A 57671-nucleotide genomic window follows, 5' to 3' on the forward strand; every position below is an offset into this window, starting at 1 on the left:
AAAAACTTATAGACATTGGCATTAATCAAATATTCTTCGGCAATAGCACGACGACTAGACGTAGCAACCGCCATTCTCAAGCCAGACTTTCGTAACCGCTCTAATACCTGCAACAAACCTTTTTTAATGGGCACACCAAAATTGCGCACACTTTCTAGTTCTAGTTCATCAGCACGCTGACGGATCTCACGGTAAGGAATGTCTGCACCATATTCTGCTTGCGCCAGTTGTTCAGCGCTCTTTGCACTCAAACCCAAACATTGCATGAGGTATACGTCTGAAAATTCAACGCCAATGAGCTCCTGAGATGCCTGCTTCAATGTTTGAAACCGTAATCGTTCAGTATCAAACATTGTTCCATCCATATCAAAGATTGCTCCATGAACAATATTGTTCTTAAATTTAAGCATTTAGCTCCCTTGTTTTATCACTTACGGGTTGCTAGCTTAGACAAAAGCAGATTTGATCTATATGAAAAACATAAAATGAAATATTTGTGATTATTTTTTAACCAATCAAACCCTGATTTTCATGTAGCATGTGTACATATGTAACCACATGGTAAATATAAGTAACTAAAATTAAGATAAAGCTGACTTTATTCTCAGCCAATCTGTGGAATCGAATACGTCCCTGTGACATGCGCCACGGCATCATCTACACCTTCGGAATATACCCAAACCTCACCGACCACGAGGTTTTTCCCTACTTTCATTAAGCGACATTCACCACGTAAATTACGCCCTGCTGCGGGCTTGCGTAAAAAGTTGATGTTTAAATTACTGGTCACCGCCAAAGCCACCAAACCCAACTCCCCTAAAATGGCGATATAAAGTGCATAGTCTGCAACAGTCATCATAGTCGGCCCTGATACCGTACCACCTGGGCGTAAATCACGTTCATCGATGTGATAATTCACCAATGCCCCACGTGGCGTGATGGACACAATTTCACATTTTTCCAAACTTTGCGGAAACTCAACTTTTAAAAATTCAATAATTTCGTCTTTGGTCATATTTACTATTCGCTATTATTTAAATAAAAAAATCTTCTAAAGCATTTCCACTATAGAAGATTTTTCCATTCAATCAAATGCATAACCATGACCCATTGGCTTGTTATACCTTTGTTTGTTATGCCTTAGCTTGCAAATAGTGCATCGCCTGTGCAAATACTTGATCAGGGTTTTGTGTTGCATCTAAACGCTTCACTCGCTCAGGATGTCGCTCCCACAAAGTTTGATAGCCGCCTCTTACTTTCTCAAAGAAAGTTGCTTTCTCTTGTTCAAAACGGTCAAGCTCTCCACGCGCTCGTGCACGGGTCATACCCAGTTCAATCGGTGCATCGAGCCAAAAAGTTAAGTCAGGCATACGTGTGACAAAGTTATTATTTAAAGTCTGCAACTTGCTTTCACTCAAACCACGTCCCGCACATTGATAAGCAAAACTGGCATCACTAAAACGGTCACATAGCACGGTTTTTCCTGCAGCAAGTGCTGGTAAAATCACCTGATCTAAATGCTGGGCACGCGCTGCATACATCAACAATAACTCAGTGTCTGAACACATTTTTTCTTCATGGTTGACCGCGAGCAACAAAGCACGAATTTGCTCTGCCATAGAGGTTCCACCCGGTTCACGGGTTAAAACCACCGACTGACCTTGTGCAGTAAAATAATCATGAATACGGCGAATAAGTGTAGTTTTGCCTACCCCTTCAGTACCTTCAAAACTGATAAACATGCTTATTCCCCTGATTTTTTCGTGCGTAGTACGTTTAAATATTCCTGTACGGCACGGTTATGATCTTGCAAATTGGTGCTAAATTTATGCCCACCGTTACCTGTCGCCACAAAATAAATGTTGTCAGATTGATCTGGATGCATCGCCGCTTCAATGGCTTTTTGACTTGGCAATGCAATTGGCGTTGGCGTTAAACCACTCATGGTATAGGTGTTGTATGGCGTTGGAGTGCGTAAATCCTGACGGGTAATATTGCCCTGATAACGCTCTCCCATACCATAAATCACGGTTGGGTCAGTCTGTAAACGCATCCCCAGTTTTAAACGACGTACAAACACACCTGAAACTTGCTCTAATTCCGCATCAACATTGGTTTCTTTTTCAATAATAGATGCCATGATTAAAGCTTCATATTTATTTTTATAGGGCAAATCTGCTGCACGATTATTCCAAGCATCATCCAATGATTTCATTTGACGCTGATACAAATCGGTTAAAATTTTACGGTCAGTTTCACCTTTGGCAAAGAAATAAGTATTCGGCGCAAATAAACCTTCGGGATGTGTAAAAGGAATATTTAAAGCTTTTAGCATTTGATCATATGGCAAATGCGACACTTCTTTGGTGACCAACTCATCTTTCTTTAACGCATCAATCAATTGTTTAAAAGTCGTGCCTTCGATCACCAAAATACGGTTCATTTGTGCATTTTCAGCATTGGCGATCATTTCCATAACCTGACGCACACTCATGCCCTGACGGACTTCATACACGCCTTTTTTCATGCTGTCGTGAATCATCACTCGTTGATAGAGCTTTAAAACAATTGGAAAATTCACATGATCTTGTTCTGCCAAACGATCAATAAAGCGTGAATAGGTATCACCATCATTAATCGCCAATAATTGTTTTTTGCCTTCAACAGGATAATCTTTAAATAAGCTTGACCATAAGATCATGCCAATGACCAAAAACAGTCCGAGTACAAAAATAAGCGCACCCTGAATAGCACGCTTAGACCATATAGGTTTGGTTTTCTTTTTAGATTTTGATGGACGCTTAGACATAAGAATGAATCTGATTCAGTTGAAGTTGCTTAAATAGTTCCACACACGGCTGCACATCTAAAACCTGCTGCCCTAAATGGCTGACAATTTTCATGGGCGTTAAGGCATTACAGAAAAACAGACTTTGAATCTGCGCAATTTCCGAAACATGAACATCACGCTGTTCACAATGCAAATTCTGTTGTTGCATGCGCGATAAAATTTCTGCCCGCATGACACCGTGCACGCCATTATAACCAAGTTGCGGGGTAATCCATGTATTGTTTATACGAATGAAACAATTACTACTCACACCTTCAACCACACTGCCCTGTACATCAGTAACCAAAGCTTCTGTCCAGCCTTTTTGATCGGCTTCTTGTTTGAGCAATACCTGTTCAAGTCGGTTTAGACTTTTCAGCCCAACTAAATTCGGCATGCTTAGTCCAATCGCTTGTGCCAAGATGCCACTTTGAATGATGTCATAATGATATGCCGTATCTAAAGCCGCTTGTACTTGTGGATAGAAAAACACCCAAACATCGGCAGGATGATCAGGCAAGCTGTAGCCACGCTGCCCCACACCACGACTTAAAACAATCTTCAAAGTACCATTTAACTCGCCATGCGCCTGCTTTAAAATTGTCAGCGTTTCAGTGATTAACTCAAGATTGGCATTTAAAGAAAGTTGGCGATTGGCATATTGCAAACGCGCCAAATGGCGGTCAAATAATTCAATTTGATTTTGGCGAAAACGTGCAGTGCTAAAGCATCCATCACCATAATGAAACGCGCGATCTAACACATGAATCTGCTCGGTAGGCTTGGCATTTTTATAACACTGCATGGAAGAAGTACTCGTTATTTATCTCTAAATATAGAAAACAATGAAGAAATTTATATTTATCATTTACTGATATTCACCGCATTTTAAATTATTTTTTCAGCAAATAGACTACCGATATGCTTGCCTCATTCAACAACAGATTTAATACCTGAGGTCAAACATGAACTTTACAAAACTGAAAATTGGACTACTGGCGGCAGTACTTTCGGCAACAACCTTGAGCGTTTCTGCAAAAGACTTTCTGAATGTTTCCTACGATCCAACCCGTGAATTATACGATAACTTTAACAAAGATTTTGGTGCGTACTGGAAAAAAGCCACCGGGCAAAACATTAACTTTAAACAATCACATGGCGGTTCGGGCAAACAGGCACGTGCGGTGATTGATGGTCTAGGTGCCGATGTCGTGACTTTGGCACTGGCTGCCGATATTGATGAAATTGCCAAACGCGGTCTATTACCTAAAGACTGGCAAAAGAAATTTCCGCACAACTCGACCCCTTATACATCCACAATTGTATTTTTAGTGCGTAAAGGCAACCCAAAAGGTATTCGAGATTGGGGCGATTTGGTCAAACCTGGTGTGGAAATCATTACTCCAAATCCAAAAACATCTGGCGGTGCACGCTGGAACTATTTGGCAGCGTGGGCATGGGCAAAACATCAACCTGCGGGCAATGATGCTAAAGCGCAAGAGTTTGTTCGCCAAATTTATAAACAAACCAAAGTATTGGATTCAGGCGCACGTGGCTCAACCACCACTTTTGCAGAACGTGGCATTGGTGATGTTTTGTTAGCTTGGGAAAATGAAGCCTATTTAGCCGTGCGTGAACAACCGGGTAAATTTGAGATCATCACGCCTTCTCTATCTATTTTGGCTGAACCGCCTGTGGCGATTGTAGAGAAAAATGTGCAAAAAGATGGCAATCAACACTTAGCCAAAGCCTATTTAAACTATCTCTATTCGCCTGCGGGTCAAAACATTGCTGCGAAGAATTATTACCGACCACGTAATGCTACGGTGTTGGCACAATATAAGTCGCAATTTAAACCATTGAAGTTGGTGACGATTGATCAAGAGTTTGGTGGATGGAGCAAAGTTCAGAAGCAACACTTTGAAAATGATGGCATTTTCGATCAGATTGTCAAAGCCAACCAAACCAAATAATACTCCGAAAGGTAAATCATACCAAAGCTCTAGCTGAAAACACCCAAATTGAAAAATGCGGGTGTTTTCACAAACGCATTTTTACCTGATTCACATATATCTCTTTTATTCATATAAAATTCATTTTTAATTATTTTTTTTGCATAGAAACTCTAGTTATCCTTGTTGCAGATTATTTAAAACATGAATTTTACAGCATTATCTTACTGAGTTTTGAATCCAAGTGATCACAGCCAAAGCTGAAAATGATGGGTTCAATTCATATTCAAGCGTTATTCAGATCATTATTTCAGGCTGAAATATGCGAAGGAGCATCGACATGATTCATACCGTAATTGTTCCAGGTGTAGGTGGCAGTGAATATGCGCACTGGCAATCTTGGTTACAACGACAACTCATGTCTTGCTCGCGTGTACAACAGTCAGACTGGAATAGCCCAATTTTACAGAACTGGGTTGCTGAATTTGTCAAAACAGTTGCCCCGATTCAGAACGATATTCAAATTGTGGCGCACAGCTTTGGTTGTCTGACCACAGTGGCAGCCTTAGCACAGCAACCTAAATTGCAGGCGAAAATTAAAAATGTGGTTTTGGTTGCACCTGCTAACCCTGCCCGTTTTGGTGAATCTGGTTTTGCACAACACAGCCAAAGCAATTATTCGGCTTATTTTCAGCAACTTAAATTGGCTGTACCGACACGCTTATTGATCAGTGAAAATGACCCGTGGCTAAGTTTTGCAGATGCACAGGCACTTGCCCAAGCATGGCAATTAACACCGATTAATTTAGGACAAGTGGGTCATATTAATGTTGCATCAGGCTTTGGGGCATTTCCTGAAATTTATGATTATTTGATTGCAGAAAATATGCAATCACATATCAGTATTTCTGATAACAACAAGTATTTATTCAAATTTGCAATTTAATCTTCGCAAATTATGCTTGTGCCGAATTTATCTTTTACTTTTATCTGTTTGTTTTCAAACACTCATTCTCTCTTTTGAGGAGTCATCATGTCGCAGCGATCCAAAGTGCTGCCAGGATTTGGTCTTTCTCTAGGCTTTACCCTAGCGTATTTATCCTTAATTGTTCTTATTCCCTTATCGGCTGTATTTATTAAATCGCTGGGTATCGGTTGGGATGGTTTATGGGAAATTTTAAGTTCAGAACGTATCCAAAAATCTTTGCAACTCAGTTTTAGCGCTGCGCTCATTGCAGCCTTTATTAATGTCGTCTTCGGCTTATTATTGGCATGGTGTTTGGTACGATACAGCTTTCCGGGCAAACGTATTATAGATTCTTTGGTCGATTTACCTTTTGCATTGCCTACTGCAGTTGCGGGTATTGCCCTGACTTCTTTATACGCACCGACTGGCTGGATTGGACAATATTTAGAACCATTAGGCATTAAAGTCGCGTATACCCCTATCGGGATTACCCTTGCCCTGATTTTTATTGGTATTCCATTTGTTGTGCGTACCGTGCAACCCGTACTCAGTGACTTAGAAACCGAGTTGGAAGAAGCAGCATCTGCGCTAGGGGCTAACCGCTTTCAAATTGTCACCAAAGTGATTTTCCCTATTTTATTGCCTGCACTGATTACAGGTTTTGCCCTCGCATTTGCGCGTGGCGTGGGTGAATATGGCTCGGTGATTTTCATTGCAGGTAACCAACCATTTAAAACTGAAATTGCACCCTTAATGATTATTTCTCGTTTAGAAGAATATGACTACGCAGGTGCAACCACAATTGCTGTGGTGATGTTGCTGATTTCTTTTGTCATGCTGTTCTTAATTAACTTATTACAAGCATGGGCAAGTCGTCGCACAGGGAGAGCTGCACGATGAGTTTAAATACCAACAGCAATGCTTTGGCTGAAAAACTACAATCACGCGATGCAACACGTGAACCGACTTGGGTACGCTATACCCTGATTGCAATTGCCTTCATTTTCTTCTTAAGCTGTCTGATTTTGCCGCTGATTTTGGTTTTTGTCGAAGCATTTAAACAAGGCATTGGTGTCTATGCCCAAGCATTGGTGCATCCTGACACTTTATCGGCAGTGAAATTAACCTTACTCACTGCAGCCATTGCCGTACCTTTAAACGTGGTATTTGGTATTGCCGCAGCGTGGTCAGTGGCGAAATTCAATTTCCGTGGTAAGTCGATCCTCACCACCTTAATTGATATGCCTTTTTCAGTTTCTCCTGTCATTGCAGGTTTAATGCTAGTCCTGATTTTTGGTACACAAGGTTGGATGGGCGGCTGGTTGATGGAACACGACATCAAAGTTTTATATGCCGTACCTGCAATTGTGATTGCCACCATCTTCATTACTGTACCTTTTGTGGCGCGTGAATTGATTCCTTTAATGGAAGCGCAAGGCACAGAGGAAGAAGAAGCTGCGATTGTATTAGGTGCATCGGGTTGGCAGACCTTCTGGAAAGTCACTTTGCCAAATATAAAATGGGGTTTAATTTACGGCGTGATTCTGTGTAATGCCCGCGCAATGGGTGAGTTTGGCGCGGTATCTGTGGTATCGGGGCATATTCGCGGAGAAACCAACACCCTACCGCTGCACGTCGAAATTCTCTATAACGAATATACCTTTAGTGCTGCGTTTGCGGTGTCCTCTCTCTTGGCACTTCTCGCGATTGTGACCCTGATTTTAAAAACTTGGGTTGAAATTCGCCAAGAAAAGCAAAACCAACGCAATGAAGATTCAACTGTTTCTTAAGGAATGACCGCATGAGTATTCAAGTTAAAAATATTGAAAAAAATTTTGGTGCATTCCATGCACTTAAAGACATCTCCCTCGATTTTCCAGATGGCCAACTGGTGGCGCTGCTTGGGCCTTCAGGCTGTGGTAAAACCACCTTGTTGCGTATTATTGCAGGATTAGAGTCGGCAGATCGTGGGCAAGTGATATTAGAGGGTCAGGATGCAACCGATGTGCATGTGCGCGAACGTCAAGTTGGATTCGTTTTCCAACACTATGCCCTATTCCGCCACATGACCGTATTTGACAATATCGCATTTGGTTTACGGGTACGTCCACGTGCAACCCGACCTTCAGAAGCCGAGATTAAAAAGCGTGTTATGCGTTTACTCGACTTGGTACAGTTAAGCTTTTTAGCAGACCGTTATCCTGCACAATTATCGGGTGGACAACGTCAACGTATTGCTTTGGCACGTGCCTTAGCGGTAGAACCACGCGTATTGTTATTGGATGAACCTTTTGGTGCGCTTGATGCCAAAGTGCGTAAAGAATTACGTCGTTGGTTAAGAACTTTGCATGATGAATTACACATCACTTCAATTTTCGTGACCCACGATCAGGAAGAAGCACTCGAAGTTGCCGATCAAATTATTGTCATGAACAAAGGTAATGTCGAACAAATTGGTTCACCGCGTGAAGTGTATGAACAGCCTGCAACTCCGTTTGTATTTGACTTCTTAGGTCAAGCCAACCGTTTTGAAGGACAACATCATCAAGGGATTGTGCAAATTGGTGAAGATCGCGTACAACTTCTCAATCAACCGAATGCGCCTCAAGGCAAAGTGATTGCATTTGCACGTCCAGATGAGTTGCATATTCATGCCCAACCACAGGAAAATACCATTCAAGCGACCTTCTTACGTGAGGTTTGGATTGCTGGTAAAGTAGTTGCAGAATTGCAAGATCGTCAAGGGAATTTGATTGAAATTGCACTCACCGCAGATGAAGCGAAACTGCACCAATTCCGCCCAAATCAAACGGTTTGGTTAAGTGTAATCACTTTACATTTATTTGAAAATCAAGTCGCATAAGGACATCAAGATGGAGCCTAACCCGCTCCATCCTTTTTAGGGTTGCACCACTATGAATTTCCAACAACTTAGAATTATTAGAGAAACCGTTCGGCAAAACTTTAATTTAACCGAAGCGTCTGCAGCACTATACACCTCTCAATCGGGCGTGAGTAAGCACATTAAAGACCTTGAAGATGAGCTTGGTGTGCAGCTTTTTGTGCGCAAAGGCAAACGTCTACTAGGTTTAACCGAGCCAGGACAAGCTTTGCTGAGTATTGTCGAACGCATGTTGGTTGATGCAGATAACATTAAACGCCTTGCCGATGACTTTAATAAAGTCGATGAAGGCACGCTCACCATTGCGACTACACATACCCAAGCGCGTTATGTGCTGCCGCCTATTGTGAATTTGTTTAAAAAAGAATTCCCTAAAGTACATTTGATTTTGCAACAAGCCAGCCCTGTTGAAATTGCCGAAATGCTGCTACAAGGTGAAGCCGATATTGGTATTGCAACCGAATCTCTAACCACTGAAGAGAACTTGGCAAGTGTGCCTTATTATGACTGGCGCCACAGCATTATTACCCCGCAAGATCATCCTTTAGCCAGTAAAACTGAGATTAGCCTGACCGATTTGGCAGAATATCCAATCATCACTTATCACGGCGGCTTTACGGGACGTTCTAAAATTGACAAAGCATTTACCGATGCAGGAATTGATGTCAATATCGTTATGTCTGCACTTGATGCCGATGTTATTAAGACCTATGTTGAATTGGGCATGGGCGTAGGCGTGGTAAACAATGTGGCATACGATGCAGAACGCGATTACCGTCTAAAACAAATCCAGACCGATATTTTTGGGGTAAACACCACATGGATTGCGGTTCGCAAAGGACATTTACTACGTGGCTATGGCTATGAGTTTATTTCTTTATGTGCACCAAATGCCGATATTAAAGCTTTAAAACGTATCGCCTATCCTGAAGAATAAAACAATAATGCATAAGAGAGCCCAGGCTCTCTTTTAGTTCTCTGGCAAAATTCTTGCTGATCTAAATGCCTAGAAATAATCAAAATAATGATTTTAATTTATCAGAAACATGAATAAAATATAATCAACAGTAAAAAGCGTAATTTGATTTTAAACACAATTCTATAATTTAGACCAAGGACGTAACATGAAATTTCACATTTTTGTTGGATTGCTGTGTGTCCTGCCGCTAGGTTATGCCTCTGCTGCCGCTTTAGAACGTAGCGGTCAATCGGTACATGCATTATTTGAAAAAGGAAATTATGCGGAAGTCGCTTTGCTACACGTGGATACCAATATTTCAGGTCAGGTACAGCATCAACAAAATATTGCCGAATTAGGCGTTCAAGATTTTTCAACAGGCAATTTAGTCAATAATCAACACTTCATCCAAGCTGCATTAAAATTACAACCACATCCACAAATTTCTGTGGCGTTATTATTTGACCAACCTTATTTTGTTGATGTGGATTATCACTATAGTCCTATTCTTTCAGGTGAACCCTTACCTATAGAAAATGCAGATATTAAGTTTGACTCAAGAAATATTACAGCACTCATTGGCTATCAACCCACACAACATTGGAACCTCTTTACAGGTCTAAGTTACCAGTCATTTTCAGGTGATCTGAAAATTGGTACTCAAGTTGACTATACCTTTTTTGATTATCACGTAAATTTCCCCAAAGACCATGCGTGGGGTTGGTTGGCAGGTGTAAGCTACCAAATTCCTGAATATGCATTTAATACAGCAATTACTTATCGCTCTAAAATCAAGCACAGTACCAATGCAAGCGAAAGTATTTGGGGATTTCCTTTAGAGATTGCACCACAACAAGCAACTGAAATTCAGACCCCTGAATCGGTGAATTTAGATTTTCACACCGGTTTACCTGCACAAAATTTTCTGTACGGATCATTGCGATGGGTCAATTGGCAAGATTTTAAAATTCAACCCACTCAATTTGCTGCAATTCTGCAATCTGAAGGATTAGGTAATCAGTTCAACCTGATTGATTACCAAAAAAATCAATGGTCTACTCGTTTGGGTTTTGCCCATCAATGGTCACCCAAGTGGATCACTGCTGTGGAAGGATTGTGGGATTCTGGTGCAGGTAATCCTGCCTCAAGTTTAAACCCTGTAGATGGTTATGTTGGTGTTGGTACGGGTGCGGTTTATCACTTTGACCCCAAAACGTTTATGATTGCGGGTTTGCATTATTTGCACTTTACCAAGCCAGACACGGTACAACCACAGTCATTGATCACTCAAATTTCAAGTTTTTCTTCACTCGAACAACGTGAGGCTTGAGTTTATCACTTGAAATTAGCACATCGCTTTTAAGACACAAAAAAAACGAGCCGAAGCTCGTTTTTTTGGTTTAGCTGAAACTAACGGATATTACCAGTGGTAGCTTACACCTAGTTTAGCTACTGGCATCCATTCGTATTTGTCATCGTTACGAACTTCATTAAGGTGGTCTTCAACCAATGCAGCATCTTTTGGCGTACCACCATAATAATTTACATTAGTCACAGTTGGGTTGCCTGTATAGTAAGCACCGACTTCACCAAACACGCCCCAGTTGTTGTTAATCTTTGGTGCAAAACCTAGACCTAAATATGGTGCAATATCGTTACTATAATCAAGATCATAGCCAAGTTTACTTAAACCAGTATCTTCGCCTTTAACTTTGATTGTTCCACCATCATTTCGAGCTTGTAGAGCGTATTGTTGATCAATGTAACCAACACCTGCAGCTACATAGACACCTTGTGCCCACTTACTTGGACTAGTACCCCACGGACGAATCTCAGCATTTAAGTAAGTCAAGTTGTTATCCATATCAACATCATAGTTAACATCATCAACTTCTACGTCATCCGACCAAGAAATATCGCCACCGTTATAACCCAGCGCTAAACCCACATACGGGTTTGCAGTCCAAAGTAAGGCACCACCATAACCTGTTGTACCAACTTCAGCACGTACACCCGTTGGAATGAGTTGGTTACGATCAAACGCATAGCCATCTTTTACCACAGCTGTATCTGCCATTGCAGAACCTGCAACTGCTGCCAATACCGAAGCGGCTAAAATTGTATGTAAAGTTTTCATTGTGTTTCTCCTCAAACTAAAACTTTTTGAATTTTCATTCGTTTTGTCATGAGAAAACTATAGAGCATGTTGCGCTCAGCTTTTATGCAAAATTCACCCCGTTTTTGTTATTTTTTGATACAAATTTATTCTTATTGTTTATTGCAAAAGCATTTATTTTCAAAACTTCAACAATTTAGCGCTCAACTTAACTTGTTTTATTTTGCCAAGGATAAATTCCAATCTGTTCCAATTTTTATCTATTCCTCACTCAATATAGTGTAAAATCTTCGGAAATTTTTTTTCTGGTAAGAACATCGATGTCTCAGCTTTCAACAATCATTGAACAAGCATTTGAAGACCGCGCTAATTTCAGCGCTGCAGATTGTCCCGCTGAAATTCGTCAGGCAGTTGAACAAGCAATTGCAGGTTTAGATAACGGCACATTACGCGTTGCTGAAAAAATTAATGGTGAGTGGATCGTTCACCAATGGTTAAAAAAGGCAGTTTTGTTATCTTTTAAACTCAATGATAACAAGCCAATTGAATCTTGTGATTTGCGTTTCTACGACAAAGTAGACACGAAATTTACAGGTTGGACTGACGAGCAATTCAAACAAGCAGGAGTGCGTGTTGTACCGCCAGCAGTTGCACGTAAAGGTTCATTCCAAGCCAAAAATGTGGTGTTAATGCCATCTTATGTCAATATTGGCGCTTATGTAGATGAAGGCACCATGGTTGATACATGGGCAACGGTAGGTTCATGTGCACAAATTGGTAAAAACGTGCATTTATCGGGTGGTGTAGGTATTGGTGGAGTACTTGAGCCACTTCAAGCAAATCCAACAATTATTGAAGACAACTGCTTCATTGGCGCACGTTCTGAAATTGTTGAAGGTGTGATTGTAGAAGAAGGTTCGGTCATTTCTATGGGCGTTTATATTGGTCAATCGACCAAAATTTATGACCGTGAAACTGGCGAAATCCATTATGGTCGTGTACCTGCAGGTTCGGTGGTAGTTTCTGGTAACCTGCCTTCTAAATGTGGCACTTATAGCTTGTATGCTGCTATCATTGTGAAGAAAGTAGATGCAAAAACCCGTGCAAAAACCAGTTTGAACGATTTATTACGCGAAGACTAAACTTTTTTTAGTTTTCCCCATCTCTACGGCCAGCAATGACCGTAGAGATTTTTGTTTTTTTATATACTGTGATGAATTTTATGAGTACCCTCCGATCTTCCGCTATTCCTGTTTCTGATCCGTCTGCGGGTTTACGCATCACGGAGATTTTCTATTCATTGCAGGGCGAAGCCAATACATCGGGCTTGCCAACCGTGTTTATTCGTTTAACGGGTTGTCCATTGCGTTGCCATTACTGTGATACCACTTATTCTTTTGAAGGTGGCGAACGTCAATCTTTAGATGACATCATCCAAACCACGCTAGAATTTAAAACACCGTATGTATGTGTGACGGGCGGTGAACCTCTGGCTCAACCGAATGCACTGCCACTCATGCAACGCTTGGCAGATTTAGGTTGTGAAGTGTCTTTGGAAACCAGTGGAGCTTTAGATATTTCTAAAGTGGATAACCGTGTGTCGAAGGTGCTGGATTTAAAAACCCCTGCATCGGGTGAAATGTCACGCAACTTATTATCAAATTTAGATTTTTTAAACCCACATGATCAAATCAAATTTGTGATTTGCAATCATGACGATTATCTTTGGGCGAAGCAGCAAGTTGAGCAATATCAGTTGCATAAAAAAGTCGATACAGTGTGGTTCTCCCCTGCATTTGCTGTCGAAAAAGGTGCAGTCGCCTTGCCACAACTTGCACGTGATTTGGCACAGTGGATTTTAGCCGACCATCTCCCTGTTCGTTTCCAATTGCAATTACATAAATTGCTTTGGAATGATGAAACAGGTCGTTAATCTCCTCACGAATCCCCATTCGTATTGACGTCAATCTTCACACTTTTGCTCAAGTTCTATCGCTATATTTTAAAATTTGGAGTTCAATTATGCGCCCTCGTGCCATTGTATTGTTATCTGGTGGATTAGACTCAACCACGTGTTTGGCATGGGCACAAGCGCGTTATGAATGTATTGCACTTAGTTTTATGTATGGTCAACGCTCGACTACAGAGCTAGATGCTGCACGTGCCTTGACTAAAAATGCAGGCATTGAGCATCGTGTGATTAATATTGATTTAGGCAACTTGGGCGGTTCTGCCCTGACCGATCACAGCATTGAAGTACCTGATCATGAGCAAGAAGGTATTCCTGTGACTTATGTGCCTGCGCGTAATACCATCTTCCTGTCTTATGCTTTGGCAGCTGCCGAAGTTTTTGATGCAGAAGCAATTGTGATTGGTATTAATGCGGTAGATTATTCGGGCTATCCTGACTGTCGTCCTGAATTTATTGATGCTTTTGCCAATATGGCACGCTTGGCAACCAAAGTTGGCGTAGAAGGCAAACCGTTAAAATTTGAGACACCTTTGTTACATTTATCCAAAGCAAATATTATTCGCTTAGGTATTGAACATGGCGTAGACTATAGTCAAACGGTTTCTTGCTACCAAGCAGATGACCAAGGACGTGCTTGTGGTAAATGTGACAGCTGTCGCTTACGCAAACAAGGTTTTGCCGATGCCAGTGTTGCAGACCCAACGCGTTATATACCGTCATAACAAGGTAAAGTGTATGAAAAATTTAAAATCAAACATTATAGTTTCTGCGATTATGTCTGTTGCTGCATTATTCGCAACAACGACACACGCAAATAATGACAAGTTGCAACAAGCATATAAAAGCACCAATGTAAAAGCAGCTTTAATTAATGTTTGTAAAGAAGAAACTGCAAAAGGCAAAAAACTGACTACAGCTGAAGTAAGCAAATATTGTACTTGTGCAGTAGAAGCAGATGGTAAATTAACCAACGCTCAAAAATGGGAAATTCAAAGCGCAATTAACCAGAAAAAGAGCCCTGCGACTTTAGCTTTTGTACAAAAGCAAAATAAAGATTTGCAAACTTGTTTTGGTCCTCAGCTTACAGGTAAATTAAAAACCTTAACTGAAGAAGCAATGAAAGCGGCTGAGAAAAAATAATTTTTCTTAACAATTTCAACTAGCCACTTTATGTGGCTAGTTTTTTATGTGCATGATTTTGGAGAAAAATATGAGCACGACAATTCAATTACCAAATCAAGCTTTTCCTGCAACCACAGGCGAAGTCAATTTAACCGAACTTGGTACAGATTGGTTAGTGGTGTATTTTTACCCGAAAGATTCTACCCCAGGCTGCACCACACAAGCTGTCGATTTTACTGCGCTAAAGCCACAATTTGATGCGCTTAATACCACCATCATTGGCATTTCGCGCGACTCAGTCAAAGCCCATCAAAACTTTACCGAAAAACAATCTTTAGGCATCAACTTGATTAGCGATAAAGAAGAAGTATTGTGTCAGTTGTTTGATGTGATTAAAGAAAAAAATATGTATGGCAAAAAAGTTATGGGCATTGAACGCTCTACTTTTATTTTCCATCAAGGTCAATTACTGAAAGAATATCGTAAAGTCAAAGCTGCAGGACATGCCGAGCAAGTGCTTGCGGATTTAACCGCTTTACAGGCTTAATTTTCAGCCTCTAAAAAAACACAATGTTCTGGATGATTGAAAGCTTTTTCAATCATCCTTTTTCATTTAAAAACTGGATTACTCCGTCAAATTACTGCTGTCCTGCTGCTGGTATTTGTCTTGTAATTGACGATAAATTTCCGTGTTTTGAAATGCGGTTAAGAAATCAATTGTGCCTTGCGGGAAAAAATTAGGCTGTATTTCCCCACGATAATAAGCCTCACGTGCAGGCGTAGCAGACATGGCATCTTGCAAGCTGTCTAATTCTACCATCTCCCATTCAGGGAAAAACTTTAAATAATAAGACGAGTCATCTTTAAAATGCCCAATTAAACCAACACGATCTTGCGGTTGAATCAATTCACCGACTAAAGATTTGACTAGTTTTTGCCATTTTTCATCATTGTAGACATCTACGACATGCACAAACTTAATCCGTTCTTGCATCTCAGGTGAAAAGTTAGACAAAATCATCTGCTCACGTTCTTTGGCTAAAAACGGATTTTTTAAATTGCGCTCATTTTGTGCAGAACCTAATGCCAAAATCACATAATGACTACGTGCTAACGCAATTTGAATGGTTTGCAAATGCGCCAAATGAAATGGCTGAAAGCGGCCAATGAAAACCAAATAATCAAACGTATATTGCATAATAAATACGCCAATCCTAATTTTGATAACAACATAATGCTATCTGATACGCGGAAATGTCATCCACAACCTGCGTGGTATCAACTCATTATTGTTTTTGCAAGATAATAAATCAAAAACAATAATTGGGCAGGTTTCGTGGATGACAAATGGTTTTGCCTACTTTTGCCAAAACAAAAGTAGGTCGAACCGAAGGTTAATCCTAAAATAGAATTAATAGACGTTAAGATTCCGCCTTGCTTATTCATTTTTTAAATGAACAACCCCAAATTCTAAATAAATTTCACATTGAATTAGGAACGCAAATCTCATCATTCACTAACTTTTTATGAACTCATGAGTTGTGCCAGCGCTGCGAATTTGCGACATAATGAGCCATAAATTCAAACCAATCAAAGCAAGGATAGTACGATGACACTGAGCTGTATTCAACAACCTCACCCACATTTGAATGCGAATTTAGACAATGGCGTACTGACTTTAGCCATCAACCGACCAGAAGCAAAAAACGCGCTGTATGGTGAATTATATTTGTGGATTGCACAAGCCTTAGATGAAGCAGATCAGTCCAACGCAGTACGTTGTGTAATTTTACGTGGCACAGATGCAGATTTTAGTGCTGGCAATGACATGCAAGACTTTATGAAGTCTGCTGCACTTAAAGGACAACTACCTGCTGCCGAAGGCCCTCCATTCATCTTATTAAAATCTGCAGCTAAGTTTTCTAAACCGCTGATTGCAGCTGTACGTGGGGTGGCAATTGGCATTGGTGTCACAATTCTATTACATGCAGATTTGGTATATAGCGACAATACTGCCCTATTCCAAATTCCATTTGTGAGCTTGGGCTTATCGCCTGAAGGTGCATCAAGCAAACTTCTAGTAGAACAAGCAGGCTATCACAAAGCGGCTGAACTGTTGCTAACTGCACAAAAATTCAATAGCGAAACGGCATTATCGGCAAATTTAGTTAATAGCATTGAAACCGATGTCTATGCAACGGCGCAACAAAAAGCAGCACAATTGGCAGCTTTACCATTGGCATCACTTAAACAATCTAAAGCCCTCATGAAACATAATGTCAATGAAATTGTGGCGTGGATTGACCATGAAGCAGAGATTTTTATGCAACGTGTCGGCTCAGCAGAAATGATGGAAGCGGTGCAGGCCTTTATGCAAAAACGTAAACCTGATTTCAGCCAATTTAATTAAACGTTGTTTAACTGAAATGCGATTAAACTCATTTCAAGTAAACTAGACGTTTTAAACCACATTCATCTTGGCTGAATGTGGTTTTTTCTTTATTCGCCCCCATATTCTGCAATGAGCTGTCAATCATTAAAAAATTGAGGAAAATTGTAATGTCTAATCCAAATCCAGCCGATGTTAAAGCTGAAAAAAAAGAACGTTATTTTGAACCTGCACCACAAGATATTGATGTAGAAAACTTTAAAAAAGTCATTCAAAGCCGTCGTTCGGTGCGTAAATTTACCGACAAAGCCATTCCTGCAGAAGTATTGGATGATTGTTTAGATATGGCTTTATTGGCACCAAACTCATCTAATTTACAACCGTGGACTTTTGTCGTGGTGCAAAATCCTGCCAAGAAAAAACAACTGGTTAAAGCCTGCTTAGGACAACTCGCTGCTCGTACTGCAGCAGAGCTAATCGTGTGTATTGCACGTACAGACCGTGTTGATGAAATGGCAAAAAAGAATATCAGCGAGTTCCCTTTTCCTGAAGCACCTGCTGCAGTCAAAAAATATTACAAGTTTATTCCTTATAACTACATGACTGGCTACTTAAACGCAGTAGGTAACTTTAAGAAAGTCGCTTTCAAAATTGCACGTAGTTTAGATAAACAATTACCTGTGACTGCATTTAACCCTGCAGATGCCAAACTTTGGGCAAGTAAAACTACAGCACTCGCCTGTGAAAATATGGTCTTGGCCCTTCGCGCACACGGTTTTGATAGCTGCATGATGGAAGGTTTTGATGAGCCGATGGTACGCAAACTCTTAAAACTGAATGATCAACAATTTCCAGTGATGGTGATTGCTGCAGGTGAACGTGCCGAAGATGGTGTCTTTTTCCCGCAATACCGTTTTGACCGTGACCTGTTTATTCAGAAAGTCTAGGGGCTGTTAACATTTCATAAATGGCTTGCGCTGTAGGCTAAAACTGAGCAGATTAGGCATGAAACGCAAGGAATAGCGAGACTATTGCCAAGTTTCATAACGTAATCTGAGAAAGTTTTAGCCACATGAGCAAGAACAAAGCGCTGCTTTGTTTGCTGCGCAAGGGGACGAGCATATTTTTTGCTGCTATTGCGTTATGAGTCAGTCATTTAGAATAACTAAATTTCCTGCCCCATGCCTTATATCAGCTAAAAAACCTTGCGAGATATATCTCTCACGTCGCAAACATAGATGAAGTGTCAACAGACCCTAATATTTCAACTGTATTTTTAAAACCTAGCCACATTTTGACTCGTGATAAGGCGACAAGGATGTCGCCCGTTAGACTGTGGTACAGGACGTACCATCAGTCTAACAGAGGGCTTTTGTTACTTTTCGCCCGTGAAAAGTAAAATCTATCTACGCAACTTATATTTGCCCCAATCCATATATGAGTGATCGTACAATTCTATTTTTCTTTAAAAATTGGTATTTAAGTCTTTAAAAATTAATATCTAAAAGTTGCATAAACTCAAAGGCAGGCTCTTCGTAAGGATGGCTTGCCTTGAGTGCTTTTGCGACTGCCTGAGCATTTTGCTCAGGCACAATGGTTTCCACTCGCCACTCAGCAACGTGTTCCAAAGCATCTAACTCGCCAACAAACGGATTTGCTCCTTTGACAGGTTTAAATTGCCCTGTGCCTAAAACCTGCCATGCACAATGTTCATAATTGCCAATTCCACCTGCACCCGCTGCAAAAATAGCCAGTTTGGTTTCTTCAAGATGAGATTCAGGCACATAATAAATCAGTTTGAGCATATTTAAGCTTCGCTATCCATTTCACAATTAATTAGAAATTAGCATAAAAATTTGAGCATTGTTGCTATTTTGGCAACCTATACGCATCATCCAATCCTCGATTTATATAGCCCCAAAAAAAAATTTAAAGTACGCTTCGCCACAAACTTATCCCCCATTTTGTATAAATTTAGATTTAAAAAGACAAGCCATGTCGCACGCCCCTAGAGCTTTTGTCATTTTTTTGGCATGATGCAAAACAAGCACATAGTGAATAATGATAAATGACTCAAATGCGTTGGTTAGAACTGCTTTCCACAGTTCGAATTGGTAGTAAAAAACAAAGTACAGAACAGGCGCGCAGCCCTTTTCATAAAGATTATGACCGTATTATTTTTTCGCAAAGTTTTAGACAGTTAAACCGTAAAACCCAAGTCCATCCATTGACTCAACACGATGGTATTCACACTCGCCTAACCCATTCTTTAGAAGTGTCTTGTATTGGACGTTCATTAGGGATGTTGGCTGCAGAAAAAATTAAAGACCACTTGCCTATGTGGATTTCCCCTGCCGATGTCGGTGCGATTATTCAAGCCGCATGCTTGGCACATGATATTGGCAATCCACCTTTCGGACATGCAGGCGAATACGCCATTCGTGAATGGTTTGATGATGCTTCACACGGCAATTTCCTCGCCAAACTTAGTGATGAAGAAGAAGCCGACGTACGTCAATTTGAAGGCAATGCGCAAGGTTTACGTCTACTCACCAAAATTGACTATCATCCAAATGATGGCGGCATGCGTTTAACCTATGCCACTTTAGGCGCTTATTTAAAATATCCGTGGCTCTCCAAAACCATTGCCGAACAAGGCAACCGCCCTGCCAATCAACGTGATAAATTTGGTTGTTACCAAGCTGAAAAAGAAATTCTCAAACAAATTGCAGAACAGCTTGGCCTGATTCAATTGGGCGATTATCACTATTGTCGTCATCCACTGACGTATTTATTGGAAGCGGCGGATGATATTTGCTATGCCTTAATTGATTTGGAAGATGGCATTATTTTAAACATGCTCAGCTATGAAGAAGTTGAACCGATCTTTTTAAACTTGATTGGTGACTACGGTATTCCAGCAGAACTGGCGATGGCACGTACCACATGGCAACAAAAAATTGCCGCTTTGCGTGGTCGGGTCATGAAGCGTTTGGTCGATGAAGTCACTACAGCATTTGCCAAACACCATTTGGAAATTCTGATGGGACAGCTCAAAGGCAGTCTTTTACAATATTGCTCGGCAGATATTGAAATTGGTATTAATTGCGCCAAAGACTTAGCCCGTGAGAAAATTTTCGAGCATCCACAAAAGGCAGGGCTGGAAATTATTGCGCATCAAAGTTTACAAAACATTTTGGATGCGTTTATTCCACTCACCACGCCACATAAAACCCTAAGTTTTAAAGAGCAGCGTTTAATGTCAATCTTGCAACGCTCAGGGGCAGATTTTGCGCATAATCACTATGACAATATTATGCAAGTCTTGGATATTATCTCTAAGTTTTCAGATCACCAAGCCTATAACTTATCGCAAGAATTACAAGGCAATAAGGTCGGCTTGCTGTAATGAATAATTTGCATATCAATACTTGTATATAAATAGTAGTAGGATTTAAGCGCAGATTTTGCCTTTTGTGAAAATGCGCTCTACTATGCGAACAGCAACTTATTTTAAATTAATCAGTGAATCACAAATATGATCGGATGTCTTATTGGCGAAGTATTGGCTTTAGAAGCACCAACCGTGTTACTGAATGTGAATGGTGTGGGCTATGAAATTGACACGCCACTCACCACATTTTGCCAATTACAAAAAGGGCAGAAAATTACCCTATGGACGCATTTAGCCGTGCGTGAAGATGCTCAATTGTTATATGGTTTTTTAGAAGCCCAAGAAAAAACCATTTTCCGAACCTTACTAAAAGTCAATGGTGTCGGCCCAAAAATGGCGCTAGGTATTTTATCAACCTTAAGCGTCGAGTTACTGATTCACACCGTAGAACATGAAGATATTAACACCCTGATTAAAGTGCCAGGTGTGGGCAAAAAAACCGCTGAACGCCTGATGATTGAATTGCGTGATCGCTTTAAAGCCATGTCCAACGAAGTCAGCAGCAGCAATTCCACTGCGACTCAAATCCAGTTTACAGGCAATTCTGCTGTTGCCGAAGCCGAAGCCGCTTTACAGTCTTTAGGTTATAAACCTGCCGAAGCACAAAAACTGATTAATGCAGTCAAGGCCGATTTTACCGAAGCCAGTGATATTATCCGTGCAGCATTAAAGTCGATGAATAAATAAAAGATGCCAACAAACCTAGCGTAAGTTCATCTTTCCAATATTGGATACATGACTGGCGACATGGATGTCGCCCGTTGAGTTGGGGTATAGGGATATACCCTCAACTCAATATAAGATTTTTGTTACTTTTGATCTTTCAAAAGTAAAATCATGCCTTCGCAAAGGCATTTAAACGCAACTCATACTTTGAGGCTGTGCATGCAGCATCAAAATGCCCAGCTCAAGAGATTAGTTAACACGATATGCAAGACCGTCTAATCAGTGGTTCTGAAAAACCCGAAGATCAAATTGATCGCGCCATTCGCCCCACTTCACTCGATGACTATATTGGGCAACCTGTAGTGCGTGAACAAATGGAAATTTTCATTGGTGCAGCCCGTGGACGCGCAGAAGCATTGGACCACACCCTGATTTTTGGACCACCAGGTTTAGGCAAAACCACACTCGCCAATATTATTGCCCGTGAAATGGGCGGCAACCTTAAATCTACTTCAGGGCCTGTCTTGGAACGCGCAGGCGATTTAGCCGCCATGCTGACCAATCTTGAAGAAGGTGATGTGTTATTTATTGATGAAATCCATCGTCTTTCACCTGTGATTGAAGAGATTTTGTATCCAGCGATGGAAGATTATCAACTGGACATCATGATTGGTGAAGGGCCTGCAGCACGCTCCATTAAACTGGACTTGCCACCATTTACCCTTGTCGCCGCTACCACACGTGCAGGCTTACTCACCTCACCGTTACGTGACCGTTTTGGTATTGTGCAGCGTTTGGAATTTTATTCGGTTGAAGATTTGACCCATATTGTCAAACGCTCGGCGAGTTTAATGGATGTGCCAATGACCGATGCAGGAGCTAATGAAGTCGCTCGTCGTTCGCGCGGTACACCACGTATTGCCAACCGATTATTGCGTCGCGTTCGTGACTATGCGCAGGTCAAAGGCACAGGTGAAGTCACGCAAGAGATGGCACAACGTGCGCTAGATATGCTGAATGTCGATAAAGATGGTTTAGATACCTTAGACCGTCGTTATTTATCAATGTTATTAGAGCGTTTTGATGGTGGGCCTACAGGTGTGGAAGCTTTGGCCGCTGCTATGGCTGAAGACTCTGGCACTTTGGAAGATGTAATTGAACCATACCTAATTCAACAAGGTTATGTAATGCGAACCGCTCGCGGGCGTATTGCCACCAATATGGCGTATTTACAATTTGGGATGACACCGCCAGAGCCAAAAGAAAAATAGCTCAAAGGAAAAAATAGCTTGAAGGGAGCTATCTCCCTTTAAGCTATTAAATATTTAGGTCAATTGGGTCTGTAGATAGACCCTAATTTTCAATAATACGCACATCTTCAACAAGCATTAATTCACACGCGCCCGCCCCTGTATCATGACGGCTTAAAGAACTGCGCCACTGCCACCCATCTGCGGCAGTAACTTCAACCAATTTACCTTTCAAATAAATCAAATCATCTTCATCAATCTGTTTTAACTGTGTCGCAATCGCGGGTGTGGCAGGAATTAAATGCGTATTAGCGCTCAAACTTGCAATCTCTTGCACAGGAATCGGTGGTGCTTGTTCATAACGCCAATGATACCAACGGTTGCTTTGACGAATAGACAACTGTTTATACACTTCAGGCTTGGCCATTTCGCCCCATCCCAAAGCAAAATCGACAGGGCTAAGTTCGGCTTCACGTCCAAAATTATAATTTTCACGTGACAATACCCGAAACTCACCTTCATAGGTTTCCAAAGCTTGAATGGTATAGTCTTTAAATTGATGCACTTGCTGCGATGACTGATAGGTTGTGCTATCCGCAATTCCTCCATCTGGCTGGAACAGCGTCATCCACAACAAATACAATATGGCAATTACCACAAAAAATTTAACTAAACGGCTCATGTGCTGCTCATTGGGGTGGATCATCTGCATGTATCAGGCAGGCAGCTAATTTTAACTTAAAAGCATGTTTGAAATCTTGTGCCATTGGACGAAGCGTTGAGAATGATAAACTGCCATGCTATACACAGCTTGACTTATAGCCCCGATTCACGTCAATTTCACAGACACGGCGTAAGCTATAAGTATTGCTTATCAAACAACTTTGCAACATTGAAGCGGAACATCATCATGGCGAATAAATTTGAATTTAAAATTCGTATCTATATGGAAGATACTGATGCAGGCGGCATTGTTTACCACGCCAACCATATTCGCTTTATGGAACGTACCCGTACCGAATGGCTTCGTGCATCGGGTGTTGATCATTATTGGCATCAACAAGATTACAACTTTGTCGTGCATAAAATTAATGTGAAATATTCACGTCCAATCTTAATGGATGACCTAATAACTGTTACAGCAAGTGTAGTTTCGTGTAAAGCGTCATCATTTGTATTGCAACAAAATATTTATCGTGGTGAAATCATGCTTGCATCTGGCGAGGTTGAATTGGCCTGTCTGGGTTCAGATATGAAACCACGTCGTCTACCAGATGAAATTCGTAGCCTTATTCTGAAAGAATTAGGACAAGATTAAAAAATGAATTGGCACATGTAGTAACTATGGCAACACAACTCGAATCATCTCTTCAAGTATCTGATCTTATTTTACAAGCAAGTCCTGTTGTTCAGCTGGTAATGCTCTCGCTGCTTTTAGCATCATTATACAGTTGGTATCTGATTGCCAAGTTACACATGAGCTATAAAAAAGCACAAGCAGATGATCAGCATTTCCAGAAAATCTTCTGGTCTGGTGCAGAACTGAATACGCTTTACAACAACGCACAGCTCAATTCAAAACGTGTCGGTTTGGAAGATATTTTCTATCAAGGCTTAGGGGAGTTTTTAAAACTCAAAAAACGCCAAGCACATGCTTCACAAACGATTGAAGGCACAGAGCGTATTTTACGTGTCGGTTTAAGCCGTGACCAAGCTCAACTTGAACAAGGCTTAGGTGCATTAGCCAGCATTGGTTCAGTTGCGCCATACGTGGGTTTATTTGGGACCGTCTGGGGTATTATGAATGCCTTTATTGGACTGGCAGATGTCGATCAAGTCACATTGGCAACAGTCGCACCTGGGATTGCCGAAGCCCTCATTGCCACAGCCATTGGTTTATTTGCTGCTATTCCTGCAGTACTTGCTTTTAACCATTACACCGCCAAAGGCGAAGCGATTTATTCTGATCGTGCTTTATTTGCCGAAGAAATGGTGGCTTTATTACAACGTCAATCTTTAGGCAATACTCAGGATCACGACTAATGGCCATTCAACGCTCAGGACGCTTCGAGCGCATTAAAAAACCCCTCAAAAGTGACATGAATGTAGTGCCTTATATTGATGTCATGTTGGTGTTATTGGTGATTTTTATGGTCACTGCACCAATGATTACCAGTGGGATTCAAGTCGATTTACCACAAGCCAATGGCAACCCAATTGAATCGAAAGATGCTTATGCTTTGGTAACTTTAAATAAAGATGGGCGATACTTCCTGAAATATAAAGATGTTGGTTCTAACCAACCTATTTCACTTGAAGAACTTACAACGATACTCACTCAAGCTCAGGAACAGGCTAAGACTGAAAACAAAGAGTTTAGAGTAATTATTGAAGGCGACAAATCACGCTCTTATGGTGAAGTTATGTCACTGATGAACACACTTCAAAACACAGGTTTAACCCAAGTTGGATTGCTGACCGAGCCTTTAAAGTAACTTATGAAAGATTTTAAAAAGCCACCTTTTCAACAAAAAGCCATCGCGATTGGGTTCACCGTAGGTATCCACCTTGTCGCAGTGGTTGGCTTGCTTTATTTGGGCATGAGTAAAGTACCTGAGCCACCTAAGCCCATTAAAACAGTACTGATTAAACCCGAAGATTTAAAACCTTTATTAGAAACTGAATCTGCTGAAACGACACATGAAAATGTAGCAGAGCAAATTACTCAAACTGCTGAACCTGCGCTTGAACCTGCACCTGTCATGCCGACACCTGCAGCAGCCCCTACACCGCCCGCGCCTCAAGTTGATACACAAAAAGCTGCACAAGCAGCAGAGGCTCAAGCACGTGCAGAACGACAAGCTACTGAAGCCAAACAAATTGCCGAGCGACAAAAATTAGAAGCAGAACGCTTAAAAGCTCAACAAGCACGCGCTGAAGAACGAGCTCAACGAGAAGCTGACGCCAAAGCAAAAGCCCAAGCCGATGCCAAAGCACGTGCTGAAGCAGATACTGTACGTCGTAAAGAAGCCGAAGCCCTGAAAAAAGCAGAAGCTGCAGAGAGACGTCAACTCGAAGCCAATGCAGCAGTAAAACGCAAAGCTGAAGCAGATGCAAAAGCTAAGGCAGATGCTGAGGCAAAGCGTAAAGCTGATGCCGATGCAAAACGTAAAGCTGCAGCTGATGCTAAAGCCAAAGCTGATGCCGACGCAAAACGTAAGGCTGACGCAGATGCAAAAGCCAAAGCTGATGCCGACGCAAAACGTAAGGCTGACGCAGATGCAAAAGCCAAAGCTGATGCCGATGCAAAACGTAAAGCTGCAGCTGATGCTAAAGCCAAAGCTGATGCCGACGCAAAACGTAAAGCTGACGCAGATGCAAAAGCCAAGGCAGATGCCGATGCAAAACGTAAAGCTGCTGCAGACGCGAAAGCCAAGGCAGATGCTGATGCAAAACGTAAAGCTGACGCAGATGCAAAAGCCAAAGCTGATGCCGAAGCGAAGGCGCGTGCCGACGCTGAAGCCAAAGCTTCAGCTGCCAAAAAAGCTGCAGAAGAAGCCGCTCAGAAAAAGGCCGAAGTAAGACGCATTGCATCCACCGCTAAACGTGATTTTGAAAATAAAATTAGACGAGCATGGGATACCCCAGCAGGTTCTTCAGGTCAACGTGCAACTGCTCGTGTGACTTTAAGTGACAGTGGCGCAGTTCAGTCTGTCGTGGTTAACTCTAGCGACCCTGATATGAAAGCAAGTGTAGAGGCTGCTGTTCGTGCTGCAGCACCTTATCCGATGCCATCAGACCCAGAGGCACGACGTGAAGCACGTAGCTTCACCTCTACCTTTACAGCGCAATAAGTTACAAGTTAGCCGAATAACATCTATTCGGCTAACTCCTTCTCAAAATATTCGTGAGTATAAATAAATTTAAATTTTCACAGTGTTATAACAGTTTTATTATAAATTAATGCTTTCATTCCTACCAAAGCATGCCATTATGTACCACAATTACATCCAAAAAAGTTATGTTGATTTGAGAAAATAGCGAATGATGGAAACAACGCGTAAACACTTACTTTGTCTTGCTACTTTAACTGCGCTTAGTCCAGTTTTAAGCACACAATCTTTTGCACAATTGCATTTAGAAATTGCCAAAGCGCCAGAAGAAGCACCTAAAATTGCAATTGTACCGTTTGGCAATGATCAAAATATTTATCCTATTGTAGAAAACGATTTAAACCGTTCAGGTAAATTCACCAGTTCATCTAAAAACCTTGCTGTAACTGCAAGCATGAACCATCCCAATGCAGCTGCATGGCAAGCTGCAGGTGTACCTTATGTCGTGACAGGAAATGTTAAAGCCACTGCAGAAGGCGGTTATGAAGTTCATTACCAACTTTATGATGTGCAAAAACAGCAATATTTGTTGAATGAATTATTGAGCGTGCCTGCGTCACGCGTGCGTTCTGCTGCACACATGATCAGTGATGCCATTTATGAAGCGCTTACGGGTATTAAAGGTGATTTTAGCGGACGCATTGCTTATGTACTGCGCAACCCTGCAACACCTGAACAACGCTATACCCTGCAAATTGCCGATACTGATGGTGAACAGCCTAAAACCATTTTGACTTCGCGTGATCCTATTTTATCGCCTGCGTGGACACCAGATGCCAAAAAAATTGCCTATGTGTCGTTTGAAACCAAACGCCCTGCTATTTATGTGCAAGATTTGGCGACAGGTCAGCGTGAAAAATTAGCCAGTTTCCGTGGTTTAAATGGTGCTCCAAGCTTCTCACCAGATGGTCAAAGTATGTTGTTTACCGCATCCATGCATGGCAATCCAGAAATTTATCAAATGAATTTAAGCACCCGTGAACTGCGACGCATGACCAATGACAGTGCGATTGATACCGAAGCACGTTATGCACCAGATGGTAAATCATTTATTTACACTTCAGATCGTGGTGGTTCCGCACAAATTTATCGTTATGACTTTGCCACAGGTAGCAGCAAACGCCTAACCTTCCGTGGCGCATTTAACGCACGTGGTACGCTCAGTGTCGATGGTCGTAAACTGGCATTGGTGCATCGTCCAAGTGGCAGTAACTACAAAGTCGCAATTCAAGACATCAACACCAATATCACCAACATTTTAACCCCAACCAGTTTAGATGAGTCCCCGAGCTTCTCACCAAATGGGCAAATGGTAGTGTACGCGACACGCGAAGGCGCACGTGGCTTATTGTCGATTATGTCTTTAGATGGTCGCTTCCGCATGAACTTACCAAGTGAGCAAGGCGAAGTGCGTGAACCTGCGTGGGCACCAAAATAATGAGTACCCGCAAAGTAAATACGTTTTCAGTTCTGTTTTAAAACCAAAAATCAAGCTTCATGGAGATGAGGATGAACGCAGTGAAATTATTGGTACTCCCTGTTTTGGCATCGGCTTTAGTGATGACAGGTTGTGCAAACCGCAAACCAACGACTGACTTACAAGCAGGTCAAATGCCAAGTGGTGCAACTACAGTCAACACTCAAGGTTTGAGTGAAGATGCAGCTTTAAATGCACAAAACCTTGCAGGTGCATCTGCCAAAGGTGTAACCGAAGCCAACAAAGCTTTCTTGGCAAAGCGCGTGGTGCATTTTGACTACGACAGCAGCGAATTATCTAATGATGATTACCAGACCCTACAAGCACATGCACAGTTTCTAATGGCGAATGCCAACTCTAAAGTAGCGCTTACAGGTCATACCGATGAACGCGGTACACGCGAATACAACATGGCTTTAGGCGAGCGTCGTGCCAAAGCGGTTGAGAGCTTCTTAATCACCAGCGGCGTTAACGCAGGTCAGCTTGAAGCAGTGAGCTATGGTAAAGAAATGCCAGTCAACCCTGGACATGATGAAAATGCATGGAAAGAAAACCGTCGCGTAGAAATTAACTACGAAGCTGTTCCACCATTATTGAAATAATAATTTGCTGTTTGGGAAAAACTCGTTTAGAACGTGTTTCCCCAATACGAAAAAAGCGCTCTTTATTACAAGGGCGCTTTTTTATGACATAAAAAACTGGGCAAACGAATATTTTAAAAACTAACAGATAAGTGCAGAAATACAGCTTTGCTTCAGTTATTCCGACTCGGCATCAGCTTTTGCAGTTTGCATAGATTCAATCAAATCATGCTTGTTAAACTTTTTATATTCAGGTTTAGACTCGTAATCTTTCCAAGCGGCTTTCATCTTGTCCTCAGAAATATCGTCTAAACTAATCCCTTCGCTTGGCGTTGGAGTCGCATCAAACTTTAACGTTGTCATATCTGTGCTCCTATCTCAAATTAAATCCTTCACATCAACATAGCACTTTCTGCAGGACTTGCAAGGGTAAAATCACAGCAAATAGTCGAGTTTAATTTTTCTTTTAACGCGTTCTCATCTAAACTATTGCAGCATATTGTTATCCTCATTTTTGCAGTCATTCGGAGTTTTCCAGTCATGTCATACCGCACCCTTTCCCAATTTCTACAACAACAAACTGGAAATTTAACACCCGAACTTGCTCAAGTGATTGAAACTATAGCCAATACTTGCAAAACAATTGACCAAACATTACAAAAAGGTGCATTGGCGGGCGTATTAGGCAGTGCACAAAATGAAAACGTACAAGGCGAAGAACAAAAGAAATTAGATGTTATTTCAAATGATTATTTAATTGATGCGTTACAAAAACATCCTAATGTGGGTGGTTTGGCGTCGGAAGAATTAGACGAATTCACTCCTGCTCAGGAAAATGGTCAATATTTAGTGTTATTTGACCCACTGGATGGTTCAAGCAACATCGACATCAATATGTGTGTGGGTACCATTTTCTCAATTTTACCTGCAAAACATGCCGTGACCCAAGCTGCAGACTTTATGCAAGCAGGTACACAACAAGTTGCTGCAGGTTATGTCCTGTATGGCCCATCTACCATGATGGCGCTCACTGTTGGTGCAGGCGTGGTATTCTTTACCTTTGACCCAGAAAGCCAAGAGTTCTTGGTGACTGCAGACAACATTCAAGTTGCTGCCGATACAAAAGAATACGCGATCAATGCTTCAAACCAACGCCATTGGGAAGCACCTGTAAAACGCTATATTGATGAACTTTTGGCTGGTAAAACTGGGCCACGCGAAAAAGACTTTAACATGCGTTGGGTTGCATGTATGGTGGGCGATATTCACCGTATCCTTTGCCGTAGCGGGGTTTTCATGTATCCATACGACTTAAAAGACCCGAAAAAAGCAGGTCGTTTACGTTTAATGTATGAAGCCAATCCAATGAGTATGCTCATGGAACAAGCAGGCGGTGCGGCAACCACAGGTCGTGTGCGTATTTTAGACATCCAACCCACAGACCTACATCAACGTGTGCCTGTCATCATTGGCTCAAAAAATGAAGTCGATTTGGTCAGCAGCTACCATCAATAATTTTTAACAACAGCAGTCGGCCATTCGCTGACTGCTGTGGATTTTATCGCATGCCTACGATTTTTTTAGAATCAAAAGATAACCCGAAAATTAAACACTTACGTGGTTTAATTGAACAAAATAACTATCGCAAAAAACAGGGACAAACGGTACTTGAAGGTACACATTTGTGTCTGGCGTGGTTACATGAAAATAAAAAAATCAATTCGATTTTTACCACCGAACATGCACTAAGCCATCCTGACTATGAGCGTATTTTGGCTAAATACACAGGCGTGGTCTTTGTCATTGGCGAATCTTTATATAAAGATTTAAGCACTTTAGGCACTTCCCTTGCCTGTTTAGCCATTGTCGACGTGCCAAGTTCAAGCCAAGCTTTAGACTTTAAAGCAGACACACTGATTTTAGAAAATGTGCAAGATCCGGGTAATGTCGGCACCTTATTGCGCTCTGCAGCAGCAGCAGGTATTGAACAAATTATTTGTACCAAAGGTTCTGCCTCACTTTGGTCGCCACGGGTGTTACGTGCAGGCATGGGCGCACACTTTAGCTTGCATACCTTTGAAAATATTGAACTCGAAGATGTCTTAGCACAATTTCAGATTCCTGTATATGTGACCAGTTCACACCATGCAGAAAGTCTCTATTCCAAAAATCTGCGTAAGGCTTGCGTCTGGATTCTAGGCAATGAAGGTCAAGGTGTGTCCGATTATGCCTTACAGCATGCAGAAGCGGTAAGTATTCCACAACCAGGTGGACAGGAATCTTTGAATGTGGCAATTGCAGGCTCAATCTGTTTCTTTGAAATGGTACGCCAACGTCTGTAAATGGTTAATTTATTTTAAAAAGACTAGCCCTGCAAAAAAAATAGATTAGACTGAAAATAATAACTTGCAATGTCAACCAAACCATTGTTTTTAGCGTTATAAAAATATGATGTTAAAAATAATGGTGGGTATCCAATGACAGGATTTTCCATCTCTATGGATTTAAACCCGAAGTCGTCACACTCGGAAAATTTGAGTGCTCTTAAGAGTACGGCTGAGCAACGTCTGAAGAATTTCATGCAAGACGTAACGGGGCGTGCCTTAGTGATGATGGAAAGTGCAACGCAAGGACAGCACGGCATTGCTATGGATTTGGTGCAAGAAGCCTTTATTTCCTTGCATAAATCTTATGCTGACAAAGCCACAGAGGAATGGTATCCCCTGTTTTACACCATTTTAAATAACAAATTACAAGATTGGCGTCGTAAAGAAGCTCGCCGCGCTCAACCGTTTTCATGGTTCAAAAAAATCAGTTTAGATGATGACGATGTTGAACAACTTGATATTGTCGATGAGCAAGCACTCAATCCTGCAGAGTTTTTAGATCAAGCTGTGACTGTAGAAGAAATTCAGGCAGCAATTGCGGGGCTTCCTGTGCGGCAACAACAAGCTTTTATGTTACGTGCTTGGGAAGGTTTTGATACGCAAACCACCGCACAAATTATGAACTGCACTGAAGGCAGTGTAAAAACGCATTATCACCGTGCTATTCAAGCTTTACGCAACAGTTTGGCACATATGAATCCGTATCTGGGAGGATCATCAGAATGAAACAAGATGATTTCTTAAAACAAGTGACATCTAAACTTGATGGATTGGCTCGCCACCATCAAGACAAAGCCGCGGTCATGAATCATGTCTTGGACAATATTCAAGACAAGAAAACATCGCGCTATGGGCTTTGGAAAATGTCAGGTTTTGCATTGGCTGCGGCAATTGCAGGTTTTGTGGTCTTGCCAAATTCAATGGAAATGACCACACAGCCGCAGAATCAAGCTGTATCTGTTCCTAAACTTTCTCCACAAATGGTGGAAGATTTAGAAATGTTAATGGTGTTGGGTGAGGACAAAGTTCCACATGGCAGCTAAACGAATTGTGATTGCGTGTTGTGCGCTCAGTTTTTTACAAACCAGTTTTGCAGGGTTTGAGCGTTTTTGGATTTTTTCCAAAGATGCAGATACGCAAATTTCAGAAACCTGGGAAACTCTTTCTGAAGAAGAACAATTGGCCTTAATTAAGCGCTATCAAAACTTAAAAGAAATTCCTGCAGAAAAAAGCGTAGCTTTACAGCAGCGGATGGATTGGTTTACTCAACTGCCTGATAGCGAAAAACAAAAAATGCGTGAAACTTGGCAAAAAATGAGCACGCAAGAACGTCGTGAATTAGGACAACGCTTGCAACAAGCAACACCTGAACAACGACCTTTAATTCGTCAGGAATACATTCTTAAATATCAGCAGCCTGCAATGAGTCACTAATTTTATCTGTTCATGGATAATAGAAAGTACTTGAAGTCACCAATAACAAAAGCCTCATCGTGTAAAACAGATGAGGCTTTTGCAATAAAGAGTCGGTAGATTACGATTTTCTTGGACGTTGACGATAGAACGCCAATCCGATTAAACCAAACATACCCCAGAAACCTAAGCTTCCCCCGCCACCACCACTGGCTTCATAATTGGTATTTTTCGCTGTATTTTCTAAAGTAATGGTCGCTTCAGGCGATAATTCCAGTTCATGATCGAAAATCGTGTATTTCAGCTCATAATCAAATGGGCTAAAGCTATTTCGTACTTGAACCTGAATATTGCCACCATAACAAATTTCACGTGCATAATCCCCAGGACAAGGTGCTTGACGATCTGCCGTAAGTACCACACCTGAAGGTACTTGTGTAAAACGAATTGCCAGTTCTTGTCCTGTACTATCTTTATAGAATGCAGGCTTATTGGTATTTTCTTTCAAAGTGCTGATAGAACCATCGCCTGCATCGCTATCATTCAGCAATGGATTAAAACTCACTTTGAGGTCTGTACCATATTCAAGTCGTACACGATCATCTTTTGCAATTGGGGCAATATTGCTAAATTTACCTTCAAGTAAGCCCGAAGAATGCAAATTACTGTCCAATTTTGAGGTAATGGTGTATTTACAATACGCTGAATCGGTTGCTTCTGTGACTTTATCATTCAGTCGATACATCACAATCCGTTGCAACTGTGCATCCCATTCACATTTGAATAGTGGATCTTGGGTCAATTTATCGGTACTAAATGTGGTACCTGAACCCGAAATTGCACCAATCCCCAATACTTCAGTGCTAATGCTAAAGTTGTCAGAATTAAGCTGTCTTAACTGAACAAATTTCCCATCTGCAGTTGGTTCATCTTGCTTTAATGCCATCGCAAATGGATCAACATAAATGGCACGATATTGCTGCTTAGCTTTGGTATTCGCCAACAAATCCTGCATCGTTTTCAAATCAGTACGCGATTGAGAAACGACCGAAGATGCAGCATCTTTACTTTGATCTATCGCAGACTGAATACGGTCAATTTGTTGCTGATAATTGGCAAATAAACTTTCATAAGAGACATTACGCAAGCTTTGAATATCGGCTGCATTTAAGCGCATCACTTCTACAGAGCCAATTTCACAGGTATTTTTTGCATCAGGATTTAAAGTTAAAGTTGCATTACTCACCCGCGCTAAACCACGTTGTTCATAATCACTACACCCCATGCTGTTTACATCAATCAAATCTTTCGCAGGGTCTGAACCAAGTTTTGGATAATACAACGGCAGGAATAAATTATAAGCAGATGGTTCTTGCAAGGGCTGCAATACTTGATCAAAGCTAAGCCCTGTCAAATCCAAATTTTTAGCACCATCATAAGAACTATTTGCTGTTTCAGGCAAATCACACTCGCCTTGCTCTGTCGCTGATCCCATTGCGAATAAGGCATTGCGAATTGTGTTGATGTTGCGCGCCTGCTCTAAGCTCGCAGGGAATGCATAACGACAAGATTTACCTTGGTTAAAGGCCAACATATTAAAAGAGAGGACAATACGTGGATAATTGTCATAAAACAAAGTACTCAATGCTTTATTTTCAACAATGGTATTACTTTGCAAATACACCTGTGACAAAGTGCTAAGCGGATGATTTTCTGCATTACTTAAGTTAAAGATATGACCTTTGCTGGTATCAGCTTGGTTTTGTGCAATCGTACTGGCAGTCAACGCAAGATCTGGTTGGCCGCAAAGATCAAAAGTACTAAGACTATTTGCAGCACCATTTTTCACAATACTGCTGCGGTCAATTTTCACCATAGAGCGTGTATTGACCAAGTTGGCACTACAATCCATTGCCAACACACTACCTACTTTGGCTTGGTTCGCATGGATATAAGCATTTTCTAAATTGACTTGACGCTCCGCTTGATGAGCAACAACGTAAATTGCACCACCTTGTTCTGCATGCGAATTTTGAATTTCGACATTGTTCGCAGCTAATGGGCCTGCCACAAATAATGCACCACCCTTGCCTGCATCTGCAGGGTTTGCATTAGCACCACCATGGGCATTCCCATTTTTTAGAATGACATCGTATAGCGCCACGCTGGCTTGGGTATCTGAAGTATTGATAATGCGGCTATTGCCATGTGCATTAATAGTGGTTTTTAACGGTGCAATTGAAGGATAACGATGTGTAATTGGATCTACTTGGTTATAGTCGACCGCTGTCGCCCCATAAATACGCACCATAGATTGCGGGCGTAATTCTGAGTTTAAGATATATTCCCCAGCCTGCAACTGAATCATATCGGTTGCACCACGGTTGGTATTGCCTGCGCTACATCCACCGAACGCAATATTCTGCTTGGCCGCAACTAACGCTTCACGTAATGAACATTTGCTTAAGTCTTCACCATTTTGATCTTCAAAGGTCGTGACCTGAATCACACGATTATCTGCTGCCATAAGCGACATAGCAGACAGCACCATTATCCCTAATAGTGTTTTTTTATTATTTTTCATATTCATCCTTTATGCTTTTCTACGGCGTAAACCCAACAAACCCAATAAAGTCATTAATCCGTAAGCGCCCCATGCACCACCAGAAACTTTTATTTTATCGCTTTCCATACGATTTTCATGTTCTTGAATAACTTGGACTTTCACTTCCATATAAGGTGTTGTGCTGTTAAAGCGTGTGGTGCTGGTAACTAATTTAATTTTAAAGACATCTGCACCATGCCAAGCAGAATCTGGGGTATATACCAAATTCCCCAACTCATCTACGGTCAATTTTCCTTTAGAACGTGTATCGAGTTGCTCAATTTGCACACAACCTGCTTGCCATGCTTGGCCTGTCGGATTGTTTGGATAGACTTGATCACAAAATTCTTTAGGCACCAAATCACTATCACCCAACAAATCACTCACCGACATTTTAGCAATTTGACCCGCCAAAATATCTTGACCTATAAGCCCCATAGTTTCAGGAACCATCACCTCTATTGCACCACGGTCACATAAGGTAATATCTGACTGACGGTTTTTACCGCGCTGATCTGAAGCAGCACAACCGACTACCGTATTATCTCCCAGTTGTAATTGCCCCTGATTCAACACCACAGAATCTTTCAGGCTGTTATAACTGAGCAATACGCGTGGGCGCATAAAGCCCAAGAATGAGTTTTCAGGAACTTGATATGGACAAAAGAGTGCCGTTTTATCTTGACTGAGGGTTTGGCATGCACCTTCAAGCAGATTACCTGCAAGCACCGAATTTGCAGTCCATAGCGTATTTGGATAGTTGCTATCGCCTGCTCCACAGCCTGCGCCGACTAAATTATTTTGCAATCTTGTTGCATCTGAACCTGCTTGCACACAGTTTGCTGCAGTATTGACACTGACAGGATGTGGATTACCCAAAATCACACTATTGGCAATATAGGCTTTACCCAAAGGTGCGTTGAGATACACACCACGGCTGTTACCAATCAAGCTAATGCTATTGACACCAATATCATCCAGCACATTCATGACATAGCCTTCATTTGCAGTAAAAGTACTGCTCACGATCATATTCCCCATACTAGGAAAGGCTTTGATTTCTTCATCTGCCAAACTTGCTGCAGAATAGAGATTGGCTGAAGCAACTGATATGGTTTTGTTGCCTTTAAATACTGAAGTTGTAATCACAAAGCGTGGGAATTGCGTATAAATGACGCCACCTTCCTGCGCTTGGTTAGCTTCAAGCAAGCTATTTTTGATCTCAATAAAACCTGCAGGGATCTTCTCGTCAGTCATTTGTGCGAGGTTATAAATTGCCCCACCTTGATTGGCTACACCCTGACTCAGTTTCACATAGTCTAAAATTAAATGTTCATTATTATAAATCAGACCACCTTGTTGCTGACGACAGCGTTCCTCACCGCAGCCCTGTAAAGTTAATTCTTTTAAAGAAACTTTTAAGAAACGATCCTTGCTATCTTCAATGTGGAAAATTCGCTCATTGCCGCGCATCTGAATCGTGGCATTATTCAAACCTGGGGCAGTTTTATCATTCAGACTACTGTCATAGGTGGTTTTAATTTCAAGGTTTTCTGTAATTTTAAGTTGAGTATCAATTTGATAGACGGCTTTCTTTTCTAATAAAATCACACTTGAGGCATTTTTGCCGCCACAGCCCAAATAGCCTTCTTCAGGCATGCCTAAATTAATATACTCAATGGCTTCACGCAAAGAACATTGTTGATCATCTGCTTTGGTGTCAGCAGTGGTGGTGACAATGATATTACTACTATATGCATGACCTGCGATAAACAGCATACCAATGCCGATGCTCTGCTTGAGCATAAGCGTACTCCTTGTAATTTTCTTTGTTTTTTTTCTTCTTTAGTTGCAAATTCCCTGCAACTTCGAATTATTTTCCGAATAATTTGGCATAGCTTGCGCAAATTCTCAAGTAATTTTAATTTTTACCGATATTCGTCAATTAAAGCATAAATCTGACGCAGGTTTGCGCCACTTAATTTCGTTTTCTCTCCTTTAAGTAATTGCACCAACTGTTCAAGGCTTTGCAGCAAAATCGAGGTCTGCTGTGGGCCATGTAACAATAAGTAATCAATAATTTGTGGGTCGATGATAATCCCGCGACGCTCTAACACGGAACTCACTAAAGCTTGTCGGTCTGCATACAAACTGCCTGAAGGCACTTTAACACTCACTGCCTGCGTCAAACGTGATTGCAAATCGGGCAATTCAAGCTTTAATTCAATCGGTGCAAAACGTGATGAAAACACCAACTGACCACCAACCTCATTGCTGTAATTGATTAAGTGAAACACCGCACGTTGCCAATGTGGTACACCACTAATCGCTTCAATATCGTCTAAAGCAACCAAATCATAACGGTCTAAAGAGGTAATTGCTTCTGTTGGGGCATCCAATAATTCAAGTAAGGATACTTTAATAGCTGATTTGCCAATTTCTAAATAGGAATCGCAAATTGCAGACAATAAATGACTTTTGCCTGTGCCCGCACCACCATAGACATAAAAGCGATTGACCAATCCTGCATGAAGCTGTCGAACTGCATCAATCACATGCCCCCAACCCGGACCAGAAAAATCACTGATCCGTGCATCTAATTGAGGCTCGATATCTAACTGCAGTTGACGCATAGAATTGTAATCACCTAGGAGTTTTGCTGATCTGAGGGCTTTATCTTACTTGATTTTTCAGTCTGTTGCAGTGAATTTGCTGACTGAGGATCAAGCTCAATATCAATATGAACTTGTGCTGTATCAATGCTAATGTCACCCGATGCACCATCTTCAGACACCACCACAGGCTGCCCATACAAATAACTTTTTTCGTAAAAATCACGTAAATGACGCAGTAAAACCACAATCACCGCTGCTACAGGTAAAGCAATCAACATCCCCATGAATCCAGCCAGTTGTGCACCTGCTAAAACAGCAAACACCACCGCGACTGGCGAAAGTCCGATTTTATCACCCAATAAAAACGGTTGTAGAATATAGCCTTCCACCGCCTGTCCAATCATAAAGACCACAAGGACTAAAACCAATTGCATCCAGTCAATGCCAAATTGTAGGAAAGTGGCAATAATGGCTGCAACAATCCCTACAGCGAAACCTAAATACGGAATAATACTAGCAAGTCCCGCAACCATCCCAATAATCAAGCCGACTTCTAAACCAATCAGTTGCAATCCAGTCGCATAAACGACGCCCAACAAGATCATCACCAAAAACTGACCTTTAACGAAAGCACCTAGAACACTGTGACATTCTTGTACCACAGCCAAAGTGCTTTGCTCATAAGGACGCGGAATTAAGCGACGCAGGCTGTCGAGCATACGCTGCCAGTCGAGTAGGAAATAGAAAGCAATAATTGGAATCAGCACCACGGTGCCGCCAATTTGAATAAAATTCAGACCAGACTGTGCGACACGCAATAACATGGCTTGAATACTATCGGCGCTATAATTGGTTTGCACATAATCCATGACGATGCTGCTCATGTGCGAGGTATCAATTTCCATTTCTTCAATATTGAAAGTGGATGATACCCACGGCAAGAAGGTCGAATTGATCCAGTTAATACCTACAGGAATACTGTCACGCGCAATAATCAACTGTTTCCAAACCAATGGAATGATGTACCAAACAGCAAGCGTCAGCGCGATACCAATTCCAATAAATACAATACTGATTGACAACCAGCGCGGCAAACCGACTTTGCATAAATTTTCCACCAATGGGCTAAATAAATAGGCCATGAAAAATGCGACCACAAAAGGAATGACAACCGGTTTTAATAAGTACAGCACCCAAAGGAGCAGAACTATCCCAGACAGGATAAAAATGCGACGCAAGGTACGATCGACCATAGAAATTCGCCTTTTTTCAGTTTATTCGTTATAGAAGCTAAAATATTTGAATAAAGATAGCATTTTGGCGCATAAATAACATAAGAGTTTCGTATATTCAGGTATAATCGGCCCCGCGAATGCGGAGACTTCATTATGAGCAACTCAACTTCTAACCCTACCACTGGTTTAAGCTATAAAGATGCTGGTGTCGATATTGAAGCGGGCGACGCGTTAGTCGATCGTATCAAATCTGTCGCTAAGCGTACTACTCGTCCTGAAGTGATGGGTGGATTAGGTGGCTTTGGCGCACTTTGTAAAATTCCTAAAGGTTATGAAGAACCTGTCCTCGTATCTGGCACAGATGGTGTAGGGACTAAATTACGTTTAGCGTTGAACCTAAATCGCCACGACACCATTGGTCAAGACTTAGTCGCAATGTGTGTAAACGATTTGTTGGTATGTGGTGCTGAACCTTTATTTTTCCTCGACTACTATGCAACAGGTCACTTAAATGTAGACGTTGCTGCCAATGTTGTGACAGGTATTGGTAAAGGCTGTGAGCTTGCAGGCTGTGCGCTTGTAGGTGGTGAAACAGCAGAAATGCCAGGCATGTATGAAGGTGAAGATTACGATCTTGCAGGCTTCTGTGTGGGCGTGGTTGAGCAAAGCAAAATTATTGATGGCTCTAAAGTAAAAGCTGGTGACGTTCTGATTGGTGTCGCTTCTTCAGGTGCACACTCAAACGGTTACTCTTTACTTCGTAAAATTTTAGACGTAAAAAATGTTGATTTAACTCAACTGGTTGATGGTCGTCCACTGGCTGACGTTGCCATGGAACCAACACGCATTTATGTCAAATCAATGCTTGAACTGTGCAAACAAGTTGATGTGCATGCTATGGCGCACATTACGGGTGGCGGTTTACCAGGTAACTTACCACGTGTATTGCCAAATGGTGCGCAAGCAGTGATTGACGAATCATCTTGGGAATGGCCAGAACTGTTCAAATTGTTACAACGTGAAGGCGGTGTAGAACAGTTTGAAATGTATCGCACCTTTAACTGTGGTGTAGGTATGGTTGTTGTTGTAGATGCCAACGATGCAGACAAAACAGTTGAGCTTCTCAACAGCCTTGGCGAAAAAGCTTGGGTGATGGGTCGTATTCAAGACAACGCCGAATCCGTTGAAGGCGCAGATGAAAAAATTCGCGTAATTTTTGCGTGATTTGACTCAGATGATCAAAATAGCTGTCCTCGTTTCAGGCAGCGGAAGTAACTTACAAGCCCTGATAGATGCCAATCTTTCAGGGCAAATTGTTGGGGTTATTTCCAATAAGCCTGATGCTTATGCTTTACAACGCGCTCAACAAGCAGGGATTCAAACTGCAGTGATTGAGCACAAACAATATCCGAGTCGTGAATTATTTGATGATGTCATGCATCAACAATTACTTGATTGGGATGTTGATTTGGTTGTTCTCGCAGGCTTTATGCGTATTTTAAGTGCCAAATTTGTGCATGCTTGGGAAGGTAAAATGCTCAACATTCATCCTTCACTCTTGCCGCATTATAAAGGCATGCACACCCATCAACGTGTACTCAATACAGGCGATACTTTACATGGTTGTACCGTGCATTATGTCACTGCTGAATTAGATGCAGGTCAAGCACTGGCACAAGGTGTGTTGCAAGTAAACATCCACGATGATGCCGAAAGCTTGGCGAACCGTGTGCATGTGTTGGAGCATTTGATTTATCCGCAAGTGGTTGAATGGATTTGTAACGGAACCATTCAGCACACTGTGCAAGGTGTGATGTATCGCCAACAACTGTTACAACAACCTGTGCAGTTTTGCAATTTTTAAATATTCTTTAAGTATGTAGCTTTTGATATATACGAAAAAACGCCTGTTGATCAGGCGTTTTTTATGGTTCGTATTTGGTTCAGACTGAATTAAACAGAAGCAGCTTTACTCTGCTGTGCTTGAATCAAATCTTTAATCAACTGCACCGTCGCTTCAGGTTTTTCTAAAGGGAACATATGTCCACCTTCAACCACCTGATAAGCAATGTTGAATTTCTTGGCGGTAATTTGTGGGAAACCTGCTTTTAAGAACGGCCCTTTTTTTGCAATCACCAATTCTGTCGGCACTTGCAGTTTTGCTTGCGGTAACCACCACAGTGATGGATTGGTTCTAAAAATATTGACCTCGTCCATTTTTGGAATGGTCAATTGTACCCCGCCTCGTACATGGTCATCAGTCAAAGCATGCTCGATATAAGCCTGAAAACAGTCGGCATCAAAATCTTGATAAAAACCTTTCGGACGCAATAAGTCTGCTGCTTGCTCACGACTTTCCCAATGATCACGACGGCGCAAAGACAAAGATGCAGGCGACAGTTGATCTACTGCTTTAAGCTTAAACATTTTGGCAAAATGTAAAAACACCGATGCTTTACCCATAATTAAAGGTGGATCAAGCATGATCACTTGTTCAAATAATTCAGGGCGTTGTAAAGAGGCTTGAAACGACAACACTGCACCTAAAGAATGCCCCAACGCAATCACTTTACGTCCCTGAGCTTGACGTACAACACTGTCAATCACTTGTTGGGTTAAGCTTTGCCAATGATTATCAATCGGATAACGCTTATCTGGCCCCAACAAAGGGACGTAAATCACATCGTAATCATCTTTAAGTAAATCAAACAGTTTTTGATAAACCTTCGATGGCACGCCATTGGCATGCGCAAAATGAATCAGTGGTTTCATTGTAATTTCGCGTTTTGCTCAGTCTGAATATGTTGAGATAAAGAAGTGGCAAAGCCCTCTCCCACTGCTGCACCCATACGACCCAACACAGAGTCTAAAGGACTGTGTTCAATGGTATAGTTCACTGTTTTATCTAGGTTTAAATCACGCTTCAGGCTATTTAAACTGCCAATCTTATCGGCAATGCCTAAAGTCACGGCTTGCTCACCTGTCCAGAACAGACCTGAGAAAATCGCAGGATCTTGTGATTTCAGTTTCGCGCCGCGTCCATCTTTCACTGCTTGAATAAAGTGGCCATGCACATTATCTAATACGGCTTGCACATGTTTTTTCTGTTCAGGATCAACAGGTTGTGTCATCGACAATAAGGCTTTATTTTCACCTGAGGTCATAGTACGATCTTCCACACCCATTTTTTGCATTAAACCGCTCAGCCCATAATTTGGCATAATTACACCAATCGAACCCACCAAACTTGATGGATTGACAATAATTTCATCTGCAGCGGAAGCAATGTAATACGCACCTGAAGCGCCAGTATCACCAATCACGGCATAGAGTTTTTTCCCTTGATGCTGTTTTTTCAGATATTGAATTTCTTGCCAGATTTCATCGGACTGCACAGGTGAACCACCCGGAGAATTAATATTTAGCACCACCGCCTGACTGTTGCTGTTTTCATAGGCTTTTTTCAGTGACTTGATGGTGTCATTGCTGTTCACACTTTGCTTGTCAGATGCAATTGTGCCAACAATATCCACCACCGCGATATGTGGACTCGCTGCCGATGGATTCGTGGTCGTGGTACTGCACCCTTTCCCCATAATCACCAACAGTAAAAAGACATAAGCAAAAGTTAAAAACTTAAAGAAAATTCCCCAACGACGTGCACGACGTTGTTCTTCAACTGAAGCCAAAACAGCTTTTTCTAATAGTTTCCACTCATTGCCTGTTGGCTGCTGTGCTTGTGGAGATATTTGTTGTGATTCATTTTGTGGTTTTGGTGGCCAATCGGACATGAAACAATCCAAAAAATAGTAAATTTGCTCCATTATATACGCGGAATTGGCAAAAACTGTCTAAAGCCTGTATTTTCTCCTATAATATTTTACATCTTTATCCTTTCTATCAATTGATGCTGTCGTTATGACCGAACCTGCACCGACAATGGCTTTATCGCGCCTGCTTGATTTTGTCAGTCGACAACCTTTAACAGTTGCGCGTTTTTTTGCAAAATCTTTGGCTTTTTTGGTCAATACACTGCGTTTGAGTAAAACCTCTCAAACCATTCAACTCAATCTACAAATTGCGCTTCCTGAGCTGAACTCACAACAACGCGAACAGATTACCCAGCAAGCAATTCGTAACGAACTGACCTCTTATTTTGAGTTTTTTCATATTTGGGGATCAAGCAATCAAAAAAATATTCAAAGAATCCATCAGGTACATGGTTTAGAACTATTACAAGATGCACTGGCTGCACAAAAGGGTTTGGTCTTAATTGTGCCGCATTTTGGCACTTGGGAAATTATGAATGCGTGGATCGCTCAATATACGCAAATGACCATCATGTATAAACCTGTCAAAAATCCTGCGGCAGATGATTTTGTGCGCCAAGCACGTAGCCGTGAACAGGCACATTTAGTCCCAACAGATGAATCTGGGGTACGTCAAATTTTTAAAGCACTCAAACAAGGCGGAACCACTGTCATTTTGCCAGACCATACCCCAAATATAGGTGGTGAGATGATTCCTTTTTTTGGTATTCCGTTGGAATCGAGTAATTTAAGCGCCAAACTGATTCAGAAAACCAAAGCAAAGGCCTTGTTCTTATATGCGTTAAGAAATGCAGATCAAGGCTTTGATATGTATATCGAAGCGATAGATGAGCACATTTATCAGTGTGATGCCAATGCAGGGACAGCTATTATTCACCGTGCAATTGAAGATTTGATCCGTCGTTATCCTACACATTATCACTGGAGTTATAAACGCTATAAAGCCCATCCAGATTTACGCGGGGTCTATCATAAACCTGTGCAAGAAGCCTTGGCAGATGTGCAGGCTGTACGTGCCCAGACACAGAACCAAACTAACGCTGCAACCACAATTTCTGCTGCCGATACGGCTGTATAAGCATACGCTGTTGTGCATCTACAGAAAAACGTACGCTGCCCTGTTGTATGGTGTTCATGAACGGAATATTGAGCGCAGCCAAGCGTTGCTGAACTAAAGAACTAGGATGTCCATAACGATTATCAAAACCTGCAGATGCCACGGCCAATTTGGGTTTAAAATGTGCTAAAAAATCATAGGCAGAACTGTGCTTACTCCCATGATGACCCAAAATTAACACATCTACTTTTAAATCAGGATATTCCTGCAATAATTGATATTCAGTTGCCCAACCTGCATCGCCCATCACTAAAAAATGCTGATATGGCTGTGCGGATGGCACTGAAATATACAACACACATGACAACTCATTTTGTTGCTGTGCGGCATAGGGTAATTGACTCGGTTTAGGAGATAAAACTTGTATCTGTACCTGATGTGGTAAAGACCACTGTTGCCCTTGCTGACACAAATTAAACTTGCTATTTACTGCCACATCTACGGTCTGATTGGCAAAGACATGCTGAATATTGACTTCATTTTGCAAATGAGGAAATGCACCACTATGGTCTTGGTCTAAATGACTTAAAACCACCAAGTCCAGTTGTTTAATACCATGCACCGCTAAAAATGGACGTAAAATTTGCTGTCCAATACTAAACTTACTTTCATCATAAGAACCGCCCACATCAATCATCATGTTGTAATGACCTGAACGTAAAAATAAAGCTTGTCCCTGCCCCACATCGAGTACTGTTAATTCAAATGGTTGTCGTTGGCTATCGACTATAATCAGTGGAACAAAACATAAGATTGCCCAAGTTTTAGGCAATACCGATTGTGGTAAAAATAGCAGAAATAAGCCTAAACAAAGACAAACATACACCGTTGCAGACATCGACAAAGTATGTAGCCGTGGTGCAAAAACAGTTTCCATCTCCCGAAAAATCAAGCCGAATAAAGCCACAGCTAGATCATTCAATTGAAACAGTATTGACGCCAAGGGTTCAAAAATAAAAAAGCAAATTCCTGCCAAAATATCTAAAGGCACGATCAGCATACCAATCAATGGAATTGCGATGATATTAATAAGCGGTGCAATCCACGCCACTTGTTTAAAAAACACAATCACCAAAGGAAATAAGGCAATAAAAATTTTCCATTGTGATTCAATTAAAATTTTGCTGGCATGTTTTAGTTGCTGCCAACGATTCAGGCCTATACGAGGTTGCTCACTCAGGCTTTGATAAATACGTAGCAGAATAAAACACGCCCCGTATGACAACCAAAAAGCAGCAGACAGCACACTTAAAGGATCAAACCATAGCAATAATGCAGCACTATAAATAAGTAAGGCAAAACCTTGAAGCTTCTGCTTCATCACCAACATCGCTGTAACGAGACTGCACATGAGCAAGGTTCTTAAGGCAGGAATTTCAAAACCAACAAAGGCGGTATACAGCAATACACAACTTAAAAATGGCAACATGAGCAAATATTGTTTAGGCATCCACAAATACCAATGCGGACGATAACACCGAATAAGCTGATGCAACGCCCAACATAGCATGCATGCAAAAATCAGCACATGCGGTCCTGAAATTGCCAATAAGTGACTAATTCCAAAACGCTGAAACTGTGCTTCGGTTTCTGAATCTAATAAGCTTTTATCTCCTGTAAGAAGTGCAAGGATGAGACCTTGATGCTGCAAAGGTTGCTGCTGAATAAACAAACGAATTTGATAACGCTGCTGTTCAATCCATAAACGAAATTTTGCCCATAACGTTTGTTGTGCACGCCAATGTTGTGTAAAGCCCATGGCATAAATTTGTTCTGACGGAATGAGTTGAACCTGCTCCACCCGAAAACCACTCATGATATTTTGTTGTAAATACCATCGCTCTACATCAAATGCCCCTGCTGTGGCATAACTATGTGCAGGGCGAATTTTTCCACTTAATTTGTAATAGTGTCCAAGTTCTAAATTTTGCCCATGATATACTTGGGTCTGAGCTAAAGTCGCTAACCAGGTCACTGTTTGAGGATGTCGGCTTAACACCTCGATCTTTTGTGAAATGCCGTTGTCATTCAGTTGATTTAACTCTCTGACATAAACTACAACTTCGGTAAATTCAGAATTTAGCTCGCGCCATTGTAAACGCTGCTGCATCTGAGTATCGGCATAAATCAAGCCGAGAACAAAACTCAAAACCCCTGCTACACCAACATTCAAACATTTCCAATAAATTGAAGATAAGCGAGCTTGCAACAAATACTGCGCGATGACACAGCATAGAATCAGTAAAACCATTGCACTGGGCATGGCAGTCAGAAGATGTATTGGAAAAGAAGAAGAACGTATTCCGACACAGGCGATCCCGATCACCCAAGTCAATCCCATCAATTGCAGCATAAATATTAGACTTATTATTTTTATTAACATGCATCATAAAGCCCACCGAAGTGGGCTTCAACAAAACAATCTTATTCAAGCAATTTATTGTAAACGCTGTCACTTTTGAATGCGTTTACCAGCTATGCTGCTCTTAAGTATCTACCCAAATACCATCTTGCATGTGCAAAATTGTATCGGCAGATTTTGCCAGCTCCTCATCATGGGTCACAATCAGCATCGCCATATTAAACTCTCTGCGTAATTCACGCAGCAATTCAAAAATTTTAACTGCAGTTTTGCGGTCTAAATTTCCAGTGGGTTCATCGGCAAGCATGAGTGCGGGTTTTGTTACTAATGCACGTGCCAACGCAACACGCTGACGCTCCCCTCCAGAAAGCTCACCCGGTTTGTGGGTTAAACGATGCGATAAACCGACTCGCTCAAGCAGATAGTCTGCCTGTGCCTTCACCTCTTTGTAATTTGTGCCTGCACGTAACATTAACGGCATTGCCACATTTTCAAGCGCACTAAACTCAGGCAATAAATGGTGAAACTGATAAACAAAACCGAGGTATCGATTACGCAAATAGCCGCGTTCAGCTTCGCCTAAATTGTCAAAACGCTGCCCATGTAAAAATACTTCGCCTGTGCTTGGACGGTCTAAACCACCCAACACATGCAATAAGGTACTTTTGCCCGAACCACTCGCTCCGACAATCGACACAAACTGCCCTTGCTGAACTTGTAAATCTAGACCACGAATCACTTCAACAGTGGTTTTGCCATCGGTAAAGTGTTTAGAAACTTGCTTGGCTTCCAGAACAATCTTACTCATAACGCAATGCCTCTGCTGGTTGAATTTTCGCGGCACGTAATGCAGGGTAAATCGTCGCCAAGAAACTTAAAATTAATGACAAGCTCACAATCACCACCACATCTTGCCATCTTAAATATGAAGGTAAGTAGTTGATAAAGTAGGCATCAAATAAGTTTAGCCCTAATACATTATTCAACCATGCAATAAAGCCACTGATACTGGACGCGAAAATAATCCCCAAGATTGCACCTGAAACCGTACCAATAACCCCAATGACCGTACCTTGCACCATAAAAATTTTGGTAATCGTGCTTGGTGATGCACCCAAAGTTCTTAAAATCGCAATATCCGATTTTTTATCGGTCACAACCATCACCAAAGAAGACACGATATTAAATGCAGCCACCAAAACAATTAGGAATAACAATAGGCTCACCATCGCCTTTTCCATTTGAATGGCGCTAAACAAGTTACCGTGAGTATAAGTCCAGTCCGAAGCGTAAAAGTTGGCAGGTAGCTCTTGCACAATATCTCGAGATACTTGTGGTGCAGCAAAAATATCATCCAGTTTTAAGCGTACACCTTGCGCACCATCGGGTAAACGCAGTAAAGTCGAAGCATCATTCAGGGCGATATATCCCATCATCGAATCGACTTCTGCACCAATACTAAAAATACCGACCACTTTGAAGCGTTTAAAACGCGGTACAACGCCTGCAGGTGATGGCGTCGCTTCAGGTAAAACCAAGGTAATGCTGTCGTTTAAACCCAAACCCAAGGCATCGGTCATTTGTTTGCCCAAAACAATACCGAACTCACCCTTTTGCAGATTATCGATACTGCCTGCAACCATGTGGTTTTGAATGATGGATACTTTCTTTTCGTATTCGGGTTCAATTCCCGTGACCATAATGCCCGACACTTGCCCTTGTGCGGTCAACATGCCTTGCAATTGCGTGAATGGTGCAGCACCAACAACATGCTTATGTTGCTCAACTTTCGTTGCAAGTTCTGGCCAATTTGTTAAAATTTGTGTTGATGAAACAGTGGCTTGAGGTATCATGCCCAAGACACGATTTTTTAATTCGCGATCAAAACCATTCATCACCGAAAGTACGGTAATGAGGACGGCAACACCCAAAGTTAGACCGATCATCGAAACTAAGGCAATAAAAGAAATAAAGTGGTTACTGCGCCGAGCGCGCGTATATCTCAACCCTATATATAGCGAGATTGGTTTAAACATACCATCAAGTCCGAGGTAATACATTATGGAAAATTTACAGCATCAAAGCGTCGCGTCTGAACGTCGTGTCATGTCACGAATTGATGCTGCCCTGAGAATCAATTACCAGATCATTTCTGACGATGTTGCGCTGAACGACCCTTACGATGCTAATTTTGTTTTACCGCGTTATTTTCTACTACTCGCAGAATTAGATCAATTTGATCATGCATTAAACTACGAATTAGAACAATTAACTGAAAAAGATCAACAAATTGCTCGAATCTTATCCTTATTCAACCAAAAATTAAACCTTATTACAGGGTCTTTATACGATGCAATTGTACAAAGCATGTTACCTATCCCTGAACAGGTCAATTTTTCAGAAAGTGGTTTCAGTTTTTATAGTGAACGTGAATTAAACACGGGCAGTTATATTCATGTCACGCTCAGCCATCCTGAAAACTTTTTCCATATAGCCGCAACCGCGCAAGTGGTTTACAGCCGTGAAGAAGAAAATGGACAATATCGTACTGGGGCGTATTTTATTACTCTACACCCTCAAGATCGCGTCAAACTTGCAGAAGCCGTTGCTTTAAAACAAGCATAATCTAAGAAATAAAATAAATCATTTCTGCATGTTCGCGTATATAAAATCACGTGGATAACGCCATCTTTGCATATCGTTAGGATGGTGTTTTGATTTTCTGAGCCAATGCCCGACTTGCTTTAAGATCACGATAAAAATACAGCACTAAGCCTGACAATAAAACCAAAGCGCCCACAAATACCATGACCGATAAAGCTTCTTGATTGAGTAAAGCACCAATCAACAAAGCAATCATTGGCGTCATGACGGTGGTTAAAGATAAGGTAGTCGCCTGAATATTCTGCACCAATTTAAAATAACAGAACATTGCAATCAAAGAAGCCATGATCACGGTATAAAGTAAAGCTGCGATAGATTTAAGACTCGGCAAACTAGTCGGTACATATTGCCAAATAAACGGCACAATACATAAAGCCGCAATGGTTGATACCAAAATCGAGCCAGTTGCCTGTGCTACAGGTTCAACTTGCGCATTAACTTTTTTCACCCAGAAAATAGACATGGTGTAGGTCAATACACTAAACAGCATTAAAACAATACCCAGAGGATGCACATGCTGTGTTTCGCCGCCAAAGCAGATGATGCCAAGCCCTAAAATGGACACTGTCATTCCGATCCATTGAATACGTGCCAAATGCAACTGAAACACAAAACGACCAATCAAACCTGCTATGATGGGGGTCAGACCAAACATCAGGGCGATAATGCCTGAGCTTAAATAAGCGGTGGCAATGTAGGTGAAAATTTGTGAACCGATCAGACTAAACGAACCTGCCAAATAACTATGCCACGCTTGTAGATGATGTGGAAATTTCACTTTTAACAGCAGCAATAAAATAATAGCTAAGGGCAAAGCAATGAAAAAACGTAGCACCAAAGCCCAAAGCATGTATAAATCTGACACACTCCAGACAATTGCCAAAGGCGTTGTTGCCCAAATGAAAACCAATAAGGCATAGGTCATCATAATATTGGTTTTAGAAGGCATGCGTGGCTCGTATTAAGCAGTTTTACGTTTTTGCTTTTGGATGGTTTGATCTAGACTACTTGAAAACTCACGTTTATCACGTTCTGAAATAGGTGCTGGCCCACCTGTTTGTACGCCTGCACCACGCAAAGTATCCATAAAATCACGCAAATGCAGACGCGCTTTCACATTGGCAACAGTATAAATTTCACCACGTGGATGAATCGCTATTCCGCCCTTTTCAATCACTTGTGCCGCTAGTGGAATATCCTGCGTGATCACAATGTCGTGTTCCTTCATGCGATCTACAATTTCCTGATCGGCGGCATCGGCACCATGCATCACTTGAATAGAGTTAATCCGTACCGAAGGCGTAATCCCGACCGATTGATTGGCAACAAAAGTGACTTCAAGTTGGTAACGATCTGAAGCACGTAAAATGACTTCTCTTAGAATTTTAGGTAATGCATCTGCATCAACCCAAAGTTTAAATGGCAGCACTGTGCAACCCTGATAATAATATGCGACTAGTGTATCAAACTCATTACATTGCAGTATGTTTAAAATGCTCAGAATTGCATGCTAAAGTGTAGATGGATGTGATTTTGTTTCTGCTGCATCGCTGTCCACAATCTGTACAAATGCAGTGGCATTACATGAAATTTCAGCCAAAGACTTGAAAAATCGAAATAACCCTCGATCTAAGAGTAAAGAAAAGAACCCAACATCTCAAAGTGCTTATGAACAATCAAAATAGACCAGAAATCATCCGCATTGAAGATCAGAACTTCGGCAGCCATGTTGAACATTGGAATTTACTCACGGATGAACCCTGCACCGAAGTTCCAAAATGGTTAGGACTGGCTCTAGATGCACCAATTATGCCAATGGGTTTATGCCGCCAAGAAGCAGAAATGGATCAAAGCACATGGCTGATTCAAGGCCCAAGCAAAGAGGCAATTCAATTGACACAAGTGATTGCGGTTGAAAATAACAAACCACAAGCTGTAAAAACGGCTTTCCCTTGCTTTGAAAGTCCTTACAAAGTTGAAGCTAAAATTGAACGTATCATTAGCTGCAAATCTAACACTCAAGCGGTGCTTCGACTCAATTTAGGCAACAACAGTATTGTCTATGCTTTTGACAGTTTATACAGCGTCAACCATCAACAATACCAAAAAGATCAAACCTACTGGGTGCATTTAAACGCATGGGCGTATGAACTTGAAGCTGTTGCTGAAGGCGAACAATTGGTGGTCGATGATCCTGCGTCAATTAAACACCATCGTGCGCTGAATGATATTTTAGCAGCCAATGATGGTGTTGCACCTGCCAATCTGCAAGAACAAATTGACGCATGGCAACCTAAGTCCGAAGATGACAAAGCACCTGTAACGGTGGATTTTTCTAAAATGGTCGCATATTTATATGGCGAAAATATCGGTCAGGAAGATGAAGCTTGGTTTCAGGGCAATGTTGTTGGTAAAACCAGTTTTGAATTCATGAATCAAGCCTATACTGTTTATGATGTCACTCTAATTCATGATGAAAATCAGCCTGCGATTTTAATTCGTCTTGCAACTAAAAATCCTGCGCACCAAAACTTTGAAATTGGACAATACATTCGTGGCAATATTTGGATTCAAGCCAATATTCACAATATAAAACAGTAGTTTATTAAAAATAAACCTCAAAGTAGCTGTCTAAATAATAAATTCATATTCATCATCCCCCCATCCTCGCCTTCTCCTCAGGGAGAAGGAACTTTCAATACTTATTTCACTGATGGCTTATAATCAATTTTTGATTGTTAAAAGCGTGCTATTGATAGTATGAATATATTGATGCTTATTTAAGCATTTTAAATTCAAAAAAACGCAGTTATCCACAGCTTTAAATTTATTATAAATTCAAAATCAGCCATATTTTAAATCGAATATGTGGATAAGTTATTTTAAAACCCAAACATCTGCACCAAGCACCGTAGATAATCTGAAAGCCTTGAGTGGTGCGGATTTTAAAAATCAACACAGAATTAATTCATTATTGGCAGATATTATATTTAAAATAAAATTAGTACTTTATTTAATCAATTTTTTATGCTAAAAATATAGCCGTATTTAAATATTTAACGATAAATAGATCATCGGAAAATAATATCTATGAAAATCGTGCAAGAAGAAAACTTACAGCATGTAGAACATCAACTTGAGCAACGCTATCAGCTCGACCCGATGTCTTGCCTATTTTTTGCATTAGGCATGCTGCTCTCCGCCTACGGCTTACACTATTTTGTGTTCTGAGTTTCACTCATCAACAAGCCTCTATGACTTTTCACCTATTTCTATAAAAAAACCCAGCTAATTCAGCTGGGTTTTTGCTTTTTACTACTATCAATTAACCGTGACGTTTTGCAAAGTCATCCATAAAGTTAACCAAAGCTTGTACGCCATCTAATGGCACTGCATTATAAATACTTGCGCGCATACCACCTACAGAACGGTGACCTGCCAAGTTCAACAAACGGTTTTCTTCAGCTTCTTGCAAGAATTGTTTTTCCAGTGCGGCATCAGCCAAAGTAAACGGAACGTTCATAATTGAACGGTTTGCGCTATAAATTGGATTCGCGTAGAAATCGCTTGAATCGATATAACCGTATAATAATTTCGCTTTTTCTAGGTTAGCTTGATGAATCGCATCTACACCACCGTTTTGCAATAACCACTCAAACACTAAACCAGACAAATACCATGCATAAGTTGCAGGTGTATTCACCATGGAATCATTTTTTGCCTGTGCTGAATATTTCAAAATGCTTGGAATTTCAGGCTTGGCTTGATCAAGCAAATCTTCACGTACAATCACAATGGTTAAGCCTGCTGGGCCAATATTTTTTTGCGCACCTGCATAAATCAGACCAAATTTAGATACATCTAAAGGTGCAGATAAAATGCTTGATGAGAAATCACATACCAACGGTTTGTCTGTTTCTGGAATATTGGCAAACTGCAAACCACCAATTGTTTCGTTATCTGCATAATGCACATAGGCAGCATCGGCAGATAAGTTCCATTGGCTTTGTTCGCTAATGGCATGCTTACCTTCAATCTGAATACCCGCTTCAACGACATGAATATCGCCATAGCGCTGCGCTTCTTTTAAGGCTTTTTCAGACCAAATACCCGTGTGGATATAATCTGCCTTGTTGTTTTTACCCAACAAATTCAATGGAATCGCAGAGAATTGTAGCGATGCACCACCCTGCAAGAACAATACTTTGTAGTTCTCAGGAATATTCATGAGTTTGCGCAGGTCTGCTTCCGCTTTTTCAGCCATGGCAACATAGTCGGCACTACGGTGGCTCATTTCCATGATCGAAAGACCTTTGCCATGCCAGTCAAGCATTTCAGCTTGAGCTTTTTCAAGTACGGCAGTCGGTAATGCTGCAGGACCAGCACAGAAGTTGTACGCGCGCATGATTTTTCCTTTCAGAGTGAAACACAATAAAATGATGGCATTTAACCATATCTGGCAGGGTCTTGCACAAAATTATTTCAATCTATGAGCCAAGATAGAGTCAAAAAATCAATGTAGATTCGAGGGATAAATTTACTAAATCAAAAAAAGAGGTTGAAATGTGTACGACAATATCTGTCGCAAATTGATCAAAAAACCACCCACTACTCCTAATTAAATGATATTTTAAATAAATATTAAAGGAGAAATAAACAATGACAACATTCCTCAATCACTTTAAGGTAGATAAAAATTTACTTGAAGTTGACTTCTTTGACCCTAATCTGGAAACAGATACTCGCTTATACATTGATAGTTATTATTTAACTCGTTGTGAGAACATACATTCCAAGTCTGCTCTGACTACTCAGCAAAATTTTATGAAATGTTTAATGGAAGCTCTTAAAGAAAAAGATGAAATTAAAGCAAGAAAATTATGCTCCCATTTTCCTGAGCCCAAATATACTGGCATTGGTGCAACTAAAGAAGGAGTAAATGGCAAAGGATCACACGATATTAAAGTTGAATATATACTCACATGCTTAAAGTCTTCTCAGGCAGCTCAGACAGGCTTATTAGAAGATCTTGAAGAATTAATATTAGTTGCAGATGGTATAGGTCCAGACACTATTTCAGATATAACGACTAAGGTCTGTTGACATTTCATAAATGGCTTGCGCTGTAGGCTAAAACTGAGCAGATCAGGCATGAAACGCAAGGAATAGCGAGATTATTGCTAAGTTTCATAACACAATCTGAGAAAGTTTTAGCCACAGCCTTTCAGGGCGAGCATATTTTTTGCTGCTATTGCGTTATGTGCCAGTCATTTAAAATGACTAAATTTCCTGTCCCATGCCTTATAGCAGCTAAAAAACCTTGCGAGATATATCTCTCATGCCGCAAACATAGACGAATTGTCAACAAACCCTAATATTTGCTTTAAACATTTTGCAGAATATACATTAGAACAATGTGAAAAATTAGGTATAGAAACGACTGAAACAAAAGAGGCTATTCATTTCTTTTGTGCAATCGATAACGAATGGAAAAAATCAAAATTTTCACTTCCTCACGCTCCTTGGGGGCCTAATAAAGTTGTTGGACCTGTAATTTTGTTACCTCAAAATATCTTGGAATCTATGATTAGCTATAAAACTAATTATTTTTTCACTAATATTAGACCTCTTGCGAAAGTAAAAAATTGTTTATACTCATCTCATGAAATATGAAAATTTAACAAGATTTAATGATGAAGAATTTAAACGACTTGTTGGAGTTCCTCGTCCATTATTCTTAAAAATGGTATCAGTGTTACAACATGCTGAACTTGCCAAGAAAAAATCTGGAAGACCTCATTCGTTGTGTTTAGAGGATCAATTGTTGTTAACTTTAAATTACTTACGCTGTTATAGAACTCAAATTGAGTTATCCGCCGACTATAACCTAGCTGAAAGTAATGTGAATTGTACGATTCAGAAAGTTGAAAATGCTCTGATTCAATCACGGATTTTCGCATTGCCGAAAAGGAATCAAAAGTTTAATGAGGGGGATTATGTAATCGTTGATGTTACTGAGTCACAGATTGAGCGTCCCAAAAAAACAAAGAAAATTCTATAGTGGTAAAAAGAAGAAACATACGCTAAAAACACAGGTCATTTTTAACCCCCAATTAAAGCAAATTGTAAGTATACAGATTGAAGATGGCAGAAAACACGATCTGAACATTGCGCGTAAGCATTTGAAGGAGATGATTATTTATCCTTATATCATGGCAGATTTAGCCTATAAAGGATTTCATCAGATTAAGAGTAAGTTACTCATTCCAATCAAGAAACCTAACAATTTATCATTACCCCAAATAGCAAAACAGATCAACCAAGAAATCAGTCGGCGTAGGATCACAATTGAACATATCAACGGCAAACTTAAACATTTTCGGATATTAACAGAACGCTATAGAAATAGACGGAAACGATTTGGTCTAAGAATGAATTTAATTGCTGGAATGGTGAATTGGATGCTCTTAAATTAACTTTCGTAAGAGATCTATTGCCACCCCTTTATTTAAAGAAGAAGTTTTACGTAGAGATGCTTCAGCAAGCTTTATTTATTCTTTAAAATCTGGCGAGAAAAGAGTGAATGTAAAAAAATGCGAGAGCAATATCCTGAATTTCGAGGGGGGAAAAAGCAATATGGATGAATTAATCGCAAAAAATCCAAGACTTTTAAAAGAATATAGAGAAAAAGTAGCTAAAAAACGCTATTTAAAAAGAAAAGGTAAAAAAGAAGATTAGAGGACGCATAAGCGTGCTTTTTATAGACAAATGTACAAGAAACAATACTATAACTTTACACTAGTTCTATCTGCGAACCTTTGATTTATACTAGCGGGATAACATTACCGGCTTTAAATCAGTTTAGCGACTTTATGAACTTAAAGAAAAATAAAAGACAGCTTGTCTGGGGTTTAAATCTGCTTGCATCTATGATGTATGGCAGCTTTGCTCATGCACAGAGCATCAGCTTTCAGGATGCTGAACGTCAGTTGTTGCAAAATTCTTATAGCAGCCAAGCCTATCAAAGTCTGGAACAGGCTTCAAAACTTGAAGCTGAAGCAGTAAAAGGCGTAGGTCTGCCACGTGTCGACCTGAATGTTCGTGCCTATGCCTTTCACAGTGAAGTCGATATTCCATTAAAGCAATTTAAAAATAATCTGGAGAATTCACTCTCTCAAGGCGTGAATGGCCGGCTTAATGAGTGGGAGGCCAGTAATGGCGTGGATCTACCTGCAGGTATTACCGATCCACTGCGTGATGGACTTAACAATACTATTCATAGCGGAGTTGGTCTGATTCCGGATACGTCTAATGTCATCCTTGAAGATCAGGTGATTCGCCCCACTGTTTCCGTGGTTATGCCAATATATACTGGAGGCCTCACCCGTAGTGCCAAAGAAATTGCCAATATTCAGGTCGGTCGTAGTCAGCTCAGCAACAAACAGCAGCAAGATACGCAGCGTTTTGAACTGATTCAAAGTTATTTTAATGTGCAGCTCCAAAAGCAATTGCATGCAGCTGCGCTGTTTAATCTGAATGCCATGCAGCAGCATTATCGCAATGCCTTAAAAATGGAACAGCAAGGTTTTATCAGTAAAGGCCAGCGTATGCAATTTGAAGTGGCACGTAATAATGCCGAGCGCAGCCAGCAAAATACGCAGGCCAATTTGAATGCTGCGCTGTTCCAGCTGAATAATCTGCTTCAGGAAAGTAGCATCACTGAGCTTTCGACGCCTTTATTTGTCAATAAAACCGAGCCACAGGCCTTAAATCATCTGCTAAAAACTTTTAGTCAGAACTCTGCGCTGATTCAAAAAATGCAGCTGGATACCCAATTGGCCCAAGCCAATGTGAAAGCCCAGCAAGCAGCGAAAAAACCAAATGTATTTGCTTTTGGCGAATATAGTCTGGATCAAAATGAAAACTGGATTGTCGGGGTTGCCGCACGCTATAACCTGTTTTCCGGGATCGATAAAAACAAGAATATTCAGGCTGCCGAACTCAAACGCTCTGCAACAGAACTGCTTACTGCACGCACCCAGCAGGAAATTGAAAATCTGATTTATAAATCTTATAGCGAAGCACTTAGTGCACAGCAAAGTGATGTACTTCTGGCACAAAACTTGAAAGCCGCACAGGAAAATTTACGCATCCAAGAATTGTCTTTTAAAGAAGATACGGGCACCGCCACACAGGTCATCGATGCACAAAATATGCTGAGCGGACTACGAGCTGAAACTGCCTTGAATGCTTACAAATATGTGATGTCACTGGCCACACTATTACAAAGCCATGGCTCGATTGCAGAATTTCCAACCTACATTCAACATGCCAACACCCACTATATTCGCTAATGGAGCCGAACATGAACGAAGATCAAAAACCCAATGATCCTGTGAATGAAGTGGCTTCATCCAGCGATACAGAAAAATCGCCTGCGCAACAGGTAGAAACAAAAACTGAAATAGAAAACAACGCGACGACTTCGACCGAGCAACAACAAGCTCCTGAAATCGCTAAAAAGAAAAAATATTTATTGCTCGCCCTGATTCCAGTTCTGCTGGCAGTCATCGCTTTTGGATTGTGGAAAAGCTACCAACCGGCTCCGCTTGAATTGCAGGGTCGTGTAGAAGCTGAAACAGTTCAGGTGGCGACCAAAGTGCCAAGCCGTATTGAAGAAATCTATGTAGAAGAAGGTCAGCGGGTCAAAAAAGGCGATGTACTGGTGCGCTTAAACAGCCCGGAAATTCAGGCCAAAAAACAGCAAGCCGCAGCGGCTTTACAATCTGCGCTGGCCTTACAATCGACTGCTGAACGTGGCTCGCAGGAAGAAAATATCGCCAGTCTGTATGCCAACTGGCAATCGCTGAAAGCACAGCAAAATTTAGCCAAAGTTTCTTATGAGCGTGGTGCA

Annotated in this window: 61 protein-coding genes (2 of these 61 running past the window's edge); 39 read left to right on the forward strand and 22 right to left on the reverse strand. The window is 41.1% G+C overall.

Features of this window, described 5'->3' with window-relative positions; all coding sequences use genetic code 11:
• The 5 genes from CF596_RS02425 to pabC all read right to left on the reverse strand — a co-directional run.
• Positions 1-410, reverse strand: the start of a protein-coding gene (locus CF596_RS02425; RefSeq protein WP_096901102.1) for an HAD family hydrolase. Its footprint begins 1720 nt before the window's first position; only the first 410 of its 2130 coding nucleotides appear in the window; it begins with the start codon at positions 408-410; the stop codon falls past the left edge of the window.
• Between the two features lie 194 nt (positions 411-604).
• Positions 605-1015 carry a PaaI family thioesterase gene (locus tag CF596_RS02430; protein ID WP_096901103.1) on the reverse strand — a complete coding sequence of 137 codons (411 nt, stop codon included), beginning with the start codon at positions 1013-1015 and terminating at the stop codon, positions 605-607.
• 118 nt (positions 1016-1133) lie between these two features.
• Positions 1134-1742, reverse strand: coding sequence for a dTMP kinase (tmk, locus tag CF596_RS02435; RefSeq protein WP_096901104.1), 609 nt, complete (start codon positions 1740-1742; stop codon positions 1134-1136).
• A gap of 2 nt (positions 1743-1744) precedes the next feature.
• Complete coding sequence (gene mltG / locus CF596_RS02440) at positions 1745-2809, reverse strand: endolytic transglycosylase MltG (protein ID WP_096901105.1); 1065 nt, start codon at positions 2807-2809, stop codon at positions 1745-1747.
• A complete protein-coding gene (gene pabC / locus CF596_RS02445) occupies positions 2802-3635 on the reverse strand; it encodes an aminodeoxychorismate lyase (RefSeq protein ID WP_004971738.1) in 834 nt (277 codons plus the stop codon). Before pabC ends, mltG begins: the two co-directional genes overlap by 8 nt.
• Before the next feature lie 160 nt (positions 3636-3795).
• Between pabC and CF596_RS02450 the strand changes: the two genes are divergently transcribed.
• From CF596_RS02450 to CF596_RS02480, 7 genes are all read left to right on the forward strand, one after another.
• Entirely contained in the window at positions 3796-4803 is a 1008-nt protein-coding gene (locus tag CF596_RS02450; RefSeq protein ID WP_004971740.1) for a sulfate ABC transporter substrate-binding protein, read from the forward strand.
• 319 nt (positions 4804-5122) lie between these two features.
• The gene (locus tag CF596_RS02455) at positions 5123-5728 is read left to right on the forward strand and encodes an alpha/beta hydrolase (protein ID WP_096901106.1); all 606 of its coding nucleotides are present in this window, start codon (positions 5123-5125) and stop codon (positions 5726-5728) included.
• A gap of 87 nt (positions 5729-5815) precedes the next feature.
• Complete coding sequence (cysT, locus tag CF596_RS02460; protein ID WP_096901107.1) at positions 5816-6649, forward strand: sulfate ABC transporter permease subunit CysT; 834 nt, start codon at positions 5816-5818, stop codon at positions 6647-6649.
• Positions 6646-7539: a sulfate ABC transporter permease subunit CysW gene (gene cysW / locus CF596_RS02465; RefSeq protein ID WP_096901108.1), complete on the forward strand. Its 894-nt coding sequence runs from the start codon at positions 6646-6648 to the stop codon at positions 7537-7539. The genes cysT and cysW overlap by 4 nt, the downstream gene beginning before the upstream one ends.
• Positions 7540-7550: 11 nt before the next feature.
• Positions 7551-8612, forward strand: coding sequence for a sulfate ABC transporter ATP-binding protein (locus CF596_RS02470; protein WP_004971754.1), 1062 nt, complete (start codon positions 7551-7553; stop codon positions 8610-8612).
• A gap of 52 nt (positions 8613-8664) precedes the next feature.
• Positions 8665-9588, forward strand: coding sequence for a CysB family HTH-type transcriptional regulator (locus CF596_RS02475; RefSeq protein ID WP_096901109.1), 924 nt, complete (start codon positions 8665-8667; stop codon positions 9586-9588).
• Positions 9589-9775: 187 nt separating this feature from the next.
• On the forward strand, positions 9776-10939 hold the full coding sequence (locus tag CF596_RS02480) for an outer membrane protein transport protein (protein ID WP_096901110.1): 1164 nt from the start codon (positions 9776-9778) through the stop codon (positions 10937-10939).
• A gap of 90 nt (positions 10940-11029) precedes the next feature.
• Here CF596_RS02480 and carO read toward each other — a convergent pair whose 3' ends face one another.
• Positions 11030-11746: an ornithine uptake porin CarO gene (carO, locus tag CF596_RS02485; protein ID WP_096901111.1), complete on the reverse strand. Its 717-nt coding sequence runs from the start codon at positions 11744-11746 to the stop codon at positions 11030-11032.
• A gap of 299 nt (positions 11747-12045) precedes the next feature.
• On the opposite strand from carO, the gene dapD reads away from it, so the two are divergent.
• From dapD to CF596_RS02510, 5 genes are all read left to right on the forward strand, one after another.
• The gene (gene dapD, locus CF596_RS02490) at positions 12046-12867 is read left to right on the forward strand and encodes a 2,3,4,5-tetrahydropyridine-2,6-dicarboxylate N-succinyltransferase (RefSeq protein ID WP_004971762.1); all 822 of its coding nucleotides are present in this window, start codon (positions 12046-12048) and stop codon (positions 12865-12867) included.
• An 80-nt stretch (positions 12868-12947) separates the two neighbouring features.
• Positions 12948-13658 (forward strand): 7-carboxy-7-deazaguanine synthase QueE, encoded by a 711-nt coding sequence (queE, locus tag CF596_RS02495; RefSeq protein ID WP_096901112.1) that lies wholly within the window; start codon positions 12948-12950, stop codon positions 13656-13658.
• Positions 13659-13747: 89 nt separating this feature from the next.
• Entirely contained in the window at positions 13748-14419 is a 672-nt protein-coding gene (gene queC / locus CF596_RS02500; protein WP_096901113.1) for a 7-cyano-7-deazaguanine synthase QueC, read from the forward strand.
• A 13-nt stretch (positions 14420-14432) separates the two neighbouring features.
• The gene (locus tag CF596_RS02505) at positions 14433-14837 is read left to right on the forward strand and encodes a hypothetical protein (protein ID WP_004971768.1); all 405 of its coding nucleotides are present in this window, start codon (positions 14433-14435) and stop codon (positions 14835-14837) included.
• Positions 14838-14907: 70 nt separating this feature from the next.
• On the forward strand, positions 14908-15366 hold the full coding sequence (locus CF596_RS02510) for a peroxiredoxin (protein ID WP_096901114.1): 459 nt from the start codon (positions 14908-14910) through the stop codon (positions 15364-15366).
• A 78-nt stretch (positions 15367-15444) separates the two neighbouring features.
• On the opposite strand, the gene CF596_RS02515 is transcribed toward CF596_RS02510, so the two are convergent.
• The gene (locus tag CF596_RS02515) at positions 15445-16017 is read right to left on the reverse strand and encodes a nicotinate-nicotinamide nucleotide adenylyltransferase (protein ID WP_096901115.1); all 573 of its coding nucleotides are present in this window, start codon (positions 16015-16017) and stop codon (positions 15445-15447) included.
• A gap of 411 nt (positions 16018-16428) precedes the next feature.
• On the opposite strand from CF596_RS02515, the gene CF596_RS02520 reads away from it, so the two are divergent.
• Both CF596_RS02520 and CF596_RS02525 read left to right on the forward strand, forming a co-directional pair.
• Complete coding sequence (locus CF596_RS02520; RefSeq protein ID WP_096901116.1) at positions 16429-17229, forward strand: enoyl-CoA hydratase-related protein; 801 nt, start codon at positions 16429-16431, stop codon at positions 17227-17229.
• A gap of 149 nt (positions 17230-17378) precedes the next feature.
• Positions 17379-18155 carry a nitroreductase family protein gene (locus CF596_RS02525; RefSeq protein WP_096901117.1) on the forward strand — a complete coding sequence of 259 codons (777 nt, stop codon included), beginning with the start codon at positions 17379-17381 and terminating at the stop codon, positions 18153-18155.
• Between the two features lie 540 nt (positions 18156-18695).
• Here the strand turns inward: CF596_RS02525 and CF596_RS02530 are convergent.
• Complete coding sequence (locus CF596_RS02530; protein WP_096901118.1) at positions 18696-19013, reverse strand: NGG1p interacting factor NIF3; 318 nt, start codon at positions 19011-19013, stop codon at positions 18696-18698.
• Positions 19014-19276: 263 nt separating this feature from the next.
• Here CF596_RS02530 and CF596_RS02535 point away from each other — a divergent pair, with 263 nt between their 5' ends.
• From CF596_RS02535 to ruvB, 3 genes are all read left to right on the forward strand, one after another.
• The gene (locus CF596_RS02535; protein WP_096901119.1) at positions 19277-20617 is read left to right on the forward strand and encodes a deoxyguanosinetriphosphate triphosphohydrolase; all 1341 of its coding nucleotides are present in this window, start codon (positions 19277-19279) and stop codon (positions 20615-20617) included.
• 129 nt (positions 20618-20746) lie between these two features.
• Positions 20747-21349 carry a Holliday junction branch migration protein RuvA gene (gene ruvA / locus CF596_RS02540; protein ID WP_096901120.1) on the forward strand — a complete coding sequence of 201 codons (603 nt, stop codon included), beginning with the start codon at positions 20747-20749 and terminating at the stop codon, positions 21347-21349.
• A gap of 242 nt (positions 21350-21591) precedes the next feature.
• The gene (gene ruvB, locus CF596_RS02545) at positions 21592-22599 is read left to right on the forward strand and encodes a Holliday junction branch migration DNA helicase RuvB (protein ID WP_096901121.1); all 1008 of its coding nucleotides are present in this window, start codon (positions 21592-21594) and stop codon (positions 22597-22599) included.
• Positions 22600-22681: 82 nt separating this feature from the next.
• Here the strand turns inward: ruvB and CF596_RS02550 are convergent, their stop codons facing one another.
• Complete coding sequence (locus CF596_RS02550; RefSeq protein WP_004971789.1) at positions 22682-23260, reverse strand: hypothetical protein; 579 nt, start codon at positions 23258-23260, stop codon at positions 22682-22684.
• Between the two features lie 228 nt (positions 23261-23488).
• Here CF596_RS02550 and ybgC point away from each other — a divergent pair, with 228 nt between their 5' ends.
• From ybgC to pal, 6 genes are all read left to right on the forward strand, one after another.
• A complete protein-coding gene (gene ybgC / locus CF596_RS02555) occupies positions 23489-23896 on the forward strand; it encodes a tol-pal system-associated acyl-CoA thioesterase (RefSeq protein ID WP_004971791.1) in 408 nt (135 codons plus the stop codon).
• 26 nt (positions 23897-23922) lie between these two features.
• Complete coding sequence (gene tolQ / locus CF596_RS02560; RefSeq protein ID WP_096901122.1) at positions 23923-24621, forward strand: protein TolQ; 699 nt, start codon at positions 23923-23925, stop codon at positions 24619-24621.
• Positions 24621-25073 carry a protein TolR gene (gene tolR, locus CF596_RS02565; RefSeq protein ID WP_096901123.1) on the forward strand — a complete coding sequence of 151 codons (453 nt, stop codon included), beginning with the start codon at positions 24621-24623 and terminating at the stop codon, positions 25071-25073. The genes tolQ and tolR overlap by 1 nt, the downstream gene beginning before the upstream one ends.
• Before the next feature lie 3 nt (positions 25074-25076).
• Positions 25077-26432 carry a cell envelope integrity protein TolA gene (tolA, locus tag CF596_RS02570; protein WP_096901124.1) on the forward strand — a complete coding sequence of 452 codons (1356 nt, stop codon included), beginning with the start codon at positions 25077-25079 and terminating at the stop codon, positions 26430-26432.
• A 193-nt stretch (positions 26433-26625) separates the two neighbouring features.
• Positions 26626-27909 (forward strand): Tol-Pal system beta propeller repeat protein TolB, encoded by a 1284-nt coding sequence (gene tolB / locus CF596_RS02575; protein WP_171324806.1) that lies wholly within the window; start codon positions 26626-26628, stop codon positions 27907-27909.
• Positions 27910-27980: 71 nt separating this feature from the next.
• Entirely contained in the window at positions 27981-28550 is a 570-nt protein-coding gene (gene pal, locus CF596_RS02580; RefSeq protein WP_096901126.1) for a peptidoglycan-associated lipoprotein Pal, read from the forward strand.
• A 156-nt stretch (positions 28551-28706) separates the two neighbouring features.
• On the opposite strand, the gene CF596_RS02585 is transcribed toward pal, so the two are convergent.
• Entirely contained in the window at positions 28707-28892 is a 186-nt protein-coding gene (locus CF596_RS02585; protein ID WP_004971800.1) for an NF038105 family protein, read from the reverse strand.
• 177 nt (positions 28893-29069) lie between these two features.
• On the opposite strand from CF596_RS02585, the gene CF596_RS02590 reads away from it, so the two are divergent.
• The 5 genes from CF596_RS02590 to CF596_RS02610 all read left to right on the forward strand — a co-directional run bounded on the left by CF596_RS02590 (position 29070) and on the right by CF596_RS02610 (position 32350).
• Positions 29070-30044: a class 1 fructose-bisphosphatase gene (locus CF596_RS02590; RefSeq protein WP_096901127.1), complete on the forward strand. Its 975-nt coding sequence runs from the start codon at positions 29070-29072 to the stop codon at positions 30042-30044.
• 50 nt (positions 30045-30094) lie between these two features.
• Positions 30095-30871: an RNA methyltransferase gene (locus CF596_RS02595; protein WP_004971802.1), complete on the forward strand. Its 777-nt coding sequence runs from the start codon at positions 30095-30097 to the stop codon at positions 30869-30871.
• 156 nt (positions 30872-31027) lie between these two features.
• Positions 31028-31642, forward strand: a complete 615-nt coding sequence (locus CF596_RS02600) for an RNA polymerase sigma factor (protein ID WP_004971803.1) — start codon at positions 31028-31030, stop codon at positions 31640-31642.
• A complete protein-coding gene (locus CF596_RS02605) occupies positions 31639-31959 on the forward strand; it encodes a hypothetical protein (protein WP_004971804.1) in 321 nt (106 codons plus the stop codon). Before CF596_RS02600 ends, CF596_RS02605 begins: the two co-directional genes overlap by 4 nt.
• On the forward strand, positions 31949-32350 hold the full coding sequence (locus CF596_RS02610) for a DUF3106 domain-containing protein (RefSeq protein WP_004971806.1): 402 nt from the start codon (positions 31949-31951) through the stop codon (positions 32348-32350). The genes CF596_RS02605 and CF596_RS02610 overlap by 11 nt, the downstream gene beginning before the upstream one ends.
• A gap of 100 nt (positions 32351-32450) precedes the next feature.
• Here the strand turns inward: CF596_RS02610 and CF596_RS02615 are convergent, their stop codons facing one another.
• From CF596_RS02615 to cxpE, 4 genes are all read right to left on the reverse strand, one after another.
• Positions 32451-34865, reverse strand: a complete 2415-nt coding sequence (locus CF596_RS02615; RefSeq protein WP_242439119.1) for a CSLREA domain-containing protein — start codon at positions 34863-34865, stop codon at positions 32451-32453.
• A gap of 57 nt (positions 34866-34922) precedes the next feature.
• Entirely contained in the window at positions 34923-36740 is a 1818-nt protein-coding gene (gene rbtA / locus CF596_RS02620; RefSeq protein ID WP_096901129.1) for a rhombotarget A, read from the reverse strand.
• A 122-nt stretch (positions 36741-36862) separates the two neighbouring features.
• Positions 36863-37567, reverse strand: coding sequence for a DnaA regulatory inactivator Hda (gene hda / locus CF596_RS02625; RefSeq protein ID WP_004971812.1), 705 nt, complete (start codon positions 37565-37567; stop codon positions 36863-36865).
• 14 nt (positions 37568-37581) lie between these two features.
• Positions 37582-38802, reverse strand: coding sequence for a chloramphenicol efflux transporter CxpE (gene cxpE, locus CF596_RS02630; RefSeq protein ID WP_096901130.1), 1221 nt, complete (start codon positions 38800-38802; stop codon positions 37582-37584).
• 135 nt (positions 38803-38937) lie between these two features.
• On the opposite strand from cxpE, the gene purM reads away from it, so the two are divergent.
• Positions 38938-40008: a phosphoribosylformylglycinamidine cyclo-ligase gene (gene purM / locus CF596_RS02635; protein ID WP_004971815.1), complete on the forward strand. Its 1071-nt coding sequence runs from the start codon at positions 38938-38940 to the stop codon at positions 40006-40008.
• A gap of 10 nt (positions 40009-40018) precedes the next feature.
• Complete coding sequence (gene purN, locus CF596_RS02640) at positions 40019-40648, forward strand: phosphoribosylglycinamide formyltransferase (RefSeq protein WP_096901131.1); 630 nt, start codon at positions 40019-40021, stop codon at positions 40646-40648.
• 89 nt (positions 40649-40737) lie between these two features.
• Here purN and CF596_RS02645 read toward each other — a convergent pair whose 3' ends face one another.
• Positions 40738-41556, reverse strand: a complete 819-nt coding sequence (locus CF596_RS02645) for an alpha/beta hydrolase (protein WP_004971819.1) — start codon at positions 41554-41556, stop codon at positions 40738-40740.
• Positions 41553-42575: a signal peptide peptidase SppA gene (sppA, locus tag CF596_RS02650; protein WP_096901132.1), complete on the reverse strand. Its 1023-nt coding sequence runs from the start codon at positions 42573-42575 to the stop codon at positions 41553-41555. The genes CF596_RS02645 and sppA overlap by 4 nt, the downstream gene beginning before the upstream one ends.
• A gap of 127 nt (positions 42576-42702) precedes the next feature.
• Here sppA and CF596_RS02655 point away from each other — a divergent pair, with 127 nt between their 5' ends.
• The gene (locus CF596_RS02655) at positions 42703-43692 is read left to right on the forward strand and encodes a lysophospholipid acyltransferase family protein (protein ID WP_096901133.1); all 990 of its coding nucleotides are present in this window, start codon (positions 42703-42705) and stop codon (positions 43690-43692) included.
• Here the strand turns inward: CF596_RS02655 and CF596_RS02660 are convergent.
• The 3 genes from CF596_RS02660 to CF596_RS02670 all read right to left on the reverse strand — a co-directional run bounded on the left by CF596_RS02660 (position 43649) and on the right by CF596_RS02670 (position 48129).
• Positions 43649-46084: a DNA internalization-related competence protein ComEC/Rec2 gene (locus CF596_RS02660; protein WP_096901134.1), complete on the reverse strand. Its 2436-nt coding sequence runs from the start codon at positions 46082-46084 to the stop codon at positions 43649-43651. The genes CF596_RS02655 and CF596_RS02660 overlap by 44 nt on opposite strands.
• 133 nt (positions 46085-46217) lie before the next feature.
• Positions 46218-46901, reverse strand: a complete 684-nt coding sequence (gene lolD, locus CF596_RS02665) for a lipoprotein-releasing ABC transporter ATP-binding protein LolD (protein WP_096901135.1) — start codon at positions 46899-46901, stop codon at positions 46218-46220.
• Positions 46894-48129, reverse strand: a complete 1236-nt coding sequence (locus tag CF596_RS02670; protein ID WP_004971828.1) for a lipoprotein-releasing ABC transporter permease subunit — start codon at positions 48127-48129, stop codon at positions 46894-46896. Before CF596_RS02670 ends, lolD begins: the two co-directional genes overlap by 8 nt.
• A 25-nt stretch (positions 48130-48154) precedes the next feature.
• On the opposite strand from CF596_RS02670, the gene CF596_RS02675 reads away from it, so the two are divergent.
• Positions 48155-48718, forward strand: coding sequence for a PilZ domain-containing protein (locus tag CF596_RS02675; RefSeq protein ID WP_004971830.1), 564 nt, complete (start codon positions 48155-48157; stop codon positions 48716-48718).
• Positions 48719-48794: 76 nt separating this feature from the next.
• Here CF596_RS02675 and CF596_RS02680 read toward each other — a convergent pair whose 3' ends face one another.
• Positions 48795-49706 (reverse strand): EamA family transporter, encoded by a 912-nt coding sequence (locus CF596_RS02680; protein ID WP_096901136.1) that lies wholly within the window; start codon positions 49704-49706, stop codon positions 48795-48797.
• Between the two features lie 12 nt (positions 49707-49718).
• Positions 49719-50186, reverse strand: a complete 468-nt coding sequence (locus CF596_RS02685; RefSeq protein ID WP_004971836.1) for a YaiI/YqxD family protein — start codon at positions 50184-50186, stop codon at positions 49719-49721.
• Positions 50187-50425: 239 nt separating this feature from the next.
• On the opposite strand from CF596_RS02685, the gene CF596_RS02690 reads away from it, so the two are divergent.
• Positions 50426-51358 carry a hypothetical protein gene (locus tag CF596_RS02690; protein WP_019837949.1) on the forward strand — a complete coding sequence of 311 codons (933 nt, stop codon included), beginning with the start codon at positions 50426-50428 and terminating at the stop codon, positions 51356-51358.
• Between the two features lie 489 nt (positions 51359-51847).
• Positions 51848-51988 (forward strand): hypothetical protein, encoded by a 141-nt coding sequence (locus CF596_RS14695; RefSeq protein ID WP_004971840.1) that lies wholly within the window; start codon positions 51848-51850, stop codon positions 51986-51988.
• 94 nt (positions 51989-52082) lie between these two features.
• Here the strand turns inward: CF596_RS14695 and serC are convergent, their stop codons facing one another.
• On the reverse strand, positions 52083-53162 hold the full coding sequence (gene serC, locus CF596_RS02695) for a 3-phosphoserine/phosphohydroxythreonine transaminase (RefSeq protein WP_004971842.1): 1080 nt from the start codon (positions 53160-53162) through the stop codon (positions 52083-52085).
• Positions 53163-53416: 254 nt separating this feature from the next.
• Between serC and CF596_RS02700 the strand changes: the two genes are divergently transcribed.
• From CF596_RS02700 to CF596_RS02720, 5 genes are all read left to right on the forward strand, one after another.
• On the forward strand, positions 53417-53860 hold the full coding sequence (locus CF596_RS02700; RefSeq protein ID WP_096901137.1) for a hypothetical protein: 444 nt from the start codon (positions 53417-53419) through the stop codon (positions 53858-53860).
• A 255-nt stretch (positions 53861-54115) separates the two neighbouring features.
• Positions 54116-54430 (forward strand): hypothetical protein, encoded by a 315-nt coding sequence (locus CF596_RS02705; protein WP_035310653.1) that lies wholly within the window; start codon positions 54116-54118, stop codon positions 54428-54430.
• Positions 54420-55233, forward strand: a protein-coding gene (locus CF596_RS02710) for an IS5 family transposase (protein ID WP_096901138.1) whose coding sequence is annotated in 2 segments (ribosomal slippage) — positions 54420-54806 and positions 54808-55233 — 813 coding nt in all. Because the reading frame shifts where the segments join, the coding sequence is not laid out codon by codon here. The genes CF596_RS02705 and CF596_RS02710 overlap by 11 nt, the downstream gene beginning before the upstream one ends.
• A gap of 396 nt (positions 55234-55629) precedes the next feature.
• Positions 55630-57111, forward strand: a complete 1482-nt coding sequence (locus CF596_RS02715; RefSeq protein WP_096901139.1) for a TolC family protein — start codon at positions 55630-55632, stop codon at positions 57109-57111.
• An 11-nt stretch (positions 57112-57122) separates the two neighbouring features.
• Positions 57123-57671 carry the beginning of a biotin/lipoyl-binding protein gene (locus CF596_RS02720; RefSeq protein ID WP_096901140.1) on the forward strand. The gene runs 582 nt beyond the window's last position, so only the first 549 of its 1131 coding nucleotides appear in the window; the start codon lies at positions 57123-57125; its stop codon lies off the right edge, out of view.

Origin of the sequence: Acinetobacter sp. YT-02 (assembly GCF_002412355.1) — a bacterium.
GTDB classification, from domain to species: domain Bacteria; phylum Pseudomonadota; class Gammaproteobacteria; order Pseudomonadales; family Moraxellaceae; genus Acinetobacter; species Acinetobacter towneri.

Bases quoted from the DNA above. Each gene is read 5' to 3' on its own strand.
- CF596_RS02430 (WP_096901103.1), bottom strand. From the start codon at position 1,015: ATGACCAAAGACGAAATTATTGAATTTTTAAAAGTTGAGTTTCCGCAA.
- tmk (WP_096901104.1), bottom strand. From the start codon at position 1,742: ATGTTTATCAGTTTTGAAGGTACTGAAGGGGTAGGCAAAACTACACTT.
- mltG (WP_096901105.1), bottom strand. From the start codon at position 2,809: ATGTCTAAGCGTCCATCAAAATCTAAAAAGAAAACCAAACCTATATGG.
- pabC (WP_004971738.1), bottom strand. From the start codon at position 3,635: ATGCAGTGTTATAAAAATGCCAAGCCTACCGAGCAGATTCATGTGTTA.
- CF596_RS02450 (WP_004971740.1), top strand. From the start codon at position 3,796: ATGAACTTTACAAAACTGAAAATTGGACTACTGGCGGCAGTACTTTCG.
- CF596_RS02455 (WP_096901106.1), top strand. From the start codon at position 5,123: ATGATTCATACCGTAATTGTTCCAGGTGTAGGTGGCAGTGAATATGCG.
- cysT (WP_096901107.1), top strand. From the start codon at position 5,816: ATGTCGCAGCGATCCAAAGTGCTGCCAGGATTTGGTCTTTCTCTAGGC.
- cysW (WP_096901108.1), top strand. From the start codon at position 6,646: ATGAGTTTAAATACCAACAGCAATGCTTTGGCTGAAAAACTACAATCA.
- CF596_RS02470 (WP_004971754.1), top strand. From the start codon at position 7,551: ATGAGTATTCAAGTTAAAAATATTGAAAAAAATTTTGGTGCATTCCAT.
- CF596_RS02475 (WP_096901109.1), top strand. From the start codon at position 8,665: ATGAATTTCCAACAACTTAGAATTATTAGAGAAACCGTTCGGCAAAAC.
- CF596_RS02480 (WP_096901110.1), top strand. From the start codon at position 9,776: ATGAAATTTCACATTTTTGTTGGATTGCTGTGTGTCCTGCCGCTAGGT.
- carO (WP_096901111.1), bottom strand. From the start codon at position 11,746: ATGAAAACTTTACATACAATTTTAGCCGCTTCGGTATTGGCAGCAGTT.
- dapD (WP_004971762.1), top strand. From the start codon at position 12,046: ATGTCTCAGCTTTCAACAATCATTGAACAAGCATTTGAAGACCGCGCT.
- queE (WP_096901112.1), top strand. From the start codon at position 12,948: ATGAGTACCCTCCGATCTTCCGCTATTCCTGTTTCTGATCCGTCTGCG.
- queC (WP_096901113.1), top strand. From the start codon at position 13,748: ATGCGCCCTCGTGCCATTGTATTGTTATCTGGTGGATTAGACTCAACC.
- CF596_RS02505 (WP_004971768.1), top strand. From the start codon at position 14,433: ATGAAAAATTTAAAATCAAACATTATAGTTTCTGCGATTATGTCTGTT.
- CF596_RS02510 (WP_096901114.1), top strand. From the start codon at position 14,908: ATGAGCACGACAATTCAATTACCAAATCAAGCTTTTCCTGCAACCACA.
- CF596_RS02515 (WP_096901115.1), bottom strand. From the start codon at position 16,017: ATGCAATATACGTTTGATTATTTGGTTTTCATTGGCCGCTTTCAGCCA.
- CF596_RS02520 (WP_096901116.1), top strand. From the start codon at position 16,429: ATGACACTGAGCTGTATTCAACAACCTCACCCACATTTGAATGCGAAT.
- CF596_RS02525 (WP_096901117.1), top strand. From the start codon at position 17,379: ATGTCTAATCCAAATCCAGCCGATGTTAAAGCTGAAAAAAAAGAACGT.
- CF596_RS02530 (WP_096901118.1), bottom strand. From the start codon at position 19,013: ATGCTCAAACTGATTTATTATGTGCCTGAATCTCATCTTGAAGAAACC.
- CF596_RS02535 (WP_096901119.1), top strand. From the start codon at position 19,277: ATGACTCAAATGCGTTGGTTAGAACTGCTTTCCACAGTTCGAATTGGT.
- ruvA (WP_096901120.1), top strand. From the start codon at position 20,747: ATGATCGGATGTCTTATTGGCGAAGTATTGGCTTTAGAAGCACCAACC.
- ruvB (WP_096901121.1), top strand. From the start codon at position 21,592: ATGCAAGACCGTCTAATCAGTGGTTCTGAAAAACCCGAAGATCAAATT.
- CF596_RS02550 (WP_004971789.1), bottom strand. From the start codon at position 23,260: ATGAGCCGTTTAGTTAAATTTTTTGTGGTAATTGCCATATTGTATTTG.
- ybgC (WP_004971791.1), top strand. From the start codon at position 23,489: ATGGCGAATAAATTTGAATTTAAAATTCGTATCTATATGGAAGATACT.
- tolQ (WP_096901122.1), top strand. From the start codon at position 23,923: ATGGCAACACAACTCGAATCATCTCTTCAAGTATCTGATCTTATTTTA.
- tolR (WP_096901123.1), top strand. From the start codon at position 24,621: ATGGCCATTCAACGCTCAGGACGCTTCGAGCGCATTAAAAAACCCCTC.
- tolA (WP_096901124.1), top strand. From the start codon at position 25,077: ATGAAAGATTTTAAAAAGCCACCTTTTCAACAAAAAGCCATCGCGATT.
- tolB (WP_171324806.1), top strand. From the start codon at position 26,626: ATGGAAACAACGCGTAAACACTTACTTTGTCTTGCTACTTTAACTGCG.
- pal (WP_096901126.1), top strand. From the start codon at position 27,981: ATGAACGCAGTGAAATTATTGGTACTCCCTGTTTTGGCATCGGCTTTA.
- CF596_RS02585 (WP_004971800.1), bottom strand. From the start codon at position 28,892: ATGACAACGTTAAAGTTTGATGCGACTCCAACGCCAAGCGAAGGGATT.
- CF596_RS02590 (WP_096901127.1), top strand. From the start codon at position 29,070: ATGTCATACCGCACCCTTTCCCAATTTCTACAACAACAAACTGGAAAT.
- CF596_RS02595 (WP_004971802.1), top strand. From the start codon at position 30,095: ATGCCTACGATTTTTTTAGAATCAAAAGATAACCCGAAAATTAAACAC.
- CF596_RS02600 (WP_004971803.1), top strand. From the start codon at position 31,028: ATGGATTTAAACCCGAAGTCGTCACACTCGGAAAATTTGAGTGCTCTT.
- CF596_RS02605 (WP_004971804.1), top strand. From the start codon at position 31,639: ATGAAACAAGATGATTTCTTAAAACAAGTGACATCTAAACTTGATGGA.
- CF596_RS02610 (WP_004971806.1), top strand. From the start codon at position 31,949: ATGGCAGCTAAACGAATTGTGATTGCGTGTTGTGCGCTCAGTTTTTTA.
- CF596_RS02615 (WP_242439119.1), bottom strand. From the start codon at position 34,865: ATGTCGCTTATGGCAGCAGATAATCGTGTGATTCAGGTCACGACCTTT.
- rbtA (WP_096901129.1), bottom strand. From the start codon at position 36,740: ATGCTCAAGCAGAGCATCGGCATTGGTATGCTGTTTATCGCAGGTCAT.
- hda (WP_004971812.1), bottom strand. From the start codon at position 37,567: ATGCGTCAACTGCAGTTAGATATCGAGCCTCAATTAGATGCACGGATC.
- cxpE (WP_096901130.1), bottom strand. From the start codon at position 38,802: ATGGTCGATCGTACCTTGCGTCGCATTTTTATCCTGTCTGGGATAGTT.
- purM (WP_004971815.1), top strand. From the start codon at position 38,938: ATGAGCAACTCAACTTCTAACCCTACCACTGGTTTAAGCTATAAAGAT.
- purN (WP_096901131.1), top strand. From the start codon at position 40,019: ATGATCAAAATAGCTGTCCTCGTTTCAGGCAGCGGAAGTAACTTACAA.
- CF596_RS02645 (WP_004971819.1), bottom strand. From the start codon at position 41,556: ATGAAACCACTGATTCATTTTGCGCATGCCAATGGCGTGCCATCGAAG.
- sppA (WP_096901132.1), bottom strand. From the start codon at position 42,575: ATGTCCGATTGGCCACCAAAACCACAAAATGAATCACAACAAATATCT.
- CF596_RS02655 (WP_096901133.1), top strand. From the start codon at position 42,703: ATGACCGAACCTGCACCGACAATGGCTTTATCGCGCCTGCTTGATTTT.
- CF596_RS02660 (WP_096901134.1), bottom strand. From the start codon at position 46,084: ATGCTGCAATTGATGGGATTGACTTGGGTGATCGGGATCGCCTGTGTC.
- lolD (WP_096901135.1), bottom strand. From the start codon at position 46,901: ATGAGTAAGATTGTTCTGGAAGCCAAGCAAGTTTCTAAACACTTTACC.
- CF596_RS02670 (WP_004971828.1), bottom strand. From the start codon at position 48,129: ATGTTTAAACCAATCTCGCTATATATAGGGTTGAGATATACGCGCGCT.
- CF596_RS02675 (WP_004971830.1), top strand. From the start codon at position 48,155: ATGGAAAATTTACAGCATCAAAGCGTCGCGTCTGAACGTCGTGTCATG.
- CF596_RS02680 (WP_096901136.1), bottom strand. From the start codon at position 49,706: ATGCCTTCTAAAACCAATATTATGATGACCTATGCCTTATTGGTTTTC.
- CF596_RS02690 (WP_019837949.1), top strand. From the start codon at position 50,426: ATGAACAATCAAAATAGACCAGAAATCATCCGCATTGAAGATCAGAAC.
- CF596_RS14695 (WP_004971840.1), top strand. From the start codon at position 51,848: ATGAAAATCGTGCAAGAAGAAAACTTACAGCATGTAGAACATCAACTT.
- serC (WP_004971842.1), bottom strand. From the start codon at position 53,162: ATGCGCGCGTACAACTTCTGTGCTGGTCCTGCAGCATTACCGACTGCC.
- CF596_RS02700 (WP_096901137.1), top strand. From the start codon at position 53,417: ATGACAACATTCCTCAATCACTTTAAGGTAGATAAAAATTTACTTGAA.
- CF596_RS02715 (WP_096901139.1), top strand. From the start codon at position 55,630: ATGAACTTAAAGAAAAATAAAAGACAGCTTGTCTGGGGTTTAAATCTG.